49 protein-coding genes, 1 tRNA gene and 1 pseudogene (2 of these 51 only partly in view) are annotated in these 57,314 nt (G+C 71.5%); 32 read left to right on the forward strand and 19 right to left on the reverse strand.

Translation table 11 applies throughout. From position 1 onward, the window contains the following. The 11 genes and pseudogenes from ABC304_RS10665 to ABC304_RS10715 all read right to left on the reverse strand — a co-directional run. A protein-coding gene (locus ABC304_RS10665) for a class I SAM-dependent methyltransferase (RefSeq protein ID WP_412930585.1) crosses the window boundary here: on the reverse strand, positions 1–218 show its start. Its footprint begins 889 nt before the window's first position; the window shows 218 of its 1,107 coding nt (coding positions 1–218); the start codon lies at positions 216–218; its stop codon lies beyond the left edge, outside the window. 160 nt (positions 219–378) lie between these two features. After that, positions 379–1,647, reverse strand: coding sequence for a sugar ABC transporter permease (locus ABC304_RS10670; RefSeq protein ID WP_412930586.1), 1,269 nt, complete (start codon positions 1,645–1,647; stop codon positions 379–381). Then, positions 1,644–2,429, reverse strand: a complete 786-nt coding sequence (locus ABC304_RS10675) for an ATP-binding cassette domain-containing protein (protein WP_412930587.1) — start codon at positions 2,427–2,429, stop codon at positions 1,644–1,646. The genes ABC304_RS10670 and ABC304_RS10675 overlap by 4 nt, the downstream gene beginning before the upstream one ends. A 73-nt stretch (positions 2,430–2,502) precedes the next feature. Next, entirely contained in the window at positions 2,503–3,585 is a 1,083-nt protein-coding gene (locus ABC304_RS10680; RefSeq protein WP_412930588.1) for a sugar ABC transporter substrate-binding protein, read from the reverse strand. A 275-nt stretch (positions 3,586–3,860) separates the two neighbouring features. Beyond that, a complete protein-coding gene (locus ABC304_RS10685; protein WP_412932903.1) occupies positions 3,861–5,015 on the reverse strand; it encodes a sugar ABC transporter permease in 1,155 nt (384 codons plus the stop codon). A gap of 92 nt (positions 5,016–5,107) precedes the next feature. Beyond that, positions 5,108–5,998, reverse strand: a complete 891-nt coding sequence (locus tag ABC304_RS10690; protein WP_412932905.1) for an ATP-binding cassette domain-containing protein — start codon at positions 5,996–5,998, stop codon at positions 5,108–5,110. 61 nt (positions 5,999–6,059) lie between these two features. Continuing rightward, positions 6,060–7,145 (reverse strand): sugar ABC transporter substrate-binding protein, encoded by a 1,086-nt coding sequence (locus ABC304_RS10695; protein WP_412930589.1) that lies wholly within the window; start codon positions 7,143–7,145, stop codon positions 6,060–6,062. A 9-nt stretch (positions 7,146–7,154) separates the two neighbouring features. After that, positions 7,155–8,351, reverse strand: coding sequence for an ROK family transcriptional regulator (locus tag ABC304_RS10700; RefSeq protein ID WP_412930590.1), 1,197 nt, complete (start codon positions 8,349–8,351; stop codon positions 7,155–7,157). A gap of 65 nt (positions 8,352–8,416) precedes the next feature. After that, positions 8,417–8,692 (reverse strand): OST-HTH/LOTUS domain-containing protein, encoded by a 276-nt coding sequence (locus ABC304_RS10705; protein WP_412932907.1) that lies wholly within the window; start codon positions 8,690–8,692, stop codon positions 8,417–8,419. 414 nt (positions 8,693–9,106) lie between these two features. After that, positions 9,107–9,763 (reverse strand): annotated as a pseudogene (locus ABC304_RS10710) (NYN domain-containing protein); the annotation flags it as partial. Then, entirely contained in the window at positions 9,756–10,763 is a 1,008-nt protein-coding gene (locus tag ABC304_RS10715; protein ID WP_412930591.1) for a Gfo/Idh/MocA family protein, read from the reverse strand. The pseudogene ABC304_RS10710 and the gene ABC304_RS10715, both read right to left, overlap by 8 nt. A 65-nt stretch (positions 10,764–10,828) precedes the next feature. Here ABC304_RS10715 and ABC304_RS10720 point away from each other — a divergent pair, with 65 nt between their 5' ends. The 10 genes from ABC304_RS10720 to ABC304_RS10765 all read left to right on the forward strand — a co-directional run bounded on the left by ABC304_RS10720 (position 10,829) and on the right by ABC304_RS10765 (position 22,102). After that, a complete protein-coding gene (locus ABC304_RS10720) occupies positions 10,829–12,157 on the forward strand; it encodes a M20/M25/M40 family metallo-hydrolase (RefSeq protein WP_412930592.1) in 1,329 nt (442 codons plus the stop codon). A gap of 93 nt (positions 12,158–12,250) precedes the next feature. Further along, the gene (locus tag ABC304_RS10725; protein ID WP_412930593.1) at positions 12,251–13,099 is read left to right on the forward strand and encodes a sulfurtransferase; all 849 of its coding nucleotides are present in this window, start codon (positions 12,251–12,253) and stop codon (positions 13,097–13,099) included. Continuing rightward, a complete protein-coding gene (locus tag ABC304_RS10730) occupies positions 13,096–14,499 on the forward strand; it encodes an NtaA/DmoA family FMN-dependent monooxygenase (protein ID WP_412930594.1) in 1,404 nt (467 codons plus the stop codon). Before ABC304_RS10725 ends, ABC304_RS10730 begins: the two co-directional genes overlap by 4 nt. A 146-nt stretch (positions 14,500–14,645) precedes the next feature. Continuing rightward, positions 14,646–16,283, forward strand: a complete 1,638-nt coding sequence (locus ABC304_RS10735) for a TIGR04028 family ABC transporter substrate-binding protein (RefSeq protein ID WP_412930595.1) — start codon at positions 14,646–14,648, stop codon at positions 16,281–16,283. 1 nt (position 16,284) lies between these two features. Beyond that, a complete protein-coding gene (locus ABC304_RS10740) occupies positions 16,285–17,262 on the forward strand; it encodes an ABC transporter permease (protein ID WP_412930596.1) in 978 nt (325 codons plus the stop codon). Next, on the forward strand, positions 17,259–18,206 hold the full coding sequence (locus ABC304_RS10745; protein WP_412930597.1) for an ABC transporter permease: 948 nt from the start codon (positions 17,259–17,261) through the stop codon (positions 18,204–18,206). The genes ABC304_RS10740 and ABC304_RS10745 overlap by 4 nt, the downstream gene beginning before the upstream one ends. Beyond that, positions 18,203–19,834, forward strand: a complete 1,632-nt coding sequence (locus ABC304_RS10750) for a dipeptide ABC transporter ATP-binding protein (RefSeq protein WP_412930598.1) — start codon at positions 18,203–18,205, stop codon at positions 19,832–19,834. Before ABC304_RS10745 ends, ABC304_RS10750 begins: the two co-directional genes overlap by 4 nt. Then, positions 19,831–20,868 (forward strand): putative FMN-dependent luciferase-like monooxygenase, encoded by a 1,038-nt coding sequence (locus ABC304_RS10755; protein WP_412930599.1) that lies wholly within the window; start codon positions 19,831–19,833, stop codon positions 20,866–20,868. The genes ABC304_RS10750 and ABC304_RS10755 overlap by 4 nt, the downstream gene beginning before the upstream one ends. Then, a complete protein-coding gene (locus tag ABC304_RS10760; RefSeq protein ID WP_412930600.1) occupies positions 20,865–21,479 on the forward strand; it encodes a CMD domain protein in 615 nt (204 codons plus the stop codon). Before ABC304_RS10755 ends, ABC304_RS10760 begins: the two co-directional genes overlap by 4 nt. Then, entirely contained in the window at positions 21,476–22,102 is a 627-nt protein-coding gene (locus ABC304_RS10765; protein ID WP_412930601.1) for an alkylhydroperoxidase domain protein, read from the forward strand. Before ABC304_RS10760 ends, ABC304_RS10765 begins: the two co-directional genes overlap by 4 nt. 140 nt (positions 22,103–22,242) lie before the next feature. Here ABC304_RS10765 and ABC304_RS10770 read toward each other — a convergent pair whose 3' ends face one another. Together ABC304_RS10770 and hrpA are read right to left on the reverse strand one after the other, a co-directional pair. After that, positions 22,243–23,181 (reverse strand): quinone oxidoreductase family protein, encoded by a 939-nt coding sequence (locus ABC304_RS10770; RefSeq protein ID WP_412930602.1) that lies wholly within the window; start codon positions 23,179–23,181, stop codon positions 22,243–22,245. A gap of 52 nt (positions 23,182–23,233) precedes the next feature. Then, positions 23,234–27,331: an ATP-dependent RNA helicase HrpA gene (hrpA, locus tag ABC304_RS10775; protein WP_412930603.1), complete on the reverse strand. Its 4,098-nt coding sequence runs from the start codon at positions 27,329–27,331 to the stop codon at positions 23,234–23,236. 356 nt (positions 27,332–27,687) lie between these two features. Between hrpA and ABC304_RS10780 the strand changes: the two genes are divergently transcribed. Genes ABC304_RS10780 through ABC304_RS10790 form a run of 3 tightly spaced genes read left to right on the forward strand, consistent with a single transcriptional unit; the run spans position 27,688 to position 30,958 of the window. Next, a complete protein-coding gene (locus tag ABC304_RS10780) occupies positions 27,688–28,233 on the forward strand; it encodes an ArsR/SmtB family transcription factor (protein ID WP_412930604.1) in 546 nt (181 codons plus the stop codon). A gap of 20 nt (positions 28,234–28,253) precedes the next feature. After that, positions 28,254–29,090, forward strand: a complete 837-nt coding sequence (locus ABC304_RS10785) for an aldo/keto reductase (RefSeq protein ID WP_412930605.1) — start codon at positions 28,254–28,256, stop codon at positions 29,088–29,090. A gap of 11 nt (positions 29,091–29,101) precedes the next feature. Then, complete coding sequence (locus ABC304_RS10790) at positions 29,102–30,958, forward strand: thioredoxin domain-containing protein (protein ID WP_412930606.1); 1,857 nt, start codon at positions 29,102–29,104, stop codon at positions 30,956–30,958. Here ABC304_RS10790 and ABC304_RS10795 read toward each other — a convergent pair. Then, the gene (locus ABC304_RS10795; protein ID WP_412930607.1) at positions 30,955–32,607 is read right to left on the reverse strand and encodes a dolichyl-phosphate-mannose--protein mannosyltransferase; all 1,653 of its coding nucleotides are present in this window, start codon (positions 32,605–32,607) and stop codon (positions 30,955–30,957) included. The genes ABC304_RS10790 and ABC304_RS10795 overlap by 4 nt on opposite strands. 55 nt (positions 32,608–32,662) lie before the next feature. Between ABC304_RS10795 and rsmI the strand changes: the two genes are divergently transcribed. The 3 genes from rsmI (at position 32,663) to ABC304_RS10810 (ending at position 36,084) form a co-directional block, all read left to right on the forward strand. Next, complete coding sequence (rsmI, locus tag ABC304_RS10800) at positions 32,663–33,481, forward strand: 16S rRNA (cytidine(1402)-2'-O)-methyltransferase (RefSeq protein WP_412930608.1); 819 nt, start codon at positions 32,663–32,665, stop codon at positions 33,479–33,481. 64 nt (positions 33,482–33,545) lie between these two features. Next, positions 33,546–35,123, forward strand: a complete 1,578-nt coding sequence (gene metG / locus ABC304_RS10805; protein ID WP_412930609.1) for a methionine--tRNA ligase — start codon at positions 33,546–33,548, stop codon at positions 35,121–35,123. An 82-nt stretch (positions 35,124–35,205) separates the two neighbouring features. Beyond that, entirely contained in the window at positions 35,206–36,084 is an 879-nt protein-coding gene (locus ABC304_RS10810; protein WP_412930610.1) for a TatD family hydrolase, read from the forward strand. A 61-nt stretch (positions 36,085–36,145) separates the two neighbouring features. On the opposite strand, the gene ABC304_RS10815 is transcribed toward ABC304_RS10810, so the two are convergent. Then, on the reverse strand, positions 36,146–37,414 hold the full coding sequence (locus ABC304_RS10815; RefSeq protein ID WP_412930611.1) for an MFS transporter: 1,269 nt from the start codon (positions 37,412–37,414) through the stop codon (positions 36,146–36,148). 274 nt (positions 37,415–37,688) lie between these two features. Beyond that, on the reverse strand, positions 37,689–39,158 hold the full coding sequence (locus tag ABC304_RS10820; RefSeq protein ID WP_412930612.1) for a sugar porter family MFS transporter: 1,470 nt from the start codon (positions 39,156–39,158) through the stop codon (positions 37,689–37,691). Positions 39,159–39,226: 68 nt separating this feature from the next. On the opposite strand from ABC304_RS10820, the gene rsmA reads away from it, so the two are divergent. After that, positions 39,227–40,084 (forward strand): 16S rRNA (adenine(1518)-N(6)/adenine(1519)-N(6))-dimethyltransferase RsmA, encoded by an 858-nt coding sequence (gene rsmA, locus ABC304_RS10825; protein ID WP_412930613.1) that lies wholly within the window; start codon positions 39,227–39,229, stop codon positions 40,082–40,084. Positions 40,085–40,215: 131 nt separating this feature from the next. After that, the gene (locus ABC304_RS10830) at positions 40,216–41,145 is read left to right on the forward strand and encodes a phosphodiesterase (protein WP_412930614.1); all 930 of its coding nucleotides are present in this window, start codon (positions 40,216–40,218) and stop codon (positions 41,143–41,145) included. Here the strand turns inward: ABC304_RS10830 and ABC304_RS10835 are convergent. Beyond that, on the reverse strand, positions 41,090–42,685 hold the full coding sequence (locus tag ABC304_RS10835; RefSeq protein WP_412930615.1) for a stealth conserved region 3 domain-containing protein: 1,596 nt from the start codon (positions 42,683–42,685) through the stop codon (positions 41,090–41,092). The two genes, ABC304_RS10830 and ABC304_RS10835, sit on opposite strands and share 56 nt — an antisense overlap. Before the next feature lie 214 nt (positions 42,686–42,899). Here ABC304_RS10835 and ABC304_RS10840 point away from each other — a divergent pair, with 214 nt between their 5' ends. From ABC304_RS10840 to ABC304_RS10875, 8 genes are all read left to right on the forward strand, one after another. Then, positions 42,900–43,970: an aldo/keto reductase gene (locus tag ABC304_RS10840; RefSeq protein WP_412930616.1), complete on the forward strand. Its 1,071-nt coding sequence runs from the start codon at positions 42,900–42,902 to the stop codon at positions 43,968–43,970. A gap of 46 nt (positions 43,971–44,016) precedes the next feature. Next, positions 44,017–44,955 (forward strand): 4-(cytidine 5'-diphospho)-2-C-methyl-D-erythritol kinase, encoded by a 939-nt coding sequence (locus tag ABC304_RS10845; RefSeq protein WP_412930617.1) that lies wholly within the window; start codon positions 44,017–44,019, stop codon positions 44,953–44,955. Between the two features lie 145 nt (positions 44,956–45,100). Continuing rightward, a complete protein-coding gene (locus ABC304_RS10850) occupies positions 45,101–45,403 on the forward strand; it encodes a DUF427 domain-containing protein (protein WP_412930618.1) in 303 nt (100 codons plus the stop codon). Positions 45,404–45,493: 90 nt separating this feature from the next. Beyond that, the gene (locus tag ABC304_RS10855) at positions 45,494–46,318 is read left to right on the forward strand and encodes an ABC transporter ATP-binding protein (protein WP_412930619.1); all 825 of its coding nucleotides are present in this window, start codon (positions 45,494–45,496) and stop codon (positions 46,316–46,318) included. Continuing rightward, on the forward strand, positions 46,315–47,004 hold the full coding sequence (locus ABC304_RS10860) for an ABC transporter permease (protein WP_412930620.1): 690 nt from the start codon (positions 46,315–46,317) through the stop codon (positions 47,002–47,004). The genes ABC304_RS10855 and ABC304_RS10860 overlap by 4 nt, the downstream gene beginning before the upstream one ends. Next, positions 47,001–47,759, forward strand: a complete 759-nt coding sequence (locus ABC304_RS10865) for an ABC transporter permease (RefSeq protein WP_412930621.1) — start codon at positions 47,001–47,003, stop codon at positions 47,757–47,759. The genes ABC304_RS10860 and ABC304_RS10865 overlap by 4 nt, the downstream gene beginning before the upstream one ends. 62 nt (positions 47,760–47,821) lie before the next feature. Further along, on the forward strand, positions 47,822–48,742 hold the full coding sequence (locus tag ABC304_RS10870) for an ABC transporter substrate-binding protein (protein WP_412930622.1): 921 nt from the start codon (positions 47,822–47,824) through the stop codon (positions 48,740–48,742). A 76-nt stretch (positions 48,743–48,818) separates the two neighbouring features. Beyond that, complete coding sequence (locus ABC304_RS10875) at positions 48,819–50,612, forward strand: ABC-F family ATP-binding cassette domain-containing protein (RefSeq protein WP_412930623.1); 1,794 nt, start codon at positions 48,819–48,821, stop codon at positions 50,610–50,612. 15 nt (positions 50,613–50,627) lie between these two features. Here ABC304_RS10875 and ABC304_RS10880 read toward each other — a convergent pair whose 3' ends face one another. Beyond that, positions 50,628–51,203: a hypothetical protein gene (locus ABC304_RS10880; RefSeq protein ID WP_412930624.1), complete on the reverse strand. Its 576-nt coding sequence runs from the start codon at positions 51,201–51,203 to the stop codon at positions 50,628–50,630. Beyond that, a complete protein-coding gene (locus tag ABC304_RS10885; protein WP_412930625.1) occupies positions 51,200–51,697 on the reverse strand; it encodes a MarR family winged helix-turn-helix transcriptional regulator in 498 nt (165 codons plus the stop codon). Before ABC304_RS10885 ends, ABC304_RS10880 begins: the two co-directional genes overlap by 4 nt. Positions 51,698–51,763: 66 nt before the next feature. On the opposite strand from ABC304_RS10885, the gene ABC304_RS10890 reads away from it, so the two are divergent. The 6 genes from ABC304_RS10890 to ABC304_RS10915 all read left to right on the forward strand — a co-directional run. Beyond that, a tRNA-Gln gene (locus ABC304_RS10890) sits at positions 51,764–51,835 on the forward strand. Between the two features lies 1 nt (position 51,836). After that, positions 51,837–53,300, forward strand: a complete 1,464-nt coding sequence (gene glmU / locus ABC304_RS10895) for a bifunctional UDP-N-acetylglucosamine diphosphorylase/glucosamine-1-phosphate N-acetyltransferase GlmU (RefSeq protein ID WP_412930626.1) — start codon at positions 51,837–51,839, stop codon at positions 53,298–53,300. After that, positions 53,275–54,309 (forward strand): ribose-phosphate diphosphokinase, encoded by a 1,035-nt coding sequence (locus ABC304_RS10900; RefSeq protein WP_412930627.1) that lies wholly within the window; start codon positions 53,275–53,277, stop codon positions 54,307–54,309. Before glmU ends, ABC304_RS10900 begins: the two co-directional genes overlap by 26 nt. Positions 54,310–54,419: 110 nt before the next feature. Continuing rightward, a complete protein-coding gene (locus tag ABC304_RS10905) occupies positions 54,420–54,920 on the forward strand; it encodes a hypothetical protein (protein ID WP_412930628.1) in 501 nt (166 codons plus the stop codon). Continuing rightward, a complete protein-coding gene (locus tag ABC304_RS10910; RefSeq protein WP_412930629.1) occupies positions 54,920–55,792 on the forward strand; it encodes an FAD:protein FMN transferase in 873 nt (290 codons plus the stop codon). The genes ABC304_RS10905 and ABC304_RS10910 overlap by 1 nt, the downstream gene beginning before the upstream one ends. Next, on the forward strand, positions 55,789–57,314 hold the 5' portion of the coding sequence (locus ABC304_RS10915) for an FAD-dependent oxidoreductase (protein WP_412930630.1). Its footprint extends 67 nt past the window's final position; the window shows 1,526 of its 1,593 coding nt (coding positions 1–1,526); it begins with the start codon at positions 55,789–55,791; its stop codon lies beyond the right edge, outside the window. The genes ABC304_RS10910 and ABC304_RS10915 overlap by 4 nt, the downstream gene beginning before the upstream one ends.

Below are 57,314 nucleotides of genomic sequence, written 5' to 3' on the forward strand. Positions count from 1 at the left end.
GCGTCCTGGTGCACGCGCACATCACGAGCGCCGTCGGCGACGGCCGCGAGCGCCAGCGCTCCGTAGCCGTCGCCGATGACGACGAGCTCACCCGCACCCGCCCGTCGCCGGTCGTCGGCGGACTCGTCCAGGAGGAGCAGGTCCGCGGCATCCCAGGCCTGCAGCTCGGGCGCCTCGAGGTCGGGGCGCCGCCGGAGCGCGTCGAACGGGAAGTCCACCCCCCGACGCTACCGCCCGTCGCCCGTCGCCCGTCGCCCGACGAATCGCGCCCGACGGGCGACGCGTGCTTGACGGGCTGCGGGTGCCCGGTCGACGACGACACGGTGGCCGCAGATCCCCGGAGGGATGCTGCGACCACCGCGTCGGGGGAGTGGCCCGCTAGGTCCGTGCGCCGCCGGAGCGGAGCCGGGAGACGGCGTCGACCGTGGCGGCGAGGATGAGCACGCCGCCAGTGACCAGCAGGTTGATGCCGGCCGGGAGGTTGAGCAGTCCGAGGCCGTTGGTGATCACGGCGATCACCAGCGCACCGATGGCGGCGTGGAGCAGCCGGCCGCGTCCGCCGAAGAGGCTGACGCCGCCGACGACGGCTGCCGCGACACCGCTCAGCACGATGTCGCGACCGACGGTCGCGTCCACCGAGCCGACGCGCGCCACGCTGAACAGCGCGGAGATGACGGCGAGGGAGGAGCAGATGACGAACGCCGTCCACTTGACCCAGCGCACCTTGACGCCCGAGCGGCGGGCGGCCTCGGCGTTGCCGCCGATCGCGTAGATGTAGCGGCCGAACTTGGTGCGGTCGAGCACGAACGTGCCGATCCACAGGATGACCAGCACGATCGGGACGATGATGGGCACCCCCTGCACGGCGATCACGGACTGGCCGCGATCCTCGTTCAGGATGTAGACCGCGACTCCGCCGATGACGGCGATGACGGCGAGCTTGATCCACACGAGCGAGATGGCGCGGTTCGGCACCCCGGCACGCGAGCGGCGGGCGCGATCCCAGAACGACGTCGCCGCCGAGACGGCGAGCATGACAACGAGCATCGCCCATCCGCCCCAGACTGGCAGGTTGCCGTTCTGGATCGCCAGCAGCTCGGGCACCTCGAGGCGGTAGAGGCCGCCGGGGCCGATGATGACGAGGGCGAGGCCCTGGAAGCCCAGGAACAGGCCCAGTGTCACCACGAAGGATGGAATGCCCACCCTGGCCACGAAGAAGCCGATGAGCGCGCCGGTGATGATGCCGAAGCCGAAGCCGATCAGCAGGGCGAGTGGCCACGGGATGCCGAACTGCACGTTCAGCACGACGAAGAGCGCCATCGCGACGCCGCCGGTGACACCGGCGGACAGGTCGATCTCGCCCAGCAGCAGCACGAAGACGAGCGCGATGCCGAGCATGACGAGGGTCGCGGCCTGATTGAGCAGGTTCGCGAAGTTGCGCTCCGTGAGGAAGAACGGGCTGAGCGAGGTGAACAGCACGGTGAGCACGACGAGACCGCCGACGGCGGGCAGGGCGCCCATGTCGCCGCCCCGCACGCGCTGCCACCATGCCTTGATCTGATCGCTCAGACCGCCTTCGACGCCGCTGCCGATGAGGTCGCTGGCGACCGGGTCCGGAGCGGCGTTGGTGCGGGTGTTGCTGCTCATTCAGCGCCTCCGGTGGGGATGTTGATGGTGCCGATGAGCTCGACGCCCTGGGTCTTTGTGCCGGTGATGTAGCCGACGACGTCGTCGCGGTTGGTGTCCTTGGTCTCCAGCTGCGCCACCATCTGCCCGAGGTACAGCACGGCGATGTCGTCGGCGACCTCGAACACGTCGGCGAGGTTGTGACTGATGAGCACCACGGCGACGTTCTGCTCCTTGAGGCGCTCGACCAGGTGCAGCACCTGTTCGGTCTGCGCCACGCCGAGCGCGGCGGTGGGCTCGTCGAGGATGACGACGCGCGCCTTCTTCAGCACCGCGCGGGCGATGGCGACGGTCTGGCGCTGTCCGCCCGAGAGCGACGACACCTTCTGACGCACCGACTTGACGGTGCGCACGGAGAGCGACCGCAGGGTGTCGGAGGCCTCCTTCTCCATGCGGCCCTCGTCGAACGTGCCGCCGGAGAGCTCTTCGCGCCCGAGGAACATGTTCTGGACGATGTCGAGGTTGTCGCACAGCGCGAGGTCCTGGTAGACGACCTCGATGCCGAGCGCGCCGGCGTCGCGCGGGGTGGTGAGGGAGACGGGCGCGCCCTCGAAGAGGACATCGCCCTCGTCGTAGGGCTGGACGCCGGCGAGACCCTTGATGAGGGTGGACTTCCCGGCGCCGTTGTCGCCCACGAGGGCGGTGACGCGGCCGGGGTAGACGCGGAGGTTGACGCCCTTGAGGACGTTGACGGGGCCGAACGACTTCTTGACGCCCACGAGTTCGATGATCGGTTCTGGCATGCTCGCTTCCTTGCGGTCGATCACACACGAGGGCGCCGCGCCATGACGACGCGACGCCCCGGTGATGTGGGCCTTACTTGACGCCGTACTCCGTGCACTTGGCGGCGACGTCACCGGTGCAGACGTCCGACGCCGAGGCGTCGCCGTTCTCGATGACCGTCTTGACCTCTTCGGGTCCGACCAGGACGGGCGTCACCGCGATGTACGGGGTGCCGTCGTCGAGCTTCTGGTCGGCCGTGGGGGTCTCCTTGTTCAGCAGCTGCGTGACGACCTTCACCGCGGCATCCGCTTCGAGGGAGACCTGCTTGTAGACCGTGGCGGTCTGCCAGCCGAGCAGCACGTTCTGCAGGCCGGCGACGTTCGCGTCCTGACCCGACACGGCGACACCGGTCAGGTTGTTGTCCTGCAGGACCTTGATCACGCCGGCCGCGTTGGTGTCGTTGGCCACCCACACGCCGTCGACCTTGCCGCCGAGCGAGGTCAACGCCTGCTCGAAGTTGGTCTGCGACTTGGCCTGGTCCCAGACCCCCGGGGGCTCGGCGGCCGGCTTGATGCCCGCGGCCTCCATGACCTTGACGGCGCCGTCCTTGAACATCTTCGCGTTGCCGTCGGTGGGGTCACCGCCCATGTAGACGACGACCGCGGTCGCCGGGTCCTTGCCGGCGGCCTTGAGGCCGTCGAGGACGGTCTGGCCCTCGAGCTCGCCGACCTTCATGTTGTCGAAGGAGACGTAGTAGTCGGCGCCGGAGAACGGACGGTCGTAGGCGATGACCGGGATGCCCTCGGCCTTGGCCTTCGTGGCGACGGCCTCGGCCGCACCCTGGTAGTCGGTCAGCAGCATGACACCGCAGCCCTGGGTGAGCTGCTGGTCGGCGATCGTCGAGTACTTGTTGACGTCGCCCTGGGCGTTCTGGATGTCGGCCTCGAAGCCGGCGTCGGTGAGCGCCTTCTGCAGGTACTCGCGGTCGAAGTTCTCCCAGCGGGGCGATGAGGCCGCGTCGGGGAGGATCACGCACGCGCGTGCTCCGGCAGCGTCGCCGCCGCCTTCGGTGGAGCCGCCGCTGGCGGTTCCGCCGCTGGAGCCGGCACAGCCGGCCAGCAGCAGTGCGGCCGCGCCGCTGAGAGCGGCTGCGGCCAGGAGGGAAGACTTCTTCATCTTGCGCCTTTCGTCATTGAATCCGCGATCCGGGTAGCAGACGGCGATCGCGGTACAGCGATCTTCTCCACTGCGGTTCTTGGCGTCAAGTCTTGAACGTAACGCTTTGGCAACGCGGGCATCTCCGTTCACGAACGCCGTTCGGTGATCGCAGAAGTCGCACGGCAAACCGGAGAAATGCACGGTCCAACCGCACGTCGACGGGCACTCTGCTCAATCACGCGACATTGACCCCGTCCGATGGCCGCGGAGAGTTCGTGCCTTGAACGCAGGGTTCAGGCGCGACCGGATGCTGCGCGAGACCGTCGCGAGACCGAGTCGACGATGACGGCCAGCACCAGCACCAGGCCGGTCACCATGAACTGCACCGAGCTGGCCAGGCTCAGCAGCGTCAGCCCGGAGGAGATCGACTGGATAACCACGATGCCGATGAGCGCCGCGAACGCGGTGCCGCGACCGCCGAAGAGGCTCGCTCCGCCGATGACGGCGGCGGCGATCGCTGTCAGGTTGGTGTCCCCTCCGCCGCTGCTCTGACCGGCCGAGGACAGACGGGCGGCGGCCAGGACGCCGCCGATGGCCGCGAGCGTCGAGCACAGCATGAAGACGGAGATGTAGATGCGGTCGACGCGGATGCCGGCGCGGCGCGCGGCCTCCTCCGAGCCGCCCACGGCGTAGACCGCGCGACCCCACTTCGTCCGGGTCAGGGTGAGGTGGGCGGCCACCACGAGCAGGAGGAAGAAGAGGAACATCACCCCCACCCCGCGGGTGAGGTTGAGATACCACGCCGACACGAGGAGCACGGCGAGCAGGACGCCCGCGCGCACGGCGATCTCGCGGATGCTCTGGCTGTCGAGGTCGGCGGCGACCCTCCGCCGCGCGCGGCGGAGGAGGGAGTACGCGTAGGCCGCGACCGCGAGCACCGCTGCGACGTAGGACAGCCAGGCGGGGAGGAACAACTGCTGGGCGAACAGCACGATCCAGGAGTCGAAGGGGAGGTTGATCGAGCCGGTGTCGCCAAGCACCCACAGCTGCAGGCCCAGGAAGCCGAGCAGACCGGCGAGGGTGATGACGAAGCTGGGCACGCCGAACCGGGTGTAGACGATGCCGTAGAGCAGGCCCACGACCGTGCCGATGGCGACGGCGGCCAGCAGGGCGAGCACGAGGTTCCACTGCAGCTGCACGAAGGTGACCGCCAGAACGGCGCTGCCGAGTCCGGCGACCGAGCCGACCGAGAGGTCGATCTCGCCGACGAGGAGCACGATCACCACGCCCAGGGCGATCGTGCCGATGGCCGCGCACTGCATGGTCAAATTCACGAGGTTGCCGCTGGAGAGGAAGACCGGGTTGAGGATCTGGAAGACGCTCCAGATCACGGCGAGACCGACGATGACGGGGAGCGCACCCAGATCCCCGCCCCGCAGGCGCGACATGACGGAGTCCGCCGCGCCGAGCACCCGGATGCGGTCGGTCGACGCGTCGGCCAGGATGCCGCCCGTCGGCGTCCGGGTGCCGCGCTCGCCGCTCATTCGCGACCTTCGTCCCGATCGCGGCGGCGCACGCCGGGCAGCGTGATGATCTCGGCTTCGCCGGTCGTCCGCACGCGGGGCTCCGGGGGGCCCACAGGGTCGGCTGCCACACGAGAGCGTGCCGAGGTCGGGCGGGTCGCGGCATCCGCGTCATTCGCCGCCCTGCGGGACACCGCGTTGTCGGTGGCGCCGGTGATCGCGGCGATGAGCATCGCGCTGGTGACGTCGGCGACGTTGTAGACGCCGTTGTTGCGGCCCAGGCGCAGCACCACGACGCGATCGGCCACCGCCATGACGTCGGCCATGTTGTGGCTGACGAGCACGACGCCATGGCCGCGCTCGCGAAGGCGCTCGATGAGATTCAGGACCTCCGCGGTCTGCGCCACGCCGAGCGCCGCCGTCGGCTCGTCGAGGATGACGATGCGGGGATCGCCCACCAGGGAGCGGGCGATCGCGACGGTCTGCCGCTGTCCGCCCGACAAAGCGGCGACGGGGACGCGCACCGAGGGGATCTTCGCCGACAGCTCCCGCAGCAGCGTCCACGTGCGCTGCTCCATGTCGACCTCGTCGAGCCGCGCGCCGTCGACGAGCTCGCGTCCGAGCCACAGGTTCGCGACGACGTCGAGGTTGTCGCAGAGGGCGAGGTCCTGGAACACGGTCGCGATGCCGAGGTCCTGCGCGTGGGCGGGGCCGGGGATGGTGACGGCTTCGCCGTCGAACTCGATCGTGCCGGCATCCGGCGTGTGCACGCCGGCGAGGATCTTCACGAGCGTGGACTTCCCGGCGCCGTTGTCGCCGACGAGCGCGACCACTTCGCCCTCGTTCACCCAGAAGTCGACGTCGGTCAGGGCGCGGACGGCGCCGAAGTGCTTGCCGATGCCGTGCATCGTCAGCACGCGCTCCCGCGCGCGTCCTGTCCTGGGCTGTGTCACCGGATTCTTCCCGCGATCACCGGATCCCCGCCGCATCGCATGCCTCAGCGTAGTCGGGCGTGCAGATCTCCTGGACGCTCCACACCCCGTCGGCGACGACCGTCGCGAGGATGTCGTCCACCGTCACGGCGACCGGCTCCAGCAGCGTCGTGGGGATGCCGTCCTGCTCCGTCGGCGCGGTGACCGTCTCGCCACGGGCGAGGGCGACGGCGACGTCGGCGGCGCGCTCGGCCTGCTGACGGATCGCCTTGTAGACGGTCATGTACTGGTCGCCGGTCACGAGGCGCTGGATCGCGGCGAGCTCCGCGTCCTGTCCCGTCACCAGCGGCAGGGGCGCCACGCCGGCGGCCTTGAGCGCGGCGATGGCGCCTCCGGCCGTGCCGTCGTTCGCGGCGTACACGCCGGCGATGCCGTCGCCGCGCTGGGCGACCTGGCCGGCGACCCACTGCTGAGCCTTGTCGGGGCTCCAGTCCGGGGTGTCGTAGGTCGCGAGCACGTTCAGGCCGCTGGCGTCCAGCACGCTCCGCGCCCCCGCGTTGAACTGCGCGGCGTTGCTGTCGGTGGGGGAGCCGTTGACCATCAGGATGCCGCCCCCGGGCTGCCCGCGGTCGGCCAGCCCGTCCACGAGCGCGGTCGCCTGCAGGAGTCCGACCTTCTCGTTGTCGAAGGACACGTAGTAGGCGATCCGGCCCCCGGCGATGAGGCGGTCGTAGGCGATGACCGGCACGTTCTGCGCGTTCGCCTGGCTGACGATCGTCGCCGCGGCGCGCCCGTCGACCGGGTCGAGCACCAGCACGTCGACGCCCGCGGCCAGAGCGGATTCGGCCTGCTGCTGCTGTTTCGCCGCATCCTGATCCGCGTTGGCGTACTGCACCGTGAAGTCGCCGTTCGCGGCGACCTGCGCCTCGAAGGACGGGCGGTCGAACGTCTCGTACCGCGCCGTCTTCGCGTCGGGCAGCAGCAGCGCGATCGTCCCCTCGTTCGGCGCGGAGGGGGCGCACGCGGTGAGGGTCGCCAGCACGCCCGCGACGACGACGAGGGCGCCCGCGCGGCGAGCGCGCCCGCGACGGGTCGACGGACGGGACGAACGCGGGAGCGGCACGACGGCTTCTCAGGCCGAGTAGGGCAGGGCTTCGGCGTCCACCGTGACGTGGTCCAGCGCGATCGCGATCGCCCCGCGGGCCTCGGCCCACTCCCCGAAGGAGGCCCCCACGATCTCGGGCAGGCCGGTGTCGGTGGCCAGGGCGCTGCGGTCGAGCGAGTGGCGCATCGGCGCCATCAGGATCTCGCCCGCCTGGCCGAGCTCGCCGCCCACGACGATCAGCTCGGGGTCGAAGAGGTTGCACAGGCTCGCCGCCGCGATGCCGAGGTGGCGTCCGGCGTCGGCGATGACGCGGCGCGAGCTGCCGTCGCCCTCCTCCGCCGCTTGGAGAAGGTCGCCCAGCCGGTGCATGCCGTCGGAGGGCGGGAAGAGCGAGAGCAGGGCGGGGCCGCCGGCGTAGGTCTCGAGGCAGCCGCGGTTGCTGCAGCGGCAGATCGGGCCGTTCTCGTCGATCGTGACGTGGCCGATCTGCCCGGCCTTGCCGTTGACCCCGCGGAACAGGTCGCCGTTCACGACGAGGCCCGCGCTGATGGTGTGGCCGACGCGGATGAAGACCGACGAGCCCACCGCCCGGCTGCTGCCCTCGCGGGCCTCCGCGAGACCGCCGAGGTTGGCCTCGCTGTCGACGTAGACCGGCCGGTCGATGCGCGAGGCGAGGTCGGCGCCGATGTCGACGCCCTCCCAGCCGCGGAGGAGCCCGGGCGTGGAGACCATCCCGGTGCGCGGATCGACAGGGGCCGGCAGCGCGAGCCCGACGGCGAGGAGATCGCCGACGCCGCCGCCGAGCGACTCCATCATGTCGCTGAGCAGGATGGCGAGGCGATCGAGCTCGGCGTCGTGGCGGTGATCCAGCGGAAGCGGGAGCGAGGTCTGCGCGACGATCGTCCGCGTCACATCGGCGATGGCGATGTGCAGCTGCCGCGAGCTGAAGTGCACGCCCGCGACGAGCCCGAGGCGTCGCGAGAGCGACACCAGCGTGGCGCGACGCCCGCTCCGCGAGGTGATCGAGGTGTGGAGCAGGCCCGCCGCCGTGAGCTCCTTCACGATGTTGGAGACGGTCGCCGGCGACAGCCCCGTGCTGCCGGCGAGCTCCACCTGCGTGAGGCGTCCATGGCGCTTCAAGGACTCGACGAGCCGGGCTCTGTTGGCTTCGCGAAGCGAAGCCTGAGAGCCTGGGGGCGAAGTCAGGCGGGCCACGAGCGTCACTTTACTCGACGGTCACGCACGGACAGAAGGATGCTGCGCCCCGCGGTCTCGCGCGGCGTCGTGCCTCAGGAGCGCGACGGGTGCAGTCGTACCAGGCGCTCGTGACCGGTCTCCTCGAGTTCGGCGACGTCGGCGCGTGCCTTCACGAAGTCGTTGAACGACCGGAAGCCGAGCGCCTTCTCGCTGAACGACGGGTCCATGCGGCGCATGTGCGTCTTCACGGCGGAGCTGTGCAGCCACTCGGAATCGTCCTTCACACCGAGCCGCAGCGCCCGCTCCAGCAGTCGCGTCGCGTTCTCCTGCGGGTCCTCCTCGTCCTGCGGGTCGTCCTCGACGACCATGACGCTCGCGGTCGAGGGGGCGAGGAACAGCGATCCTGCATCGGCTCCGCCCTGTCCGGCGGCACTGGCCGCCGCGGCGGCTGCCGTGGAGGCCGAGGTCGCGCGGCGCGGACGGCGCACCGGGCGCGTGGTCGCAGCATCCTGATCCTGCGGCACCTCCTCGGCTTCGGCGACGGGCGCGCTCTCGGTGACGGCCTCGGCGCTCTCCGCCGCCGGGGCCTTCGCGGCGCGGCTGCGGGTGGACCGGGCGGGCGCCGCGGCGGCGTCCGACTCCGGAGCCGTGTCGGCTGCGACCTCTGCGGCGGTGTCGGGCGTCGCATCGGCGTCAGCCGTGGGCTCGGCGGCCTTCGCCTCTGCGGAGACGTCCTTCGACCCTCCACGACCCCCGCGACGGCGGGAGCTCTTCGCAGGTGCGGGCTCCTGCCCGGCGGTCGCCTCGTCGGCGGAGGCCGGAGCCTCGGTCGTGGCTGCGGGCGCGGAGGCGCGCGGCGCGCGGCGCGGCAGCGAGGGCACACCCGGGAGGGAGTCGTAGGCCTCGAACTCGTCGCAGGCGGCGGCGAGCGACTTGGCGGTCGAACCGGCCACGCCCACGCCGATGACGTAGCGCCCGAGCCGCTTGCACCGCTGCGCCAGCGGCACGTAGTCCGAGTCGCCGCCCACGATCATCACGTGCGTGAGGTCGGGGAGGCGGAACATGTCCTCGACGGCGTCGACGGCGAGGCGGATGTCGGCGCCGTTCTTGGCGTAGGCGGCCGCGGGGAACAGCTGCACGAGGTCGACGGCGCGCGCGACGAGCTGCGAGCGGTAGACGGCGTTGACCGGCGACGACCAGTCGGCGTAGGCGCGCGTGAGCACCAGGGTGCCGAAAGACGCCGCGAAGTCGATGATCGCGCCGACGTCGATGGTGGCGGCGGCGAGCCGCTCGGCGACGTCGGGTGCGGTGGGGTCCTCGGCGATGCGCTGACGGTCCTTGGCGTAGGAGTTGCGCCCGTGGACGCGGTCGTACCAGGACATGACGATGTTGTCGAAGTCCAGGTAGACGGCGACGCGGTTGGTCTGCGGGTCAGCCATGATCTGCCTCTCCGGGGTAGCGGACCCCGATCGTCCTGCGCATCTCGTCGAGGTTCGCCATGATGGCGACGCTCTCGGCGATCGGGAGCACGTCGCTGTCGGTGCCGCCCGCTGCGATGATCTGTTCGGCCGCGAGCGCCTGGTACTGCATGCCCCGGCCCTCGACCTCGGAGACGTACTCCTCGAGCACGGTGCCGTCGGCCGTCGTCACGCGGAACGACGTCGGGGTGTACCAGACGCGGTCGATGTCGATGCGGGCCTCGGTGCCGACGATGCTGGCCGTGTTCGGGCCGGCGGCGCGGGAGGAGGAGATGCTCGTGGACAGGGCGCCGGATGCGTGCGTGAAGATCGCGGCGATCTCGGTGTCGGCGCCGGTCTCGCCGATGCGCGCGGCGACGGCGACCGTCGCGGGGGCGCCGAGGATGTCCCACGCGAAGGAGACGGGGTAGATCCCGAGGTCGAGGAGGGCGCCGCCGCCGAGCGCGAGGTCGTTGAGGCGGTGCGAGGGGTCGTCGCTGATCTTCTGCGTGTGGTCGGCGGTCAGCGCGCGCACCTCGCCGAGCGTGCCGGCGGCGACGATCTCGCGGATGCGCACCATGTGCGGCAGGTAGCGCGTCCACATCGCCTCCATCGCCAGCACGCCGCGGGCGGCTGCCGCCTCCTGGACGGCGGCGGCCTCGGCGGCGGCGAGCGTGAAGGGCTTCTCGACGAGCACGTGCTTGCCGTGCTCGATCAGCAGCAGCGCGTTCTCCGCGTGCGCGGGGTGCGGCGTGGCGACGTAGACGATGTCCACCTCGGGGTCGGCGGCGAGGTCCTCGTACGACCCGTGGACGTGGGGGATGCCGAACTCGGCCGCGAAGGCGGCGGCGGCGTCCGGGCGGCGCGAGCCGACGGCGACGAGGTCGAGTCCAGCGGTGCGAAGGTCGGAGGCGAATGCGTGCGCGATCCCGCCGGTGGCGAGAATGCCCCAGCGCAGACCGGTGGGGGCAGAGGAAGTCATGTCTTCGAGCGTACCGGCGCGGCGCCCGCCCGCGTCGGCCGAGCCCGCGCGGCTAGGCTCGGGCCGTGGCATCCCCGGTCGACCGCTTCCGTGATCTGCTCCGCATCCCGACGGTCTCCCACGTCGACGAGTCGCGTACGGACTGGGCGCGGTTCGACGAGTTCGCCGCCGCCCTCGCCGACCTCTACCCGCTGCTGCACGCGCGTCTCGAGCGCGACGTCGTCGCCGGACACTCCCTCCTGTACCGCTGGCCGGGCCGGTCGGCCTCGGCGCCGCTCGTGCTGATGGCCCACTACGACGTCGTGCCGGTCGTGGAGGAGGAGTGGGACCACGGGCCCTTCGCCGCCGACATCGTCGGAGAGGGGGCGGATGCCGCGATCCATGCCCGCGGGGCGATCGACGACAAGGGCGCGCTCGTGGCCGTCGCCGAGGCCGTGGAGCAGCTGCTGGCCGAGGGCGTGACGCCGGAGCGCGACGTGTTCCTCTCCTTCGGTCACAACGAGGAGACCGCGGGCGACGGCGCACGGGCGATCGTGTCGCTCCTGCGGGCGCGCGGCGTGCGGCCGGGGCTCGTGCTCGACGAGGGCGGGGCGGTGGTGGAGGGCGTGCTCCCCGGGGTCTCGGTGCCCACCGCCATGGTGGGCGTCGCCGAGCGCGGGGTGATGACGCTCGAACTGGTGGTCCGGGAGGACGGCGGGCATGCCTCGACGCCGCCGGCCACCCCGGCCACCGTGCGCCTCGCCCGTGCCATCGACCGGCTCCACCGGCATCCGTTCCCGGCGCGCATCACCCCGCCGGTGCGGGCGATGCTCGCCACCGTCGCCCCGCACGCCGCGCGACCGCTGAGCGCGGTGTTCGGGTCGCTCGGCGTCACGGCGCCGCTGGTCGCGGCCGCGCTCACCCGGCTCGGCCCCGAGACGAACGCCCTCGTGCGGACGACGGCTGTGGTCACCGAGATGAGCGGCGCCCCCGCGGAGAACGTGCTGGCGACCACCGCGCGTGCGTCGGTGAACGTCCGCCTTCTCACCGGGGACGCGTCCGAGGGCGCCGTCGCGCACGTCCGCCGCGCGATCGACGACCCGGCCGTCGAGGTCGTGGTGCGCCACGCGTCCGAACCCTCGCCGGTCTCGCCCTGGCGCGGTGAGGAGTGGCGCCGGCTCGCGGGCGCCGTCCGGGACACGCTCGGCGAGGACATCGTGACCACGCCCTACCTGCAGCTCGGGGCGAGCGACAGCCGCTGGTTCACGGAGCTCAGCACGCACGTCTACCGCTTCACGCCGTTCCCGATGAGCCGAGCCGAGCGCGACGCGCTGCACTCCCACAACGAACGTATCCGGGTGTCGTCGTGGGAGCGCGGCATCGGCTTCTACCGGGCGCTGATCGCCGCCTCCTGACCCGCGGGCCGGACGCCGGGGCGCCCGCGGGCGTGTGTCGAACTGTTGCCGGGCGCCTGCCGGGACCCGGGCGCGGCGGGGCACGATGGCCGCATGCCTCTTCTCACGACACCCGCCGACCTGGCCGAGCTGATCTCCGCCGAGGACGCCGTCCGCGTGCTCGACGTGCGGTGGCGACTGGACGCCCCCGACGGCCGCATCGCCTACCGCGGCGGGCACATCCCCGGCGCCGTCTACGTCGACCTCGACCACGAGCTGTCCACCCCCGGCACGCCGCAGGACGGACGGCACCCCGTGCCCGATCGCGACACGCTGCAGGCGGCCGCGCGCCGATGGGGCGTCTCGAACGGCGACACGGTCGTCGTCTACGACGACGCGGGATCCGTCGCGGCGGCCCGTGCCTGGTGGCTGCTGAGCCGGAGCGGGATCACGGACGTCCGCGTGCTCGACGGCGGTCTGCGCGCCTGGACCGGCGACGGCCGCGCGCTCGAGGAGGGGCAGGTCGTGCCCGTTCCCGGCGACGTCGATCTCGCACCCCTTCGCCCCGGCCTGGACATCGACGAGGCCGCGGCGTGGCCCGAGAAGGGCCTGCTCCTGGACGTGCGCGCGCCCGAGCGCTACCGCGGCGAGACCGAGCCGATGGACCCCGTGGCCGGTCACATCCCCGGCGCCGTCAACCTCCCCACGCCCTCGTTCACCGACGCCGGGCGCTTCCGCTCGCCGGACGAGCTCCGCGCGGCGTTCGCCGACGCGGGCGCGCGCGCCGACGTCCCCGTCGCCGCGTACTGCGGCTCGGGCATCGCGGCCTCCCACGCCGCGCTCGCCGGAGCCCTCGCGGGCGTCGAAGTCACGGTCTATCCCGGTTCGTGGAGCCAGTGGTCCCAGACGCCCGGGCGGCCGGTGGCGACGGGTGCGGAGCCGCACGGCGGAGCGACGGCATGAGCGAGCCGCTGATCCTCGGCGCGATGGTGCGCACGCTCGGCGCGCATCCGGCCGGGTGGCGCCACCCCGGCGCGCACGCCGATCCGACGCAGGACGCCGGGATCCTCCGCCGCGTCGCGCGGACGGCCGAGGACGCCGGGCTCGACTACCTGTTCTTCGGCGATTGGCTGGCCACCGGCCCCGACCTCGAGTTCCGCGACCCGTACCTCCTCGCCCGCATCGACCCGATCAGTGCGGTGCTCTACCTGGCGTCGGTGACCGAGCGCATCGGCCTCATCGCCACCGTCAACACCACCTACGCCGACCCGTACGCCACGGCCCGGGCCACCGCATCCCTCGACCTCCTCACCGGCGGCCGCGGCGGCGTCAACCTCGTCACCGGCGCGGAGCCCCGCGCCGCCGGCAACTACGGCCGCGACGCGCACGCCGACAACGCCGGCCGATACGACCGGGCGGAGGAGTTCGTCCAGGTGCTGCGGCGGCTGTGGGAGTCGTGGGACGAGGACGCCTGGATCGCCGACCGCGACGCCGGGGTGCTCATCGATCCGGATCGCCTGCGGGCCGCGGCCTTCGAGGGGTCGGCGCTGCGCGTCGAGGGGCCGCTGAACGTCGCCCGGCCGCCGCAGGGCCACCTGCCGCTGGTGCACGCGGGCACCTCGCCGCGCTCCCGCGCCCTCGCCGGCTCCGAGGCAGACCTCGCACTCATCGCCGCGCCCGACATCGCCGCCGCGCGCACCGCCCGAGCCGAGCTGCGCGCCGCAGCGGCCGCCGCCGGACGGGATCCCGGCACGGTGAAGGTGATCGCCCCGGTGCTGCCGGTCGTGGCGGAGACGGATGCCGCGGCCCGCGCCATCGTCGACCGCCTGCTGCAGCTCGTGCCGCTCGCCGACCGGCACGCCGGCAGGGCGGGCTTCCCGGCGGGGCGGAGCCTGGCCGAGTTCCTCGACGCGATCGAGCTCCCCATCGACCACGAGGCCCGTACCGCGAACCTGGACGACGTCGTCCACCCGGGCGTCGTGGCGCAATTCGGCGCGACGGGAACCCGCACCGTGGAGCTCGTCGCCCAGCGCACGGGCCGGCGCGCAGGCGCCGACGGCGATGACCGCGCACTGACCTGGCGGCACCTGGTCGCCGCGCACGCCGTGCCGGCGGCCTTCGTCGTCGGAGATGCCGCGACCATCGCCGACCACCTCGAGAGCTGGCGCGACGCGGGGGCCGCCGACGGCTTCAACGTGCTCTCCGCGTTCCAGCCCGGGCAGTTCGAGGCCTTCGCCGCTCTGGCCGTGCCCGTGCTCCGTGCCCGCGGTCTCCTCGGCCGTTCCGGCGCGACCCTGCGCGAGCGGCTGGGCCTGGGCGCACCGCGCCTGACGTACACGACCGCGGTCGCCGCAGCATCCTGAGGCGCCTCACGGGGCGTCCGTGTGACGCCCCGTGACGCTCCATGACGGCCGGTGTCCTGCCGTGTCGTCATCTTCGGCGGCTGATCCGACGGCTCCGTAGCGTGGCCGACGTCCCGCACCACCCCCGTGCCCCAGGAGAGCCCTCCATGAATCGTCCCGTCCTCCGCGCCGCGGCCGGCGTCCTCGCCGTCGCCGTCGTCGCCACCCTCACGGCCTGCGCCTCCGGCAGCGCGCCCGCCGGCTCCGCCGCCCCGGTCGGCGATCCCGTCACCGGGGGAACGCTGACCTACCTCGAGCACCAGGCGTACACGAACCTGTATCCGCCGCAGGCCGGCTTCTACCCGAACGGCGGTCTGGTCAACAACCTCACCGCGCGCCTGACGTGGCAGAACCCGGAGACGCTCGAGATCGAGCCGTGGGTCGCGACCGACTGGACCGTGAACGCCGACGCCACCGAGTACACCTTCGACCTGCGCGACGACGTCACCTTCTCCGACGGCACGCCGCTGGATGCCGCGGCGGTGGCCAAGAACTTCGACACGTACGGCCTCGGCGCGCCCGACCGCGGACTGACGGTCTCGGAGGCGATCAACAACTACGCCTCCAGCGAGGTCGTCGACGCCGACACGGTGACCTTCCGCTTCTCCGCTCCCGCGCCGGGCTTCCTGCAGGCCACCTCGACCATCAACTCCGGGCTCATCTCGCCCGCAACCCTCGACCTCTCGCTGGAGGACTTCGGTGCCGGCAACGCCGAGAAGATCATCGGCAGCGGCCCCTTCACCGCGACCGACGAGAAGATCGGCACGGAGATCACGCTGGCGGCGCGCGACGACTACGACTGGGCGCCGGCGAGCGAAGGCCACCAGGGTCGCCCGTACGTCGACGCGGTGAAGATCATCGTGACGCCCGAGGACAGCGTGCGCATCGGCTCGCTGCTCGCCGGGCAGGCCGACTACATCCGCTACGTGCAGGCGTTCGACGAGGCGCGGGTCGAGTCGTCGGGCTTCGAGCTGTTCGCCCCGCAGACGCGCGGCGTCAACAACGGGCTCAGCCTGCGCTTCACGAACCCGCTGCTGAGCGATCTGCGCGTGCGCCAGGCCCTCGTGGCGGGGGTGGACGCGCAGGAGGTGGTGGACACGCTGTTCACCGCGAACTACCCGAAGGCGACGTCGACCCTGAGCTCGAGCGCCCCCGGCTACAAGGACGAATCCGCGTACTACGCCTACGACACGGAGAAGTCCCAGTCGCTCCTCGACGAGGCCGGCTGGACGGCCGGCTCCGACGGCATCCGCGAGAAGGACGGCCAGCGCCTGTCGCTCACGGTGTACGAGGCCGCCCCGCAGCCGCTGTCGAAGCAGACGCTGGAGCTCGTGGCGCAGCAGCTGAAGAAGATCGGCGTCGAGCTGAACGTGAAGGCCGCCGACTCCGGCACCTACGCCGCCGACATCAAGGATCCGCTCAAGACGCCGCTGTACCACTCGATGGTCGGGCGCGCGGACCTCGACGTCATCAAGAGCCAGTTCTTCACCAAGAACCGCAACACCCTGCTCTCCGACGACGCGGAACTCGATCAGCTGCTGCTGAACGTCGCGGGAGACCCCGACCCGGCCGCCCGCATCGAGGACTCCCAGGCCGTGCAGGACTACCTCGCCGAGCAGGCCTACGTGATCCCGCTCTTCGAGGAGCCGCAGGTCTACGGCGTCGCGCCGTACGTCCACGGCGTCGAGTTCGAATCCGTCGCCCGTCCGCTGTTCTACGACGTGTGGCTCGGCGACAAGGGCTGACATGCGCTACGCGCTCCGACGCGCCGGGCAGGCCGCGATCGTCCTGATCGCGGCCTTCACGGCCACCTTCCTCCTCCTCCAGCTGCTGCCGGGCGACGCGATCCTGATCAAGTTCGAGAGCCCCGAACTGGGGCTCTCGCCGGAGCAGATCGCCGACATCCGCGCGCTCTACGGCGCCGACGTGCCGGTATGGCAGCAGTACCTGCACACGCTGGGCGGCTACGTGCGCGGCGACTTCGGCTACTCGTCGCAGTACGGAACCGAGGTCCTGCGGCTGATCGCCGACGCGCTGCCGGCCACCGCCGCGCTCGCCGCCCTCGGGTTCGCCGTCGCGGCGCTCCTCGCGGGCGCCATCGCGTTCCTGTCGACCCTCGCGCCGTTCGCCTGGCTGCGGGGGGCGCTGCGCGCCCTGCCGGGCCTGTTCGTGTCGGTGCCGGTGTTCTGGCTCGGCATCCTGCTCATCCAGGTCTTCTCCTTCGGACTCGGCTGGGTGCCGATCGTCGGAGCCGACCCGGTGGCCGCCCTCGTCCTGCCCGTCCTCACGCTCGCAGTGCCCATCTCCGCCCCGCTCGCGCAGGTGCTCGTGCGCAGCATCGACGAGGTGCGACTGCAGCCGTTCGCGACGGTCGTGCGGGCCAAGGGCGCGTCGGAGTCGTGGCTGCTGTGGCGCTCGGTGGCGCGCAACGCCATCCTGCCCACCCTCACGATCGCCGGCGTGCTGCTGGGCGAGCTGATCGGGGGAGCGGTGGTGACCGAGACCGTGTTCGGACGCGCGGGCATCGGGCGCCTCACGGAGCAGGCGGTCGCCAATCAGGACATCCCCGTGCTGCAGGGCATCGTGGTGCTTGCCGCCCTCTCCTTCGTCCTCGTCAATCTCGCCGTCGACCTGCTCTACCCGGTGCTCGATCCCCGGCTGCGTCAGAGCGCCCGCGGGACGCGCGTGCGCCTGCCCGCCACGACCTCGGAGGTGACCGCGTGAGCGCATCCATCCTGCCGTCCACCGGTGCGGACCCTGCCCGCCGCGACGAGGAGACCGGAACGGTCCTCGACCCGATCGTCCGGCAGGCAGGCGGCTCCGAGGGCCGCCCGCCGCGCCGCGCGTCCACCGCCTGGGCGTGGGCCGCGCGTCGTGGAGCCTCGTGGACCCTGGTCCTCGCCGTCGCCGCGATCGCCGTCGGGGTGCTGTGGGCCGTCGTCCCCGGCATCTTCACCTCGTACGATCCGATCGACGGCGTGCCGGCCGACAAGCTCCTGCCGCCGAGCGCGGTGCACTGGTTCGGCACCGACGCGATAGGCCGCGACGTGTACGCCCGGGTCGTCTTCGGTGCGATCCACTCGCTGTCGGGGGCGCTGATCGCCGTCACCGTCGGGCTCACGCTGGGCACCGCGCTGGGCGTGGTGGCCGGCACGGTCGGCGGCGTCCTGGACGACATCCTCATGCGCGTCGTCGACGTGCTGCTGTCGATCCCGGGCCTGCTGCTGTCGCTGTCGATCATCATCCTGCTCGGATTCGGCACGGTGAACGCCGCGATCGCGGTGGGCATCGGCTCCGTCGCCTCCTTCGCCCGCCTGTCGCGGTCCGAGGTGGTGCGCGTGCGCCGCACCGACTACGTCGAGGCGGCGTTCGGCAGCGGCGGCACCTTCTTCTCGGTGCTGCTGCGCCACGTGCTGCCCAACTCCCTCACGGCGGTCGTGGGACTCGCCGCGCTGCAGTTCGGCGCCGCGATCCTGGCGATCTCCACGCTGGGCTTCCTCGGCTACGGGGCTCCGGCGCCGACCCCCGAGTGGGGCCTGCTCATCGCCGAGGGGCGCAACTACGTGTCCACGGCGTGGTGGCTGACCACCCTGCCGGGCCTCGTGGTGGTGGTGCTCGTGCTGAGCGCCAACCGCATCAGCCAGTCGCTCGGAAGGAGCACACGATGACCGTTCTGGAGGTCGACGGACTGCGGGTGTCCTACGCCGCCCCGCGTCACGGCCGTCGCGAGGTCGTGCACGACGTGTCATTCGGCGTCGGCGACGGCGAAGTGCTCGCGGTCGTCGGCGAGTCCGGTTCGGGCAAGTCCACGACCGCGCACGCGCTGGTCGGGCTCCTCCCCGAGGGCGGACGCGTGGATGCCGGAGCCATCCGCCTCGGAGGTCTCGACATCGCCGGCTGGAGCCCGCGGCGGCTGCGGTCGGTGCGCGGCGCGCACGTGGGACTCGTCCCGCAGGACCCGGGCGCGTCGCTCGACCCCGTCCGTCCGATCGGCGTCCAGGTGGCCGAGATCCTTTGCGTGCACGGCGCGCGCGACCGCCGGGCCAATACCGCACGCGTGCTCGAGCTGCTCGAGCGCGTCGGTCTCGACGACCCGGCGCTTCGTGCGCGGCAGTACCCGCACGAGCTGTCCGGCGGCATGCGCCAGCGGGTGCTCATCGCGCTCGCCGTGGCGCTGCGGCCGCGGCTGATCATCGCGGACGAGCCGACGAGTGCCCTGGATGCCACGGTGCAGCGTCGCATCCTGGATCTCCTCGACGACCTCCGTCGGGAGGAGGGCACCTCGGTACTCCTGGTGACGCACGACCTCGGCGTCGCCGCCGATCGGGCGCGGCGCATCATCGTGCTCAAGGACGGATCGATCGTCGAGCAGGGCGAGACCGCGACCCTGCTGGCGGAGCCCCGCGATCCCTACACACGTCAGCTGCTGGCCGACGCGCCCGCGCTGGCGTCGGCGCTCGTGCGGCCGAAGGCACCGCTCTACCTGCGGGACGCCGCGGCCGCCTCCGCCGAGAACCCGTTCGCCGTCGTCGCGCGCGGCCTCGTGAAGGAGTTCGCCACGCGAGGCCGTGAGCCCTTCCGCGCGGTCGACGACGTCTCGTTCCGGGTGCGGCGGGGGACGACGCACGCCCTTGTGGGCGAGTCGGGGTCGGGCAAGACGACCACGGCCCGGCTGGTCACCCGCTTCCTCCACCCCGACGCCGGCTCGATCGAACTCGAGGGCGTCGACGTCGCGGGGCTGAAGGGCGACGCCCTCCGACGGCTGCGCCGCAGCATCCAGCTCGTCTATCAGAACCCGTTCTCGTCGCTGGATCCTCGGCAGAGCATCGCCCGCATCGTGGGGGAGCCGCTGCAGAACTTCCGCGACGGCAGCAGTGCCGAGCAGCGCGCCCGCGTCGCCGAGCTGATCGACCGCGTCGCGCTGCCGGCCGACGTGCTCACGCGGACGCCGCGCGAACTCTCGGGCGGTCAGCGCCAGCGCGTCGCGATCGCCCGGGCCCTGGCCATCCGTCCCGACGTCGTCGTGCTCGACGAGGCGGTCTCGGCGCTGGACGTGACGGTGCAGGCGCGCATCCTCGAGCTGCTGGAGAGCCTGCAGTCCGAGCTCGGCCTCACCTACCTGTTCATCTCGCACGACCTCGCCGTGGTGCGCCGCATCAGCCACACCGTCTCGGTCATGCAGCGCGGGCGGATCATGGAGGAGGGGGCGACGGAGGACATCTTCCGCACCCCTTCCCACCCCTACACGCGCGAGCTGCTGGCAGCCGTGCCCGGACGATCGGAGGTCGCCACATGAGCGCACCCACCCTGGCCTTCTTCAGCCGACTGCTCGACGACGCCCCTGCGGCCGAGCGCTACCGGCTGGGCACCGACCAGATCCGCCACGCGGAGCGCTTCGGCATCCAGCGCGCCTGGGTCGCGCAGCACCACTTCACCGAGGGCGAGGGCGGACTGCCGTCGCCGTTCGTGTTCCTCACGCACGCCGCTGCCCACACGAGCGAGATCCGTCTCGCCACGGGCGTCGTGACCCTGCCGCTGGAGGAGCCCGTCCGCGTGGCGGAAGACGCCACGGTCGCCGACCTGCTGTCGGGCGGCCGGATCGACCTCGGGCTCGGCTCCGGCGGCACGCCCTCGTCGTTCGTGCCGTTCGGGCTCGACGCCGCCGACAAGGCCGCCGTCCACACGGAGAAGCTGCGTGTGCTGCGCACGGCGCTGCGGGGTGAGGACGTCGGCGCCGGCAACCGGATCTACCCCTCCGCCGGCACGCTGGACCGACGCATCTGGCAGGCGACCTTCTCGGCGCCGGGCGGCACGCGGGCGGGTGCGGCGGGCGACGGACTGCTGCTCTCACGCACGCAGCCGCGTCCGGCCGATTTGCTCCGCGCGCCGCTCGCCGATCTGCAGCAGCCGATCGTCGACGCCTACCTCGACGCCCTGCCCGCGGGGATCGCGCCGCGGATCACGGCGTCGCGCACCGTCTTCGTGGCCGACGACCGCGCCGACGCCCTGCGCTTCGCCGAGATCGGCCTGCGTCGCGCCGCCGCGAACTTCCGGCGGCAGGGTCAGACGATCCCGGGCGAGACGCTCGACGAGCTGATCGCCTCGCTCGACACGCATCTCGGCACCCCGGACGAGGTCGCCGCGTCGCTCGCCGCCGACGCCACCCTGGGGCGCGCCACCGAGGTCGCCTTCCAGGTGCACTCCGTCGACGCACCGCACGACTTCATCCTGCGTTCCATCGAGCTCTTCGCGACCGAGGTCGCTCCCACGCTCGGGTGGACGACGCGGGATGCCGCCTCCCTCACCACCTCCGGAAAGGAACACCCATGACCCCTCCCACAGACGTCATCGACGAGCTCGCCGGCGTCCGCGCCGACGGAACGATCGACGCGCTGCGCCGGCGCCGCCCGGTCACGCGCGACCAGCTGCAGGCGAGCCATGACGCCCTGTTCGAGCCGGTCGACGACGCGCACCTCGCGCTCGCCGAGCGTGCGCTCGTCGCCGCGTTCGCCACGCGCCTGACCGCCGACGATGCGACGGCGGCCTGGCACGCCCGCCATGCCGTCGAGGTCGCCGGCGCCGAGCGCGCAGCGGTCGTGCTCGCCGAGGCGGTCGGAGCCGCGGCATCCGGCCCGTACGGCGCCTATCGCGAGGACGGACTGCGTGACGAGAGCACCGACGGTCCGCGCTACCGGCCCTCGGTCGAGGTGGCGGAGCAGCTGGGGGAGCGCCTCGCCGCCGCCCTCGTGCACGCGCACCTGCTGACCTTCCGCCCGCGCGAGGCCGATGACACCGCGCTCGCCGCGCTGCGGGATGCCGGCTGGAGCGTCGACGGCATCGTCACCCTCTCGCAGCTCGTCGCCTTCCTCGCCTTCCAGCAGCGGGTGGCCCACGGCCTCCTCGTGCTCGCCGACACCGACCGACAGGACGCAGCCGCATGACCGACACGACCGCTCTGGACTCGACGGAGCTCCTCACGCACGACGCGCCGCACCCGCACGCCTTCACGCGCGCGGAGGTCGGCTGGCTGCCGTGGCTCCCGCCCCTCGCCGTGGACGAGTTGACCGAGCGACACTACGACGGGCTCGTCGACCGCAACCGCGACGCGAGCGACTACTTCCGGCTGCTGGCGCGCGATCCCGAGGTGCTGCGCGCACGCACGCTGGTCGACAAGGACATCTTCTACAACGTCGCCGGCGGCCTGCCGCGGGCCGACCGCGAGCTGGCGGCGGCCGCCGCCTCCCGCGTCAACGGCTGCGTCTTCTGCGCCTCGGTGCACGCCCGGTTCGCCGCGCACTATTCGAAGCAGCCCGACGCGGTCGACCTGCTGCTGGCCGAGGGCGTCCACGCCGACCTCGGGGAGCGCTGGAACGCGATCACGGATGCCGCGGCCGCCCTCACCGCCACGCCCCTGTCGTTCGGACCCGAGCACGTCGCACGCCTTCGCGCGGCCGGCCTCGACGACGTCGAGATCGCGGACGCCGTCCACGGCGCGGCGTTCTTCAACTGGGCGAACCGGCTGATGCTGTCGCTCGGGCGGCCGGTGGCTCCCGCGGAGGGATGAGGCGGCGTTTCGACTCGCTGCGCTCGCTCAACGGGCGGGGGCTGCGCTCGCTCAACGGGCGGTTGCTGCGCTCGCTCAACGGACGATGCCGCGCGTTGAGCGAGGGAGCGCAGCGAGTGAGACGAAACGGCGGGGCGGACTCAGGGGATGAGGACGATCTTGCCGCGGACGCCGTCGAGCGCGCGATGCGCGTCGGCGGCGTCGGCGAGCGGGAACTCCGGCCCGAGCTCGACGTCGAATGCGCCGGCGGCCAGCAGCGCCAGCACGACCGGCATCGCCTCCGCGCGCCAGGCCAGCTGCCGCGGGGTCATCGGCTTCGGGCCGCCGCCGCTGAAGGCGCGGATGCCGTAGCCGGCAGCGTCTGCACCCCGCACGAGCGTGGCGATGCGGTTGTGGTCGGCGACGAGCTCGAGCGACGTCTCGATCGCCTCGTCGGTGCCGGCCGCGTCGATGGCCACCGTGACGCCCTGCGGCGCGGCCGCGCGGACGCGATCCGCGAGGCCCTCGCCGTAGACGACGGGCTCCGCGCCGAGCGTCCGCACGCGCGCGAAGCGCGACTCCGACGACGTCGCGATGACCGTCGCACCCCAGAGCCGCGCGAACTGGATGACGGCCTGGCCGACCGCGCCTGAGCCGCCGTGCACGAGGAGCGTGTCTCCGGCACCGACGTCGAGCGAGCGCAGTGCCTGGTACGCCGTGCCGACCGGGATGCCCAGAGCCGCACCCGCAACCGCCGATACGGCCGGAGGCCGGAGCCACACCGCGTCCGCCGACACCGCGATGCGCGACGCATAGGTGCCGCGGCCGCCGGAGACGATCACAGCATCGCCCACGCGGAACCCCTCGACACCCTCGCCGACCGCGCTGACGGTGCCCGCGGCATCCGCCCCGATTCGACGCGGCTCGACGATGGGGTCCGACGGGCGCTGACCGGAGCGCAGCTTGGCGTCGATCGGGTTCACGCCGACCGCCTGCACGTCGACGACAACCTGCCCCTCGCCCGCGACCGGATCGGGCACCTCGATCGCCTCGAGCACCTCAGGGCCGCCGAGTCGTGTGTACGCGATGGCTGTGGTCATGTCGCACCTGCCTTTCCGAGCGAAACCCTATCCCCGTGACGGATGCCGCGGCTCACCCGCCGGCGAGGGTCTTCGTGAGGCGCTGCAGCGAAACCGGCTCGGCCGTGCCGAGCCGCTGCGCGAAGAGGCTGATGCGGTACTCCTCCAGCAGCCAGCGCGCACGGGCGAGCGCGGGGGATGGATCGGGATCGAGCGGGATCGTGCCGCCGGCGTCGCCGTAGACGGCGGCGGCGCGCTCGAACTCGGTCATGCGCTGACGGTCGCGGCCGGGGTTGTCGGTGAGTCCGGTTACCCGGTCGACCATGCCCTGCAGGTACCGCGGCAGGTGCGCGAGGCGCGCGATGCCGGTGCGCGACACGAACGACGGGAAGATCAGCCCGGCCAGCTGCCCGCGCACGTCGTTGAGCGCTCCGAGCAGGGTGAGGGAGTTCTGGCCGCGCACGGCACGGTCGACCTCGCGCGAGAGGGTCAGGATGCGCGCCGTCAGCGACACCGTCCGGAACAGCTCATCGACGACCACCGAGGAGAGCTCGTCGCGCACGCGCGCGAAGTCGGCCTTCGTGCGCACGACGCCGCCGGGGGCGACGCGATCCAGGACGGCGTCGGCGACGGCGAGGCGGGCGTCTTCGATCAGCGCCTTGGCCGACGGGTACGGAGAGGCCGCGAGCACCAGCTTCTCGGCGGAGGTGAGGTGCTCCAGGACGTACGGCGCGGGGGAGGCGACGTTCAGGAGCAGCAGCCGCCGTACCCCCGCCCGTGTCGTGCGCGCGGCCTCCTCGGGCGTCGTCTCGATCCGGACGGCGACCGTCGCCCCCTCGTCGTGCAATGCCGGATATCCGCGCACGACGCCACCGGCGACGCGCGTGTCGACGACCTCGGGCAGATCGTCGATCGTCCAGTCGGTGAGGCCGAAGCGCACGAGCGGTGCGCTCGCCGGAAGCGGCGGCCCGGCCGGTGCTGCGGTCGGCCGCGCGCCGGCGCCGGGTTCGCGGGACCGCTCCAGCGAGCGCTCCACGGTGGTGCGGGCACGTCCGGCGAGCCGCCGCTGGAGTGCGAGGAGATCGCGGTCGGACCCCACGGTGCGTCCACGCTCGTCCACGGCGCGGAACGAGACCTGCAGGTGCCCGGGCACCCGGTCGACCTCGAAATCGGTGTCCGAAACGCGCTGGTTCGCGACGCGCTGCACGAGCCGGGCGAGCGCCTGCCGGAGCGTGAGCTCCGGCATCCCGTCGTGGGATTCCGGGCCCTGTCCGGCGAGCTCTTCGGCGAACGTGGCGGCCCAGTCGGCGGCGGGGACGACGTTGCGGCGGATGACCTTCGGCAGCGCGCGCAGCAGCGCGGTCACGAGCTCATCGCGGAGGCCGGGCACCTGCCAGTCGAAGCCGTCGGGGCGCAGCTGCGCGAGAAGGGCCAGCGGCACGACGACCGTCACGCCGTCGTCCGGTGCTCCCGGTTCGAAGCGGTACGCGAGGGTCAGCCCCTGGTCGCCCTGCGTCCAGCGGGCGGGGAAGTCGCGGTCGTCGCGGCGGGCGCCGCCTTCGAGGAGGTCGGCCTCGGTCAGGTCGAGCAGCCGCGGAGTGCGGGCCGCGGCATCCTTCCACCACGTCTCGAACGAGCGGGCGTCGAAGACGTCCTGCGGGACGCGCCCGTCGTAGAACGCGAAGACGGCCTCGTCGCCGACGAGGATGTCGCGGCGACGCTCGCGCTCCTCGATCTTCTCGAGGCGGCGGCGCTGCTCGACGTTGCGGCGGAGAAAGGCGGTGAGGCGCTTGTCGAGCGCCGAGACGTCCCATTCCTCCTCGACGAGGGCGTGCCGGATGAACAGCTCGCGGGCCAGCGGCCGGTCGAACCGGGCGAGCTGCACGCGACGTCGCGGCACGATCTCGACGCCGAACAGTGTGACCTTCTCGGCGGCGACCGCGGCGCCGGCATCCTTCGACCAGTGCGGGTCGCTGAGCTGACGCTTCACGAGGTCGCCGGCCAGGGGCTCTGCCCACGCGGGGTCGATCGCCGCGACCGTGCGGGCGAAGAGACGGGAGGTCTCGACGAGCTCCGCCGCCATGACGGCCGCGGGACGCTTCTTCTTGAGGCCCGATCCCGGGAAGATCGCGAAGCGCGCGCCGCGGGCGCCGACGTACTCGCCGGGGGCGGGCCGCCCGCCGGAGGGGGCCTTCGCCTTCGTGCGCTCGTCGAGCACGCCGATCTGCGAGAGCAGTCCCGACAGGATCGCGCGGTGCACGGTGTCGGGGTCGGCGGTGGTCACTCCGTCGCGGTCTGCTCCGCGACCGGCGCCGATGAGCGAGCGCAGCTGACGGTGCACGTCGACCCATTCGCGGACGCGGACGTAGTTGAGATGCTCCGACCGGCACAGTCGCCGGAAGGCGCTGGAGCCGAGGGCCGACTGCTGCTCCTGCAGGTGGTTCCAGAGGTTCAGGAGGGTCAGGAAGTCGCTCGACGGGTCGACGAACCGCGCGTGCATCCGGTCGGCCTCCTCGCGGCGGTCCTCCGGTCGCTCGCGGACGTCCTGGATCGACATGCCCGCGACGATCGCGAGGACCGTCGGCAGCACGCCGGTGGCGCGGGCTTCGAGCAGCATGCGGGCGAAGCGCGGGTCGATGGGCAGGCGGGAGATCTCGCGCCCGCGCTCGGTGAGGGTCGCGCCGCGCTCGCCGCGCCCGCCCGCCTCGACGGCGCCCAGCTCGACGAGCAGCTCGAGGGCCGCCTTGACGCCCCGCGAGTCGGGTGGCGTCAGGAACGGGAACGCGGAGATGTCGCCGAAGCCGAGCGAGAGCATCTGCAGGATGACGGACGCCAGGCTCGTGCGGAGGATCTCGGGCTCGGTGTACTCCGGGCGCCGGGCGAAGTCGTCCTCGGCGTAGAGCCGGATCGCGATGCCGTCGGCTGTGCGACCCGCGCGCCCGGAGCGCTGCTGCGCCGACGCCTGCGAGATGGGCTCGATCGGGAGCTGCTGGATCTTCGTGCGGCTGCTGTACCGCGAAATGCGCGCGGTGCCGGTGTCGACGACGTACCGGATGCCGGGCACGGTCAGGCTCGTCTCTGCGACGTTGGTCGCGAGGATGACGCGGCGTCGCACACCGGGGACCGTCGACCGCTCGAACACCCGGTGCTGCTCCGCCGAGCTCAGGCGACCGTAGAGGGGGAGCACCTCCGTCGGCGCGGCGTCTCCGGCGTAGGCGCCGCGGACCGCCTCGGCCGCGTCGCGGATCTCGGCCTCGCCGGGGAGGAAGACCAGCACATCGCCGGGAGCCTCGCGATCGAGCTCGCGGAGCGCGGAGACGATCGCGCCCACGTCGTCCTCGTCCTCGTCGCGGGCCTTCGACGCTGACAGCCGCCGGCTCGGCTTCGCGTGGTCCCTCGCCGGCGGGTTCGCGTCGTCGTTCTCGTCGTCCTCGTCGGTCTCGGCGTCCTCGTGTCCCCGGTAGCGGATCTCCACCGGGTACGTGCGCCCCGACACCTCGACGATCGGCGCGGGTGTGCCCGCGGCATCCGCGAAATGCTTCGCGAAGCTCTCGGGATCGATGGTCGCGCTGGTGACGATGACCTTGAGGTCGGGGCGTTTGGGGAGGATGCGGCGCAGGTATCCGAGCAGGAAGTCGACGTTCAGCGACCGCTCGTGCGCCTCGTCGACGATGATCGTGTCGTACTTGCGCAGCAGACGATCGCGGTGGATCTCGTTGAGCAGGATGCCGTCGGTCATCAGGGCGACGCGGGTGTCGTCCTGCACCTTGTCGGTGAAGCGCACCTTGTAGCCGACGGTGGTGCCGAGCGGCACCTGCATCTCTTCGGCGATGCGCTCGGCGATGGTGCGGGCCGCGATGCGGCGCGGCTGGGTGTGCGCGATGCGCGTGCGGCCCAGCTCGAGGCAGATCTTCGGCAGCTGCGTCGTCTTGCCCGACCCCGTGGCGCCCGCGACGATCACGACCTGCGAGTCGCGGATGGCCCGCGCGATCTCCTCGCGGGCGCCGCTGACGGGCAGCTCCGGAGGGAAGAAGAGGAGGGGTTCCGGGACGGACATAGCCCTCCAGTCTAAAGTCGCCCGCCCGGCACTCCGGCGCGGCGCTCGTTGGCGCTGGGGGTCGTCGCAGCGGTTGGGCGTCTGTCGTGCCGTGACGCCGTCTCCCGCAGACACTTTCTCTCAGAGCCGATGAACTTCACGCTCACAAGCGCTCCGCGGCCGGGAGCGCGTAAGCGATGCTGCATAAGGACGACTCACCCGCGCCGAGCTCAGGACTGCTCGCCTCCTCCCCAGGTGTGTGAGCGTGAAGTTCACCGCGGCCGGAACCGACTGAGGTTCGGCGCTCGGCGACCACTCCTCGGCTGTGTGAGCGTGAAGTTCACTGCGGTCGGCGGCGGACAGCCCTCTGCGCCCGGCGGCACCTCGGATGTGTGAGCGTGAAGTTCATCGCTCGTGGGAGAAAGTGTCTGCGGCGGGACGCTGTGGACAGGACGGATGAACGAGGCGCTCGCTGCTCTACCGTCGGCCGCATGACATACGGGTGGGATGAGCAGGGCCACGACGGGAACGCGGGAAGCGACGAGCGGGACGACGAAGACGAGTCGCCGGAGGCGCGCCGCCGGACCTTCATCGCCGTGCACGCGATGCACCCCTTCGAGGCGCTCGCGGAGCCCGCGCGGCGTCGGATCGTCGACGTGCTGGCGAGCGGGGAGCACACGGCGGGGCAGCTGGCGGAGGTGGTCGGAGGCGAGTTCCGCATCAGTCGCACGGCGGTCTCCAAGCATCTGCGACTGCTGCGCGACGCCGGCTTCGTGGACGTCCGCAGCGAATATCAGTGGCGCTGGTACCGCCTGACGTCGAAGGGGCTGGACGTGCTCGAGCTCCTCGTCGCCGAGCTGAGGGAGAAGTGGGACCAACGGATCGGCTGGGATGCGGAGCTCAAGCAGAAGCGTGACCCTCTGGCGTCCTTCCGCAGCACCGTCGCCAGGAAAGGGCCGGGGCGTCCGATAGCACGAGGACACCGCGGTCGGCAATCGGCGGCGCCGATTGCGAGCGATCCGGATGACGTGCGGTGAGGCCGACCTAGGCTTGAGGGATGACGATTCCCACCGTGCAGCTCAACGACGGCACATCCATCCCCCAGCTTGGCTTCGGCGTGTTCAAGGTTCCCGCCGAGGACGCCGAGCGCCTCGTCAGCGAGGCCTTCGAGGCCGGCTACCGCCACATCGACACCGCCGCCATCTACGGCAACGAAGCGGGTGTCGGCGCGGCCATCGCCGCCAGCGGCCTGTCGCGCGATGAGCTCTCCATCACCACCAAGCTCTGGAACGACCGGCAGGCCGGTGACGACCCCCGCGCCGCGCTCGGCGAGAGCCTCGACAAGCTCGGGCTCGACCGCGTCGACCTCTACCTCGTGCACTGGCCGGCGCCGAAGAACGACCAGTACGTCAACGCCTGGACGAAGCTCATCGAGCTCCGCGACGCCGGCCTCACCACCAGCATCGGCGTCTCGAACCACCGCGTCGAGCACCTCGAGCGCATCATCGAGGCGACCGGCGTCACCCCCGCGGTTGACCAGATCGAGCTCCACCCCGCCTACCAGCAGCGCGACGTGACCGACTGGGCTGCCGCACACGGCGTGGCCATCGAGTCGTGGGGCCCCCTCGGCCAGGGCAAGTACGACCTGTTCGGAGCCGAGCCGGTCGCCGCGGCATCCGCTGCCCATGACGTCACGCCCGCGCAGGTCGTGCTCCGCTGGCACCTGCAGCGCGGCTTCATCGTGTTCCCGAAGTCGTCGAGCCGCGAGCGCATCCGCGAGAACGCCGACCTCTTCGGCTTCGAGCTGACCGGTGACGAGGTCGCGGCGATCGACGCGCTCGACCCGCAGGACGGCTCGGGTCGCGTGGGCAGCCACCCCGACGACGTCAACTGACCGGACACGACGTGGCATCCCGCCTCGCCGACGCGACGAGCCCCTACCTGAGGGCCCACGCCGACAACCCTGTCGCGTGGTTCCCCTGGGAGGAGGAGGCCTTCGCGGAGGCGAGGCGGCGCGACGTCCCGGTGATGGTGTCGATCGGCTACTCCACCTGCCACTGGTGTCACGTAATGGCGCGGGAGTCCTTCGCGGATGCCGCCACCGCCGCCGTCCTGAATGACGGCTTCGTGTCGGTCAAGGTCGACCGCGAGGAGCACCCTGAGGTCGACGCGGCGTACATGGCCGCCGCCGGCGCGTTCACGCGGAACCTCGGCTGGCCGCTCACCGTCTTCACGACCCCCGACGGGCAGCCGTTCTTCGCCGGCACGTACTGGCCTCCCGAGGCGCGTCCGCCGATGGCGGGCTTCCCGCAGGTGCTGGGCGCGGTGCGCGAGGCGTGGACGCAGCGCCGCAGCGACGTCGTCGACACCGGCACTCAGCTCGCCGCCGCGCTCGCGCGGCTGGGCGAGGTCGGGGTGACCGACGAGACGGGCACCCCCACGCGCGAGCAGCTCACGGAGGCCGCCGAGCGGCTCGTCGCTCTCGAAGACCGCGAGTACGGCGGGTTCGCGGCCGCGGGCGCCGGTATCCAGACGCCGAAGTTCCCGACGGTGCCCGCGCTGCGCTTCCTGCAGGCGCCCGGGCTCGACGGGGCCGCCGCCGCTGTCGCGGCGCGTGCCCTGGCGGCGATGGCGTCCTCCGAGCTGCGCGATGCGGTCGACGGCGGCTTCTTCCGGTACGCCACGCGGCGCGACTGGACCGTCCCGCACTTCGAGCGCATGCTCACCGACAACGCCGGACTCGTCGACGTCGCGCTCGACGCGGGCGACGACCGGGTGGCGCGCGGCACCGCCTCCTTCCTCCGCGAGGTGCTGCAGTTGCCCTCGGGCGGCTTCGCCGCCGCGCAGGACTCCGAGTCGACGATCGACGGCGCCCGCTCCGAAGGCGGCTACTACCTGCGCGACGCCGCGGGCCGACGCGACCTCGCTCCGCCCGCCGTCGACAACAAGGTCGTCACCGGATGGAACGGCATGGCGATCGGCGCGCTGGCGCGCGCCGGCCTCGCGCTCGACGAGCCGGGCTTCATCGAGGCGGCCCGATGGGCGGCCGACGCGGTGCTCGAGGTCAACGTCGACGACGACGGGATGCTGCGCCGCGCGTCACTCGACGAGATCCCGTCTCGGGCCCCGGCTGCCCTGGAGGACTGGGGCCTGCTGGCCGGCGGACTGTTCGACCTGGCCGCGGCGACGGGGGAGCCGGCATACGCCGTGCGGGCGCGCGAACTCCTCGACGCGTGCATCACCGAGGACTCCGGCGAGCTCACCGTCCGCGCCCCGGGCGGCGGCGACCCGGTGCTCGCGGCGCAGGGCCTCGCTGCTCCGGCCGACGAGTCCGACGGCGATCATCCGTCCGGACGCTCCGCGGTCGCCGCTGCGGCATTCACGGCCTGGGCGCTGGGCGCCGGCGACCGCTACCGCCGCGTCGCGGCCACGCTCGCCGCGACGGCGGCGCCGTCGGCGCTCGCACAGCCGATCGGCGCCGGAGCGATGCTCCGCGTGGCCGCGCAGCTCGCCGACGGTCCGCGGCAGGCCGTCGTCATCACCACCCGGCGCACCGGCGCGCTGGTCGACGCCGCGCGTCGCATCCGCGCCGATGTGCTCGCCATCCTTACTCCGGCGCAGGCGGAGGCGTTCGTGTCAGCGGGCTTCGCGCTGTTCGAGGGGAAGACCGCGCAGGGCGGCGCACCGACTCTGTACGACTGCCACGACTTCGCGTGCCGGCTGCCCGTCACCGCGCCGGATCAGGTCAGCGCCGAGCGCTAGATCCAGGACGGCAGCCAGTTGTGCGCCCGCCAGAAGTCGTAGGGCACGGGAATCGCGGTGAGCACCGGATACCAGAAGATCGCCGTGGCGAGTACGAGGGCGAGGAAGATCACGACGATCCGCTGACCGGTCCGCCGACGCTCGACGGCGGCGATCGAGGCGATCTGCGCGTCGGAGACGTCCGTCGCCGCTGACGCGGCAGGAACGGCCGCAGTCCGCGCCAGCCCGGCGACGTCTCGCAGCGCGAAGGTCACCGCGAGCACCATGAACGGCAGGATCGCGATCGTGTAGAACTCGAAGATCGTGCGCTGGGGGTAGAGCAGCCACGGCAGATAGGTCGCGCCGACCCCGACGAGCACGATGGCCAGACGCCAGTCGCGCGTGCGCACGAATCGGTAGGCGATCCACAGCACCGCCGCGACGCCGCCCCACCACAGCAGCGGGTTCGGCATGCTGTAGATGTTCTGCACGCACCCGTTGACGGCGCCGCAGCCCGCCTCACCGAAGGCGTCCTGGTGGTAGTACATCGAGGTCGGGCGCACGAGCAGCGGCCACTGCCAGGCGGGGCTCGCATAGCTGTGTGGCGACGTCAGCCCCACGTGGAAGCTGTAGATCTGCCGGTGGTAGTCCCACAGGCTCTGCAGCGCCAGCGGCACCCAGCCGAAGATGCCGGTCGCGGGGTGCGCGTCGGCCGCGTCGCGTGCCCACCCGCCCGTCGTGGTCAGCCATCCCGTCCACGACGCGAGGTAGACGACGACGGCGATCGGGATGAGCAGCAGGAACGAGACCGCACCCTGGCGGAACGCGGCATCCGTCGGCCACATCCGGACGCCTGCCCGTCGACGCAGGAGCGCGTCGGAGACGACGACGTAGAGGCCGACCGCGGCGATCACGTACAGACCCGACCACTTCACGGCCGAGGCGGCTCCCAGGGCGGCACCGGCGGCGATCAGCCACGGCCGGTTCCAGCTGATCCGCCCCCAGGTCGATTCACCGTCGGCCGCTGCGCGGAACCGTGCGGAGTGAGCCTTCCGATCGAGGATGACGAACCAGATCCCCAGCAGCACGAAGAACGCGACGAACACGTCGAGCAGGGCGACGCGGCTCATCACGATCGCGAGTCCGTCGACGGCCATCAGGCCGCCGGCGACGGAGGCGAACACCGTCGAGGCGGTCAGCGACTTCGCGACCAGGTAGACCAGCAGCACGAGCGCCGTGCCGAAGACCGCGGTGGCGAGTCGCCATCCCGACGACGAGTCGGCTCCGGTCAGGAATATCCCCAGCCCGATGAGCATGCGGCCCAGCGGCGGATGCACGACGAAGCTGCCCGTCGTGGTGAAGACGTCCGTGTCGCCGGCGATGAAGCTCGCGTCGGCGTCGTCGGGCCACGTCGCGGGATACCCGAGATTCCACTGACTCCAGGAGTCCTTGACGTAGTAGGTCTCGTCGAAGACGAGCGCGTGCGGCTGCCCGAGGTTCGCGAAACGCAGGATGCCGGCGATCAGCGTGATGAGCACCGGTGCGAGCCAGTCGACCAGACGTCGGCGACCCGCGTCGGCGTACAGACGGCCGATGAGACGCTCGTACAGCGGCGGGCGGGCGGCTTCGGCCGGGGGCCCGCCGAGCAGCGGCTCCTCGGTCGACGTCACGACGTCAAGGATACGGTCGTGACCGGTGGGAGCCGTCCGCTGTCAGACTGGGACGATGCTGATCCTCGCCGCCACCCCGATCGGCAACCTGTCCGACGCGACCGCGCGGCTCGTCGAGACGCTCGAGCAGGTGGCCGTCGTCGCCGCCGAAGACACCCGCACGACGCAGCGCCTGCTCGCGGGCCTCGGCGTGAAGAACCGGCCGCGTCTGATCGCGCTCCACGACCACAACGAGAAGGACAAGGCCGCGGAACTTGCCGCGCTCGCCGCCGAGCAGGATCTCCTCCTGGTCAGCGACGCCGGCATGCCCACCGTCAGCGACCCGGGATATGCGCTCGTGAGCGCCGCCGTCGCCGCAGGGGTGCGGGTGACCGCCCTCCCCGGACCGAGCGCCGTCATAACGGCGCTCGCCGTCTCGGGCCTGCCGACCGACCGCTTCGCGTTCGAGGGATTCCCGGCGCGCAAGCCGGGGGAACGGACCGCGGCGTTCCGTGCGCTGGCGAACGAGTCGCGCACGCTCGTGTTCTTCGAGGGCCCCTCCCGGGTGGGTCAGACGCTCGCTGATCTCGCCGCGGCCTTCGGACCCGAGCGGCGGGCGGCCGTCTGCCGCGAGCTCACCAAGCTCTTCGAGGAGGTCGTGCGCGGTCCCCTCTCGGAGCTTGCCGCGTGGGCGGAGGGCGGCGTGCGCGGCGAGGTCGTGCTCGTCGTCGAGGGTGCGCCGCCGCGCATCATCGCGTTCCCCGACGCCGTGACGCAGGTGCTCGAGCTCAAACGCTCGGGCCTGCGTCTGAAGGATGCCGCGGCGGAGGTGTCCGCGCACACCGGCCACTCGTCGCGGGAGCTGTACCAGGCGGCCCTCGCCGTCCAGGGCTGAGCCGGGCGGGCGGGGCGCTGTCATGGCGCGGGGCCGCGGCATCCCGCCGAACTAGAATCGGCTGGTGACTTCCGACGGCTCTTTCTACATCACGACGCCGATCTACTACCCCAGCGACGTGCCCCACATCGGCCACGGCTACACGACCGTGGCCGTGGACGCGCTCGCGCGCTGGCACCGGCAGGCCGGTGACGACACCTGGATGCTGACGGGCACCGACGAGCACGGTCAGAAGATGCTCCGCGCCGCCGCCGCCAACGGGGCGACCCCGCAGGAGTGGGTCGACCGGCTCGTCGGCGAGTCGTGGTTCCCGCTGCTGGAGACCCTCGACGTCGCCAACGACGACTTCATCCGCACGACGCAGGAGCGCCACGAGGAGCGGGTGCGCAAGTTCGTCCAGGCGATCTACGACCGCGGCCACATCTACGCGGGTGAGTTCGAGGCGCTGTACTGCGTCGGCTGCGAGGAGTTCAAGACCGAGTCGGAGATCGTCGACGGCACCGGGGCCTTCGAGGGCCTGAAGGTCTGCGCCATCCACTCGAAGCCGCTCGAACTGCTGCAGGAGAAGAACTACTTCTTCACGCTCAGCGCGTTCCAGGATCAGCTGCTCGAGCTCTACCGCACGGTGCCCGACTTCGTGCGCCCCGAGTCCGCCCGCAACGAGGTCGTCTCGTTCGTCAAGAACGGTCTGAAGGACCTCTCGATCTCGCGGTCGACGTTCGACTGGGGCATCAAGGTGCCGTGGGACGAGTCGCACGTCATCTACGTGTGGGTCGACGCGCTGCTGAACTACGCCACCGCGGTCGGCTACGGCAGCGACCCCGAGGATTTCGCCCGCCGCTGGCCGGCGTACCACGTGGTCGGAAAGGACATCCTGCGCTTCCACGCGGTCATCTGGCCGGCGATGCTGATGGCCGCCGGCGTCGAGGTGCCGCGGGGCGTCTTCGCGCACGGCTGGCTGCTGGTCGGCGGGGAGAAGATGTCGAAGTCGAAGCTGACGGGCATCGCGCCGACCGAGATCACCGATGTCTTCGGGTCCGACGCGTACCGCTTCTACTTCCTGTCGGCGATCGCCTTCGGCCAGGACGGCTCGTTCTCCTGGGAGGACCTGTCGGCCCGCTACCAGGCCGAGCTCGCCAACGGCTTCGGCAACCTCGCCTCGCGCACCGTCGCGATGGTGGAGCGCTACTTCGAGGGAATCGTGCCGCCGCCGGCGGAGTACACGGAGCGAGATCTCGAGATCCAGCGGATCGTGGCGAAGGCCGCAGACGACGCGGATGCTGCGATCGAGCGCTTCCGCATCGACGAGGCCATCGCGGCGATCTGGACGATCGTCGACGCGCTGAACCTGTACATCACCGAGAACGAGCCGTGGGCGCTGGCGAAGGACGACGCGCAGCGCACGCGCCTGGGCACGGTGCTCTACACGGCGGCCGAAGGACTGCGCGCCCTCGCGGTGCTGCTGTCGCCGGTGACCCCCATCGCGACGCAGAAGCTGTGGGAGGCGCTCGGCGCCGGTGCGGAAATCGGCGCACTGGACGCCCAGCCGCTGCGCGAGGCGGGTCGGTGGGGGGCGCTGCGCCCGGGCACCTCGGTGAACGGTCTCGCCCCGCTGTTCCCCCGCGTCGAGCAGACCCCGTGACGGGCGTTTCGACTCGCTCCGCTCGCTCAACGACCGGAGTGCCACCGCTCGGCGAACGACGAGCGCAGCGAGGAGACGAAACGTGACCGACCCGTCGCAGTACGTCCGCACGCGCGAGAAGGGCTCGCGCGACGTGACCTACCCCGACGCACCGAAGCCGCTCGCGGTGCCGGTGTACGACAACCACGCGCACCTGGAGATCGAGGACGGCGTCGGACTCTCGCTCGACGAGCAGCTCGACCGTGCCGCGGAGGTCGGCGTCATCGGGGTCGTGCAGGCCGGCGGTGACATCGACTCGAGCCGCTGGTCGGCGTGGGCCGCGGCATCCCATCCCCGCGTGCTCGCCGCCGTCGCCATCCACCCGAACGAGGCGCCCGCGTACGCGGCTGCCGGTCGGCTGGACGAGGCGATCGGCGTCATCGACGAGCTCGCCGCCCAGCCGCGTGTGCGCGCGATCGGCGAGACCGGTCTGGACTTCTTCCGCACCGGCGAGGACGGCCGGCCCGCCCAGTTCGAGAGCTTCGAGGCGCACATCGCCCTCGCCGAGAAGCACGGCATCGCCATGCAGATCCACGATCGCGACGCCCACGACGCCGTGCTGGAGACGCTCGTGCGCGTCGGCGCTCCGGAGCGGACCGTGTTCCACTGCTTCTCCGGCGACGCCGCGATGGCGGGTGTCGCGGCCGACGCGGGCTACTACCTGTCGTTCGCGGGCAACGTCACGTTCAAGAACGCGCAGAATCTCCGTGACGCCCTCGCCGTCATCCCGCGGGAGCGGATCCTGGTGGAGACGGATGCCCCGTTCCTCACCCCCGTGCCCCATCGCGGTCGACCCAACGCGCCCTACCTCGTGCCCGTGACGGTGCGTTTCATGGCGGAGGAGCTCGGTGTCGATCTCGACGAGCTCTGCGCGCAGGTCGCCTCGAACACCGTCGCGGTCTACGGCGCCTTCGAGGACTGACGCGGGTGCGGCGGCGCCGATGAGAGCCGGGGAATAGCGGCCAGGACGACGCCGCGGCGGATCACCCTTCGGCGCGCTCCGCGGCCTGATCCGCGTAGCCCAGCGCCACCGGCGCGGCGGTGATGTGCGCGATCGTGTGCCACATGAGCGCGAGCGTCACCGCCGACCCGGCGAACGCGAACCACCACGGCGCCGTCAGCCCCCAGGTCTGCGCGATCACGCCGCCGAGCAGCTGACCGATGACGAGCCCGGCGAAGATGCCGACCATGTTGACCGACGCGATGCGGCCCTGCAGCCCGAGCGGCACCAGACGCTGGCGCACCGTCGTGGAGATGGAGCCCCACACGAAGGCGTAGAGACCGAAGCCGAACATGATGGCGAAGGCCACGAGCGGCGAGGTGGTCAACGCGAAGCCCAGGTGCATCAGCACCTCCAGCGTCAGACAGATGCGCATGAGCGTCGAGAACCGCAGGCGCCGCTCGAGCCGGCCGAAGACGAGCGTCCCCACCAGTCCGCCCAACGCGGAGGCCGTCGTCAGCGCGCCGAAGCCGACCGCCCCCATTCGCAGATGCTCGGTGGCATAAAGGACGAGGATGCTCCACGGTGCCGCCCAGGTGACGTTGAACACGAGGATGATCAGAACCAGCGAGCGCACCGGCGCGTTCGTCCGGAGCCACCGCAGCCCCTCGCGGATGGGGTGCGCGTCAGCGGCACCCGCGGCATCCTGCTCGGGGATCGATGTCCGCGCGATACGCGACACGAGCACGACCGCGAGGCCGACCGCCACGATCTGCACGAGGAACGGCCAGAACGATCCCAGTGCGAACAGGAATGCACCCACCGGGGGACCGGCCAGCTGGTTGCTGACGAGGAAGCCGGCCTGGAGGCGCGCATTGCCGATGCCGAGGTCGCGGGGTGTGACGAGCATGGGCAGCAGCGTGCTGCCGGCCGTGTCGGCGAACACCTCCGCGGTGCCGTAGAGGAAGGCCGTGGCCAGCACGACCCACACCGTGATGTGCCCGGTCGCCAGGAACACCACGACCACAGAGACGACGACGGCACGCGACGCGTTCGCGACCATGACCAGGCGGCGCCGGTCGACGCGATCCGCGAGTGAGCCCGCGAACAGGCCGAAGAGGAGCCACGGCAGGAACTGCATCATGGCTCCCGCGGCCACGAGGAGCGGTGAGGACGTCAGCGAGGCGATCAGCAACGGGGAGGCGGCCAGGGCGATGCCGTCACCCAGGTTGCTCGTCCACGACGACGACAGCAGCCAGCGGAAGTCCCGGCCGAGACGCCGTGGGGCGATGAGCTCCCCGACGGATGTCATCGGCTCATCCTAGGGAGCGCCTCGGACACGCCGCAGCGGCCGGACGGAGTCGCCGCACGCCGGATGCCGGACGGAGTCGCCGCGCGCCGGATGCCGGACGCCGGGTGCCGGGCGCCGGACGTCGGCGACACGGCACCCGGCGGCGGACTCAGCGGTCTTCGTCGTCGAGGCGTTCCTGCTCGCGCTCCTCGAGGCGGTCCTTCTCCTTCTGGGCGGCTTCGCGCTCTTCGCGCACCTTCTCGTGCTCCGGCTTGTTGTTCGTCATGCCCAGATCCTAGGACGAGGTCTTCGCGGCGCTCTTGGGGCGCGTGACGAAGAGCGTCTCGGTTTTCTCGAGCTCCATGCCCTTGGTCTCGGGGATCTTGAGCCACACGTAGAAGAACGACAGCGCGGCGAACAGCGCGTACATGCCGTAGGTGAGCGGCAGCGACCACGCGGACATGGCCGGGAAGCTGACGGTGATCAGGAAGTTGGCGATCCACTGTGCGCCGGCGGCGACGCCGAGCGCCTTGCCGCGGATGCGGCTCGGGAAGATCTCACCCAGCAGCACCCACACCAGCGGGCCCCACGACGCGCCGAACCCGATGACGAAGAGGTTGGCGGCCACGAGGGCGATCGGTCCCCACGGCGCGTCCAGCGACACCTTGCCCTCGGCGTCGGTCGTGGAGAACATGAAGCAGATCGCCATGAAGGCGAGGGAGACGGCCATCATGACCGACCCCGTGAGCAGGATCGGCTTCCTCCCGACCCGGTCGACGAGGAAGATCGCGATGAGCGTGACGAGCACGTTCGTGATCGAGGTCACGACGCTGATGCCGAGTGAGGCGCTCTCGGGGAAGCCGACCGACTGCCACAGCGTCGTGGAGTAGTAGAAGATCACGTTGATGCCCACGAACTGCTGGAACACCGACAGGATGATGCCGACCCAGACGATGCTCTGCAGGCCGAGCACGGGGCCGCGCAGGCTGACGCCCTGCGTCTCCTTGTCGAACTCGATGGCCTTCGTCAGCTCCCGCATCGACTGCTCGAGGTCGGCCTTCGGGATGAGTCGGGCGAAGATCGCCTTCGCCTCGTCGTGGCGGCCCTTGCTGATGAGGAAGCGGGGCGACTCGGGCACGGTGAAGGCGAGGATGCCGTACACCGCAGCGGGGACGACGCCGACGAGGAACATCCAGCGCCAGGCCTCCAGGCCGAACCACAGCGGCGAGGAGGCGCCGCCCGCACCCCAGGCGAGCACCGCGTCGCTGAGCAGCGCCGTGAAGATGCCGAGGGTGATCGCGAGCTGCTGCAGCGACGCGAGACCGCCGCGGATCTGTCGCGGTGCGATCTCGGAGATGTAGGCGGGAGCCACCACGGAGGCGATGCCGATGCCGAGGCCGCCGATGACGCGCCAGAGGATGAGGTCGCCGACGCTGAAGGTGAGGCCGGAGCCGATCGACGACACGAAGAACATGATGGCGCCGAGGAACATCACCCGGAGCCGGCCCCACCGGTCCGACAGGCCGCCGGCGATGATGGCGCCGACCGCGCAGCCGAGCAGGGCGACGGCGACGACGAAGCCGGTGATGACGGCGTTCAGCTCGAAGTTGCCCTCGATCGAGTCGACGGCGCCGTTGATGACCGACGAGTCGAAGCCGAACAGGAATCCGCCCACCGCCGCGGCCACCGAGAGCCCGATGGCTCTGCGTCCGTACGGACCGCGGAGCGAGAACGAACCTGTGGGAATGGCGCCGGCGTCAGTCATGGCCACACACTACCCACGCCCACACCGCCCGCACAGGGACCTGGGTCGCCGGTGGCTACAGTGAGACAATGCCCGTGAACCTCCTGGGGGCCGCTGACATCCGCGCGCTGGCCGCCGAGCTCGACGTCACCCCCACCAAGAAGCTGGGCCAGAACTTCGTCGTCGACGCCAACACCGTCCGCAAGATCGTCACCGTCGCGGGTGTCACCGCGGGTGAGACCGTCGTGGAGGTCGGACCGGGGCTCGGATCGCTGACCCTGGCCGTCCTCGAGACCGGAGCGAACGTGCTGGCGGTCGAGATCGACCACCGTCTGGCCGCCCGGCTGCCCGAGACCGCCGCGGCGCGGGGTGTGCCGGACGGTGCGCTGACGGTGCTCGACGCCGACGCCCTCCGCATCACCGAGCTGCCGGGGGAGCCCACGGTGCTCGTGGCGAACCTGCCCTACAACGTCTCCGTGCCGGTGCTGCTGCACTTCCTCGAGAGCTTCCCCTTCCTCCGTCGCGGCGTGGTGATGGTGCAGGCCGAGGTCGGAGAGCGTCTCGCCGCCCCGCCCGGGTCGAAGATCTACGGGGCACCCAGCGCGAAGGCGGCCTGGTACGGACCCTGGCGTCTCGCCGGCACCGTGTCGCGGCAGGTCTTCTGGCCGGTGCCGAATGTCGACTCGGTTCTGGTGTCCTTCACTCGGGATGCCGCGGCCCGCGGTGACGACGACGAACGGCGTCGCACGTTCGCCATCGTCGACGCCGCGTTCCAGCAGCGCCGGAAGATGCTGCGTCAGGCGCTGTCGGGAGTGCTGGGCGGCGCCTCCGCCGAGGCCTCGACGGTGCTCGAGGCGGCGGGCGTGGAGCCCACGGCACGGGGCGAGGAGCTCTCGATCGCCGACTTCCAGAGGATCGCGGCCGCTGCCGCACGCGCCGCGGGGTAGTCGCCGGCACCGGACGTTCCCGGCCGGTTCTCACGGATGTCATGTGTCGTTCGCAGGAGAGCGCGTCAACATGTCCTAGACATGGACCACCGCGATTTCGCGGCATCGGCGCTGTTCGCGGAAGGGACATCATGCGCATCGCGGAGTATCCGGCACCCGAACGGATCCTGCTCCACCTCAGTGACACCCACCTGCGCGCGCCCGGCCCGATGCTCTTCGACAGCGTCGACGGTGCCCGGCGGCTGGCCCGGGCGCTCGACGCCATCGAGGCCTCGCGCGTGCGGCCCGACGCAATCGTCTTCACCGGCGACCTCGTCGACCTGGGTGATACCGACGCCTACGGCACCCTGCGGGCCCTCGTCGAGCCGTTCGCGGAGCGCCTCGGCGCCCCGGTGTTCTGGGTGATGGGCAACCACGACGATCGTGCGGCCTTCCGTGCCGAGCTGTGGGGCCAGCATCCCGTCGACCCGTCCGCGCCCGTCGACCGCGTCGACGAGCTGGACGGCCTGCGACTGGTGACGCTGGACAGCACCGTTCCTGGGCACCACCACGGCGAGATCGGCGACGACCAGCTCGCGTGGCTCGCCGACATGCTGGCCACCCCGGCGCCGCTGGGCACGATCCTCGCCCTGCACCACCCGCCCGTGCCCGCCGTGCTGCCGCTGGCGGCGAGCGTGGAGCTGCGCGACCAGCAGCGCCTCGCCCGCGTGCTCCGCGGCACCGACGTGCGGGCGATCATCGCCGGGCACCTGCACTACTCGACGTTCGCGACGTTCGCGGGCATTCCGGTGTCGGTCGCGTCGTCCACCTGCTACGCGCAGGACCTCACGGTGCCGTCCGGCGGCACGCGCCCGCAGGACGGCGCGCACTCGTTCAACCTCGTGCACGTCTACGACGAGACGGTGGTGCACTCCGTCGTGGCGGTGGACGCCGCGCCGGCCCTCGAGCACATCGACGCCGACGAGGCGCAGCGGCGCCTGCGGCTCGCGGGCATCGAGACGCCCCTCAGTGACGCGCGGCGGATCTCTCCTCCGACGGAGCCGCTGACAGTGCTGCGCTGATACCGACGGCGGGGTCCTCCCACGGCGCGGCGACCGGGAACATGCGTCCGAGCAGGTCGAGTACGGCGCGCACGCGCACCGTCTCGGGCACTTCGGTCTCGCCGCCGTCGTTCAGGCAGAACATGTCGATGTCGCGGCGTTCCGCGAGCTTCTCCATCTGGGTGAGGGACCGCGCCAGCGTCGTCTGCACGTAGCGCGTGCGCGGCCGCTCGGTCGAGACGGCCCGCCCGGTCAGCAGCGCGTAGTAGTGGTACAGGCTGTTGGTCACGGAGATGTCGGTCGCGGCGCGGAACCGGGATGCCGCGGTGCGTCGGAAGTCGTCGGCGAACGCCTCCTCGAGCTCCGCCATCACGCTGCGGCGCAGCGGCGTCGCGCAGTGCTCGAGGTCTCGCGTGATGGTGCGTCCGAAGCGCTCCTCCAGGAGCGCCCGGTTGACGCGCAGGGCGTTGTCGTGCCCGCTGCGCTCGATGCGTGCGGCGCCCGGGCCGATCCGCACGTCGCTCTCGACGAACTTCGAGACGCCACCCGGCGTGAAGAAGAGGTCGGGGTCGACGGGGCGCGCGAAGAACATGTCGTCATTGGAGTAGAGGAAGTGCTCGCTGAGGCCCTCGATGCGGTGCAGCTGCGCCTCCACCGCGTGCGAGTTGTGGGTCGGGAGCGAGGAGGTGTCGGCGAAGAAGGCGTCGCTCGGCACCACCGTCACGCGCGGGTGGTCCAGCAGCCAGGCCGGGGCGGGCGAGTCGGTGGCGATGAAGATCCGCCGCACCCATGGGGCGTACATGTGCACGCTGCGCAGCGCGTAGCGCAGCTCGTCGACCTGGCGGAAGCGCGCGGGGCCGTCATCGCCCTCGCCGACCACGTACTCCGTCAGGCGCGCAGCGCGCTGACGCAGGAACTCGCTGGACGAGCCGTCGACCCACGAGAAGACCATGTCGATCTCGGCCGTCACCTCGTGGGGCTGGGCGTCGAACATGCCGCGGATCGTGCGCCACGGGCGACCGTGCGCCTCCACCTCGACGATGTCGAGGTCCTGCCGGGCGAAGACGCGGCGCGTGAGGACGTTCTCGCGGGGAGCCTCCACGAGAGCCCCGCCGATCCGCCAGAACTCCACACCGACCGCGTGGTCGGCGCCGTAGCGAAGCCCGGAGGCCGCGATGCGCGGTCGGAAGACCCGCACGACGCTCGGGCCCGCCTCGGACACGGGGAGGTCCTGCAGCGGCAGCGGCGCGTGCCCCTGCACCTTCCCGTAGAGGGGCTCCCGCTCGCACAGCTCCGCGATCGCCGCCAGCGCCTCGGTCCTGAGTTCCTCGTCCACGGCCAGCGCGGGCACCCGTGCGCTGCGGCGCAGCAGCAGGACCGGGATGCCGGCGGCATCGAGCGCGTCGCGGATGAGGAGGAGGTCCTCCGTGCGCGCCTGCTCGGGAGTGAGGTCGGCGTGCGGCACGTGCAGCACGCCGCCGGCGAGGATCAGGTCCTCGCGCTCGGCGAGGACGGGCCAGAGGCGGGGTTCGCGGGGGAGTGCGGTGAGTGGGATCGTCAATGTGCTCCTCGAGGTGCAGGCGGGCAGGCCACGCTAACCGCTCAGCGTTTCGGGGATGTTGCGGCGAGCGATCCCCGGTCGGCGGGCCAGACCTCCATTCTCTCCCGTGCGGGCCCCTTCGGGAGACGGGGGTGGCTTCGGTGGGCGGGCGGGGACGTCGCCCCCGACACCGCTGCCCGCGCCGGGGACGCCGCAGCCGCGCTAGCCTCGGAGCGTGACCGACGTCGACCCCCGCTTCCGCACCGGGATCCCCGAGATCCACCGTCCTTACGCCGCCGCCCCCGAGCGGTACGACGCCACGCGCTACCGGCAGGTGGGCACCTCCGGCCTCTTCCTTCCGCCCGTCTCGCTCGGCCTGTGGTGGAACTTCGGCGACAACATCCCGTTCGACCGGCAGCGCGCCGTGCTGCGGCACGCCTTCGATATCGGCATCTCGCACTTCGACCTGGCGAACAACTACGGACCGCCCTACGGCAGCGCCGAGACGAACTTCGGCCGCATGATGCGCGAGGACTTCGCGCCCTACCGTGACGAGCTCCTTATCTCCTCGAAGGCGGGCTACGACTTCTGGCCCGGGCCCTACGGCAACTGGGGCTCGCGCAAGCACATCATCGCCAGCGCCGAGTCGTCGCTGCGACGCACGGGCCTGGACTACGTCGACGTCTTCTACTCCCACCGCGTCGATCCGGTGACCCCGATCGAGGAGACCGTCGGCGCGCTCGACACGCTCGTGCGACAGGGGAAGGCGCTGTACGTGGGCATCTCCTCCTACAGCGCGGAGCGCACCGCCGAGGCCGCCGCGGTCGCGCGGAGCCTCGGGACGCCGCTGGTCATCCACCAGCCGGCGTACTCGATCCTGAACCGCTGGGTCGAGGACGGTCTCACCGGCGTCCTCTCGCAGGAGGGGATGGGGGCGATCGCGTTCACGCCGCTCGCGCAGGGCCTCCTGACCGATAAGTACCTCGCCGACGGTGCGGCCGAGCGCTCGCAGAAGCGCTCGACGCTTCCCGACGGGACGCTGTCGGAGTCGGCGCTGAGCGCACTGCGTGGCCTGCACGTCATCGCGAAGGAGCGCGGTCAGTCGCTCGCGCAGATGGCCATCCAGTGGGTGCTGCGCGACCCGGTGGTCGCCTCGGCGCTGATCGGCGCGTCGCGCCCGGAGCAGCTCGACGAGAACATCGCCGCGCTGCAGGGGCCGGCGTTCGACACCGAGGAGATCGAGCGCATCGACGCCCTCTCCGACGCCATCGACGTCGACCTGTGGGCGGAGTCGGCGAACAGATGAGCGATGCCGGCGAGCGGATGCCGCGGCCCCGGGTGCCGGTCGACGCATGAGCGGATCGACGGCGTGGCGTCCGGGCCGCGTGCACGTGCGCGCCCCCGGCAAGCTCAACCTCTTCTTCGAGGTGGGCGACGTCCAGCCGGACGGCTACCACGACGTGGCCTCGGCGTATCAGGCCGTTTCGCGCTACGAGGACTGCTGGGCCGAGGAGGCGGATGACTTCACGATCTCCGTGACGGGCGCCGTGGACGTCTCGGGCGTGCCCTCGGACGACCGCAACCTCGCGCTGCGCGCGGCGCGGCTGCTCGCCAAGGAGATCGGGCACCGCGGCGGCGTGCACCTCGAGATCGTGAAGCAGGTGCCGGTCGCCGGCGGCATGGGAGGCGGATCTGCGGATGCCGCGGCCGCCCTCGTCGCCTGCGACGCCCTGTGGAGTGCCGACCTCGGCACCGCGCAGCTGCAGCGGCTCGCCTCCCGGTTGGGCGCCGACGTGCCCTTCGCCCTCATGGGCGGCACCGCCGTGGGCACGGGTCGCGGCGACCAGCTGAGCCCGGCTCTGGCCAAGGGGCGCTTCGACTGGGTCATCGTGCCGGACGCCGGCGGTCTGAGCACGCCGGCGGTGTACGGCCGCCTCGATGAGCTGCGCAGCCGGCGGAGCGTCGACATCGCCCCGCCCCCGCGCGCGCCGGCGGTCGCGCCGGAGGTGCTGCAGGCGCTGCGCGCCGGCGACGCCTCGGTGCTCGCCGAGCACGCCCGCAACGACCTGCAGGTGGCCGCACTTTCGCTGCGGCCCGACCTCCGCGAGACGCTCGAGCTGGGGGAGCGCTCGGGCGCGCTGGTCGGTCTCGTCTCCGGCTCGGGTCCGACGCTCGCCTTCCTGGCCGCAGGCCCGGAGGACGCCCTCGAGCTGCAGGTGACGCTGTCGGCCTCGGGCCGGACGGCGCTCCACGTGCACGGACCGGTGGCGGGCGCCCGCGTCCTCGGCTGACACGCACTATTACACTCCGTGACGCGTTCGGGGCAAGGGGGTGTCTTTTCCGCGTCCCTGTCGGTGGTCAGGGGTACCGTTGAACACCGCCGCGGCCAGACCGCTGCGATGACGGCGTGAATGGGATCGCCGGCCAGGAGGAATCATGAAGGCAGTACTCGACGGCGCAGTCATCGCCGAAGCTCCGCAGGAAGACCTCGTCCGCATCGAGGGAAACTGGTACTTCCCCCCGGCCAGCGTCACCGCAGGCGCCCTCGAGGAGACGGCCACGCCGTACACCTGCCCGTGGAAGGGCGAGGCGCAGTACTACGCCGTCGTCGCCGACGGACAGCGACTCGAAGACCGTGCCTGGTCGTACCCGGCGCCGTACCCCACGGCCATCGACAAGGTCGGCACCGACTTCTCGGGCTACGTCGCGTTCTGGAAAGAGGTCCAGGTCGTCGATTGACCGACGACCCGGCTCACCGCCCCGAGGGTCGCACACCACCATCGCACCCGCGTGGCGCCGCCTGGCGCATGCGCCCGACGAGGAGAAGCCGTGATCGAGTTCAGCCATGTGACCAAGGAGTTCCCCGACGGCACCCGTGCCGTCGATGACTTCAGTCTGGTCATCCCGTCCCGCCAGACGACAGTGTTCGTCGGCTCGTCCGGCTGCGGCAAGACGACGCTGCTGCGCATGATCAACCGGATGGTCGAGCCGTCCGGAGGCTCCATCCGCATCGACGGCGACGACATCTCCGGCAAGCAGCCGGTCGCACTGCGGCGCGGCATCGGATACGTGATGCAGAACTCCGGCCTCATGCCGCACTTCACCGTGGCCGACAACATCTCCACGGTGCCCGTCCTCCTCGGCAAGAGCCGAAAGGAGGCGCGCACGCGCGCCCTCGAGCTCATGGCGACGGTCGGCCTCGACACCGCCATGGCCGACCGCTATCCGAGCCAGCTCTCGGGCGGCCAGCAGCAGCGCGTCGGCGTCGCCCGCGGGCTCGCAGCCGACCCGAACATCCTGCTCATGGACGAGCCGTTCGGCGCCGTCGACCCGATCGTGCGCACAGAGCTCCAGCAGGAGCTCATCCGCCTTCAGAGCGACATCGGCAAGACGATCGTCTTCGTCACGCACGACATCGACGAGGCGTTCCTGCTGGGCGACCAGGTCGTCATCCTCGAGAAGGGCGCCCACGTCGCGCAGGTGGGCAGCCCGAGCGAGATCCTCGAGCAGCCGGCATCCGATTTCGTCGCCTCGTTCATCGGCAGCGACAAGGGCAAGCGCGCCCTGCGACTCAAGAAGACCGCCACCGGCACGGTCGTCGTCGACGGCGAGGGCCGCACCCAGGGTGCGCTGATCGACGAGCCGGCACCGTGAACTGGGTCGTCAACAACCTCGGGCTGATCGGGGAGCTCACCGCGATCCATCTGCGCCAGAGCGTCATCGCTCTCGTCATCGGCTTCGCGTTCTCCGTCCCTCTGGGCTGGGTCGCGTGGCGGTATCGGCTGGTGCGCAGCGGAGTCATCACGATAACCGGCCTGCTCTACACGATCCCGTCGTTGGCTCTCCTCATCATCGTCCCGGCCGCAACCGGCTGGTACAGCTTCACCAGTGAGGCGAATCTGATCGTGGCGCTGACGATCTACGCCATCGCCATCCTGGTGCGATCGGTTGCAGACGGGCTCGATTCCGTCGATCCGGGCGTGCGTCAGGCTTCGACCGCGATGGGCTTCGGGTCGTTCCGTCGCTTCTGGGCGGTCGAGTTCCCGCTCGCGGGCCCGGTGATCCTCGCGGGGCTGCGGGTCACCGCAGCGAGCACTGTGGCTCTGGCCACCGTCGGCATTCTGGTCGGCATCACGAATCTCGGCTATCTGTTCACGAACGGCTCCCAGCGGCGGATCATCCCGGAGGTGCTTGCGGGGGTCGTCGCCGTGGTGGTGCTCGCGCTCGTCGTCGATGCCCTGTTGCTTCTCCTCGGGCGCCTGCTCATGCCGTGGACGCGTCGAGTGACCACGTCTCGCAAGCGCTTTCGTGCACTTCAGGCTGCAGGAGCTCGCGCATGAACCTGTTCCTCGAGGCGATCGCCTGGATCTTCAGGGGAGACACCGGCCTCATGGACCCGGTGGGTACGGCGCTCCTGCAGCAGATCGTCTACACAGCGGCGTCGGTCGTGATCGCCGGGCTCATCGCGATCCCCCTCGGCTGGTACATCGGCCATACGGGCAGAGGCCGGGAGGTCGCGGTCGGCATCTCCGGAGCCGCGAGGGCCATCCCGTCGTTCGGGCTGCTGATCCTGCTGACTCTTCTTCTGGGAGTGCTGCACAAACCTGAAGCGGCGATCGTCACCTTCGTCGTGCTGGCCATCCCGTCGCTGCTCGCGGGCGCGTACACCGGGTTCGAGGCGGTCGACCGCCGTGTGATCGACGCGGGCCGCTCCATGGGTATGACGGAGTGGCAGATCCTGTGGCGCATCGAAGTGCCGTTGGGCCTCCCGCTCCTGGTGGGCGGTATCCGCGCCGCCATCCTGCAGGTCGTGGCAACCGTGACCATCGCGGCCTACATCGGGCTCGGCGGACTCGGTCAGTACATCATCGCGGGCCTCCCGCTGCGCCGATTCGACATGGTGATCGGCGGCGCCCTGCTGGTCGCGGTACTCGCGCTCGTGCTCGACGGACTCTTCGCCCTCCTGCAGCACGCCGTCGTCCCGCGCGGCATCAAAGTCGCCGGCGCCGGCGGAGGGTCGGAGGGGCGGAAGTCCCGGCGCGCGATCAGACGTGCCACGCAGCGGCAGACCGTCGCCTCGGCCGCCAGAACCTGAACCGCCGGACTCGTCCGGTCCTGCATCTTCGGAATGAAGAACCCACCAAGAAAGAGGAACCCATGTTCACAGCACGAGCACGCAAGGGCCTGACCGGCCTTGCGATCGCGACCGTCACCCTCGTCGGCCTGGCCGGCTGCGCGTCCAGCAACTCCCTCGAGGGAGGCGGCTCGAGCGCCGGCACGGGTGGCGACACCGAGACGATCGTCGTCGGCTCCCAGGCCTACTACTCCAACGAGATCATCGCCGAGATCTACGCACAGGCCCTGGAGGGCGCGGGCATGACCGTCGAGCGCCAGTTCCAGATCGGTCAGCGCGATGCCTACATCCCCCTGCTCGAGGACGGCTCCGTCAGCCTGTTCCCCGAGTACAGCGGAAACCTGCTGCAGTACTTCGACGAGTCCACCACCGCCCGTACTTCCGACGACGTGTACAAGGCGCTGCCCGCGGCGCTCCCCGAGGGCCTCGAGGTGCTCGATCAGTCGACGGCCAGTGACCAGGACTCCTACACGGTGACCTCTGCCTTCGCCGCGGAGTACGACCTCAAGACGATCGCCGACCTCAAGAACGTGACCGTTCCCCTGACCCTCGGCGGCAACGCCGAGCTGGCTGAGCGTCCGTACGGACCGACGGGGCTCAAGGACACCTACGGCGTCGATGTGGCCTTCTCCGCCACGGGAGACACGACTGTCGAGGATCTGGTCGCCGGAACGGTGAACATCGCGAACGTGTACACCGCCGACCCGCGTATCCAGACCGACGACCTGGTCGTCCTCGAGGATCCCGATGGTCTTTTCCTGGCGTCCAATGTCGTTCCCGTCGTGAACGCGAGCGTCGCCGACAAGGTCTCGGACGTCATCAACAAGGTGAGCGCCGCTCTCACGCCCGAGGGTCTGGTCGCGCTCAACGTGTCGAGCACGGTCGACCAGCAGTCCTCCGCTGACATCGCCAAGAAGTGGCTTGCCGACAACGGTCTGAGCTGATCCGACCGCTCCACCGAGAGGCCGTCCCGCACCCGCGGGGCGGCCTCCCGGCTTTCTCGCCTAGCCTGGGAAGGATATGGCGCATCTTCTCGGGGGCGAATCCCTGCATCTGGAGTATCCGACGAAGGTCGTGTTCGACTCCGTCACCGTCGGCATCGCGGAGGGCGACCGCATCGGCATCGTCGGCCGCAACGGCGACGGCAAGTCCACGCTCCTGGGCATGCTGGCGGGCCTCATCGAACCCGACGGCGGCCGGGTCACGGTGCGGGGCGGTGTGCGCGTGGGCGTACTCGATCAGGCCGACACCCTCGCCGACGACGACACGATCCGCTCGGCGGTCGTGGGCGATCGTCCGGAGCACGAGTGGGCGGGCGACGCCCGCACGCGCGACGTGCTGGCCGGGCTCCTCGGAGACCTCCCGTGGGAGTCGCGGCTCGGCGACCTCTCCGGCGGGCAGCGCCGCCGTGTCGCCCTCGCCCACCTGCTGGCGCAGGACTGGGACGTCATGTTCCTCGACGAGCCCACCAACCACCTCGACGTCGAGGCCATCACCTGGCTCGCCGGTCACCTCAAACGGCGGTGGCCCGCCGGATCGGGCGGCCTGCTTGTCGTGACGCACGACCGGTGGTTCCTCGACGAGGTCTGCACCATGACGTGGGAGGTGCACGACCGCATCGTCGAGCCCTTCGAGGGCGGCTACGCCGCGTACATCCTGCAGCGCGTCGAGCGCGACCGCATGGCCGCCTCGTCCGAGGCGCGCAGGCAGAACCTCGCCCGCAAAGAGCTGGCGTGGCTCCGCCGTGGGGCGCCCGCACGCACCTCCAAGCCCCGCTTTCGCATCGACGCGGCGAACGCGCTGATCGCGGACGTGCCCGAGATCCGCGACAAGACCGCGCTGCAGTCCCTCGCGCTCTCGCGCCTCGGCAAGGACGTCGTCGACCTCCTCGACGCCGGCGTGACCTACGGCGACCACACCGTGCTGCGCGATGTCGAGTGGCGCATCGCGCCGGGGGAGCGCACCGGCATCCTGGGCGTGAACGGCGCCGGCAAGTCCACGCTCCTCGGCCTCATCGCGGGGTCGCTCGCTCCCACGGAGGGCCGCGTGAAGCGCGGCAAGACCGTGAAGGTGGTCACCCTCACGCAGCGACTGGACGAGCTCGAGGCGCACCTGAACGATCCGGTGCGCGTCGTCCTGGAGCGCCTGCGCACCAGCTACTCGTTCGGCACCAGCTCCAAGACGCAGGAGCTCACCCCCGGGCAGCTCCTGGAGCGACTGGGCTTCTCCTCGGCGCAGCTCTCCACGCCGGTCAGGGATCTCTCCGGCGGGCAGAAGCGACGCCTGCAGCTGCTGCTCATCCTGCTCGAGCAGCCCAACGTGCTGATCCTGGACGAGCCGACGAACGACCTCGACACCGACATGCTCGCGGCGATGGAGGACCTGCTCGACTCCTGGCCCGGCACGCTCATCGTCGTCTCGCACGACCGCTACTTCCTCGAGCGCGTGACCGACAACCAGTTCGCCATCCTCGACGGGCGGCTGCGGCATCTGCCCGGCGGTGTCGAGGAGTACCTGCGTCTCCGTGCGCTGCAGGATGCGCAGCCCGCGTCGCCCGTGGGAGCGGCGGCCGCAGCATCCGCCCCCGGACTCTCGGGCGCCGATCTGCGCACCGCGAAGAAAGAGGTCGCCGCCCTGGAGCGGCGCATCGGCAAGGTGCAGGGCGAGGTAGACGCCGCGCGCGCCGCGCTCGCCGAGCACGACCACTCCGACTACGAGGGCCTCGCGGCGCAGATGGCTCGCATCACCGCGGCCGAGGCGGACGTCGCAGCCATGGAGGAGCGCTGGTTCGCGCTGACCGAGGAGATCGGCTGAGCGCTCCGGCTGGCGTCAGTGGAAGGCGTACTCGAGCAGGACGATGATCAGCCCGAGCAGTGCGGTGCCGACGCCGCCGAGCACGCGGACGATGACGGACGCCCCCCGGCGGCCGTAGGCGAAGTAGCCGAGCAGGCCCAGGACGATCGTGGTCGTCCAGATCGCCGCGCGGAACGCGTCGTCCACCGAGGCCTCCTCGAAGACCGCGATCAGCAGCACCAGTGAGGCGGGCACGGCCGCGTAGAGCATGCCGGACGCGTGCCGCATCGCATGCCGGGTCGCCTTCCACAGCCCCCGTTCGCCGTGGTCGGTGAGCGTGTGGGCGAAGGTGTGGGCGATGAAGAAGACCACGAGCGTGCGGAAGGCGGGCCAGAGGATGTCCCACACGGCGTCGGCGTGGTCGGTGTTGATCGTGATCAGCGCCGCGTAGACGACGAGACCGTAGATCGACACCGCGCTGCGGAAGCGCCGGTCGAACCAGTGGGCGAAGCCCTTCCGATGCGGATGGTCGTGGGAGGCGGCGGGATGCTGCGGCTCAGCCGCCTGCGCGTCGCCGGCCTGCGCGTGCGCGGCCGAGTCCTCGGCGTTCACGTGTCGAACCCCAGGCTGAGCTTGCGCAGAAGTCCGGCGAGCCGATCCCGGTCGGGCCGGGAGAGGCTGTCCAGCAGGAGGGCCTCCGCGTCGACGAGACGCGTGATGGCGGCGTCCACGCGGATGCGCCCGTCGTCGGTGAGGGTGACCAGGATGCTGCGCCCATCGTCGGGGTCGGCCTCCCGCCGAACCAGCCGGCGTGCGACCAGCCGGTCGATGCGATTGGTCATGGTGCCGCTCGAGACGAGCGTCTGCTGCAGCAGCTGCTTCGGGCTGAGCTGGTACTCCTCGCCCGCACGGCGCAGGGCGGACAGCACGTCCCACTCCCACGGCTCGAGCTCGCTGCGGCGGAAGGCGTCGCGGCGCGCGCGGTCGAGGTGGCGGGAGAGCCGGTCGACGCGGGAGAGGACCTCGAGCGGCGAGAAGTCGAGGTCGGGGCGCTGGGCGATCCACGCCTCGACGATGCGGTCGACCTCGTCGCTGGTGTTCGCCATGGGTCCATTATCGACTGGGGGGCGGTACTGGCAGACTTGATGCGCGTCCGTGTCCCGGCCGCACGGTCCGCCGTAGTGTAACGGCAGCACGACAGCCTTTGGAGCTGTTCGGTCCAGGTTCGAATCCTGGCGGCGGAGCATGTCCGACACCACCGCCACCCCGCTCGCCGTCATCGTCCTCGCCGCAGGCCAGGGAACGCGCATGAAGTCCCGCACGCCCAAGGTGCTGCACCGCATCGGCGGACGCGCGCTCGTGGGACACGTGCTCGCGACCGCCCTCGAGCTGGAGCCCGAGCGCATGCTCGTGGTGGTGCGGCACGAGCGCGACCTCGTCGCCGACGCCGTCGTGACGGAGTTCCCCGGCGTGCAGGTCGTCGACCAGGACGACGTGCCCGGCACCGGTCGCGCCGTCGAGGTGGCGCTGGAGGCGCTGTCGGAGTTCGAGGGCGACGTGCTCGTGCTGAGCGGCGACGTGCCGCTCCTGGAGACCGCCACCCTCGCCGACCTCGTGCGCGCGCACCGCGAGGGCGGCGCTGCCGTGACCCTCCTCAGCGCCCGGCTCGACGACGCCTCCGGCTACGGCCGCGTGCTGCGCGACGACGCGGGCGACGTGCACCGCATCGTGGAGCAGAAGGACGCCACCGCCGAGGAGGCGGCCGTCGGCGAGATCAACGCGGGCGTCTACGTCTTCCGCACGGCATCCCTGCGCAGCCATCTCGCGCTCGTCGGCACCGCCAACGCGCAGGGCGAGAAGTACCTGACCGACGTCGTCGCCCTGCTGCGCGACTCCCGGCTGGGGGTCTCGGCCACGGTGGCTCCGGATGCCGCGGCCGCCCTGGGCGTGAACGACCGGGTGCAGCTGGCCGAGGCCGCCCGCCTGCTCAATGCCCGCACCGTGCGCCACTGGCAGCGCGAGGGCGCGACGATCCTCGACCCGGCGACCACGTGGATCGACGTCACCGCCACCCTGGCCCCCGACGTCACCGTGCTGCCGGGCACCCAGATCCTGCGCTCCACGACCATCGCCGAGGGCGCCACGGTCGGGCCCGACACGAGCCTCGTGGACTGCGAGGTCGGCGAGGACGCCGTCGTCAGCCGTACAGACGCCACGCTGGCCGTCATCGGCGCGGGGGCGACGGTCGGTCCATTTGCCTATCTGCGACCGGGCACCTATCTCGGCGACAAGGGCAAGATCGGCACCTTCGTCGAGACCAAGAACTCCACCATCGGCGAGAGCAGCAAGGTGCCGCACCTGTCGTACATCGGCGACACCACCATCGGGGTCGGCGTGAATCTCGGCGCCGGGGCCATCACGGCGAATTACGACGACATCTCCAAGCACCGCACGGAGATCGGCGACCACGTGCACTCCGGGTCGCACAACGTCTTCGTCGCGCCGGTTAGGATCGGAGACGGCGCCAAGACCGGGGCCGGAGCGGTCATCCGCAAGGACGTCCCCGCCGGAGCCCTGGCACTGAGCGTGGCCCCTCAGCGCAACGTCGAGGGGTGGGTCGAGAAGAACCGACCGGGAACCCCCGCGGCAGATGCCGTCTCCCGGTCCACACAGGAAGCGGACGATGGCGCGCAAGAGGAAGACCGTTGAGCTCGACCGGGAGCACGACATCGCCCCGGGCCTGGTAGCCAAGACCAAGAAGCGGCTCGTCGTCGCCCGTGGCAGCTCCCACCCCGAGCTCGCCGTCCAGGTCGCCGAGCAGCTCGGCACGGAGCTCGTGCCCACCGAGTACCGCACCTTCGCCTCGGGCGAGATCCTCACCCGCTTCGAGGTGTCGATCCGCGGCTGCGACTTCTTCCTCATCCAGAGCTTCGGTCCGCCCGTCAACGAGTGGCTCATGGAGACGCTCATCATGCTGGATGCCGCCAAGCGCGCCAGCGCCAAGCGCATCACGGTCGTGGCGCCGTACTACCCGTACTCGCGTCAGGACAAGAAGGGCCGCGGTCGCGAGCCCATCAGCGCCCGCCTCGTGGCCGACCTGATGCGCACCGCCGGCGCCGACCGCGTCATGAGCGTCGACCTGCACGCCGCGCAGATCCAGGGCTTCTTCGACGGTCCGGTCGACCACCTCTTCGCCAAGCCCGTGCTGCTGGAGTACTTCCAGAACACCCTCAGCGCCGAAGACCGGGCGAAGCTGACCGTCGTCTCGCCCGACACCGGCCGCGTCCGCGTGGCGGACACCTGGTCCGACAGCCTCGGCGCGCCGCTCGCAATCATCCACAAGCGCCGCGACCCGAATGTCGCGAACCAGGTCACCGTCAGCGAGATCGTCGGCGACGTCTCCGGCCGCGTCTGCCTTCTTGTCGACGACATGATCGACACCGGCGGCACGATCGTGAAGGCCGCGGAGGCGCTCAAGGCCAACGGCGCGGTGCGCGTCATCGTCGCGGCGACGCACGCGATCTTCAGCGACCCCGCCTCCGAGCGCCTGCAGAGCGAGGCCATCGACGAGGTCGTGGTGACCGACACCGTGCCGGTGCCGGAATCCAAGCGCTTCCCGTCGCTGACGATCCTCCCGATCGCGCCGCTGCTCGCGCGCGCGATCCACGAGGTCTTCGAGGACGGCTCCGTCACCAGCATGTTCGACGGCGCCGCCTGACGCGGTCCGGTCACTGGGGAAGCTCCAAGCTGAACCACAGGGCCCTCTTCTTCGTGTCGTTAGCGTAGATGTACATCACGCCGCGAGGCACCGCAGAAGGAGGACCTTTCATGATCCGCACCACCGCCGTACCCCGCCCCGTCCGCGTCGGAGCAGCCACCGCCGGAATCGCCGGGGTCCTGATCCTGGCCGGCTGCGCCGGCACGACCGAGACCGCCGCCACGACCGCGCCGAGCGCCCCCGCCACGACGGCACCCAGCACGGCCGCGTCGTCCGCTCCCGCGGCCACGGCCGATGCCGGTGCCTCCACGTCGACCTACGCCGACGGCACCTACACCGCCGAAGGGTCGTACCAGACGCCCGAGTCGGTGGAGAAGATCTCGGTGACCGTGACGCTGGCCGACGACGTCATCACCGCGGTCGAGGTGAGCGGAGACCCGCAGAAGGCGGAGTCGAAGGAGTACCAGTCGAAGTTCATCGGCGGCATCAGCGATGTCGTGGTCGGCAAGGACATCGACGAGATCTCCGTCAGCCGAGTAGCCGGTTCGTCGCTGACCAGCGGCGGATTCAACCAGGCCATCGGGGAGATCAAGTCCGAAGCGACCGCCTAGTGCCGGCGACGACGGCCCGCGTGCTCTGGCGCTTCGAGGCCATCGGCACGAGCTGGCAGATCGAGAGCGACGCCGAGCTTCCGCCCCGCACGCGTACGCGCGTGACGGCGGTCATCGAACGGTTCGACCGCGAGTGGTCGCGCTTCCGCGCGGACTCCGACGTGACCGCGCTCGCCCGCGGGGCGGGGGCCGTGCCCCTGCCCTCCGACGCGGCCGCCATGTTCGACGCCTACGCGGAGCTCTCGGCGACGACCGCCGGGGCCGTGAACCCCCTCGTCGGCCGGTCGCTGGAGAGCCTCGGCTACGACGCCACTTATGCCCTCGGCGCCGGTGTCCCCACGCCGGCGCCGGGGGAGTGGCGCACCATCCTCGACTGGAGCGGCGACACCCTCGCCCAGTCGGGACCGGGACTGATCGACGTCGGCGCGCTCGGCAAGGGCCGGCTCGTCGACCTCGTGCTCGCCGAGCTGGCGGCCGAGGTGTCCGGCGATCTCGTCGTGGACGCGAGCGGCGACCTCGCCGTGCGCGGCGCCGCCGTGCGCATCGGTCTGGAGCACCCCTACGACGCACGACGCGCGATCGGGGTGTGGAGCGTGCAGGATGCCGCGCTCTGCGCTTCGGCGACCAACCGGCGCGCCTGGGGCGACGGCCTGCACCATGTGCTCGATGCCCGCACCGGTGCGCCCGTGCGCACGGTTGCGGCGACGTGGGCGGTGCACCCCGAGGCGATGCGCGCCGACGCGATCGCCACCGCGCTCTTCTTCGACGGGGGCCCGGAAGCGGCCGCCGCGTGGGGGGCGTCCTGGGTGCGGATGATGACCGACGGCCACGTGGAGTGGTCGCCCCAGTGCGAAGCGGAGCTGTTCACGTGATCGGAACCCTGACGTCCCTCTCCCAGCGGGTGGTCGCCGTCCTCGGGCGGGTGTCGATGTACCGGCTGGTGCTGATGGCGCTGTCGGCGCTGGCGGTCATCGCCCTGGCGCTCTCGGCCGTCGGCGTGTTCTCCGCCGAGCCCCTCATCACGCCCGCCCCGCTCGAGCTGCTCGCGACCGCCGCCGTGCTCGTCGTCGTGTCCGCGGCAGCGGACGCCGGTGCCCGACGCGTGCTCGGGCTGTCGTGGCGTCTCGAGTCCTCGCTCATCACCGCCGGCATCCTGCTGTTCATCCTGCGTCCGACGGCGGAGCCGCTGGGCCTCCTCGGCATCGCCCTGGCCGCGGCCGTCGCCTCCCTGTCGAAGTACGTCATCGCTTGGCGCGGACGGCACATCCTCAACCCGGCCTCCGCCGGTGCGGCCGGACTCGCGGTGCTGTCGATCGTGGCCCCCGACCTCGGAACGCCGTCGTGGTGGGTGGGGACGCCGGCGATGGCTCTGCCGGTGGTGATCGCCGGTCTCGCCGTGCTGTGGCGCACCGAGAAGGTGCGGATCGTGCTCGTGTTCCTCGTGACCGCCGTCGCCGTCGCGGTGCTGCGCGTGTCGGTGCAGTCGCAGGCGGCCGGCTTCGCGTTCGATCTCGGCACGACGTTCTGGCAGCTCCTGTGGTCGTCGCCCTTCCTCTTCCTGGGCGCCTTCATGCTCTCCGAGCCGCTCACGCTCCCGCCGCGGCGGTGGCAGCAGTTCACGGTCGCGCTCGTCGTGGGCGTGCTGGCCGGGTGGCCGATCTCGCTCGGCGCGATCAGCCTGGGGCAGGAGCGCGCGCTTCTCATCGGCAACCTCGTCGCCTTCTCGTTGGCGTTCTCCGCCCGAGCCGCGGTGCGCCTGCGCCTGGAGCGTCGCGCCGACGTCACCCCCACGGTGCGCCAGCTCGAGTTCCGCGTCTCCCGGCCGCTGTCCTTCGCGCCGGGGCAGTACCTCGAGATCGACGTGCCGCACCGGCACGCGGACGCCCGCGGCACGCGCCGCGAGTTCTCCATCGCCTCGGCGCCGGCGGATCTGCCGCTGCTGCGCATCGCCTACAAGGAGAACGCGACCGGCAAGCGCGCCCTGTCGAGCTTCAAGCGCGCGCTGGCCGCCGTGCCCGACGACGGCGCGCTGTCGGTGACCGGCGTCTGGGGCGACTTCGTGCTGCCCAAGCGCACCGACAGCCCGCTGCTCCTGGTGGCCGCGGGCATCGGCATCACGCCCTTCGTCTCGCAGCTTCGGCAGATGCGGCTCGACGGCGAGGATCGCGACGTCGTGCTGGTCTACGTCGCCTCCGACGCGTCGGAGCTCGCGTTCCGCGAAGACCTGGAGCAGTCCGGGGTGCCGGTGATCGTCTTCACCCGCGACCGGCCAGACGATCTGCCGCGCACGTGGATGTGGGCGCGGGGCGTCCGGCTGGACGCCGACGGGCTGCAGCAGGTCGTCCCCGACCTGGCCGCCCGCCACACGTACATCTCCGGACCGCCGGCACTCAT

The organism is Microbacterium jepli, from assembly GCF_047237905.1.
Classification (GTDB): Bacteria; Actinomycetota; Actinomycetes; order Actinomycetales; family Microbacteriaceae; genus Microbacterium.

What these genes read in the sequence shown, in the direction of transcription:
- ABC304_RS10670 (WP_412930586.1), bottom strand. Translation starts at nt 1,647, where the DNA reads ATGAGCAGCAACACCCGCACCAACGCCGCTCCGGACCCGGTCGCCAGC.
- ABC304_RS10675 (WP_412930587.1), bottom strand. Translation starts at nt 2,429, where the DNA reads ATGCCAGAACCGATCATCGAACTCGTGGGCGTCAAGAAGTCGTTCGGC.
- ABC304_RS10680 (WP_412930588.1), bottom strand. Translation starts at nt 3,585, where the DNA reads ATGAAGAAGTCTTCCCTCCTGGCCGCAGCCGCTCTCAGCGGCGCGGCC.
- ABC304_RS10685 (WP_412932903.1), bottom strand. Translation starts at nt 5,015, where the DNA reads ATGTCGCGCCTGCGGGGCGGGGATCTGGGTGCGCTCCCCGTCATCGTC.
- ABC304_RS10690 (WP_412932905.1), bottom strand. Translation starts at nt 5,998, where the DNA reads ATGCACGGCATCGGCAAGCACTTCGGCGCCGTCCGCGCCCTGACCGAC.
- ABC304_RS10705 (WP_412932907.1), bottom strand. Translation starts at nt 8,692, where the DNA reads ATGGTCGTCGAGGACGACCCGCAGGACGAGGAGGACCCGCAGGAGAAC.
- ABC304_RS10715 (WP_412930591.1), bottom strand. Translation starts at nt 10,763, where the DNA reads ATGACTTCCTCTGCCCCCACCGGTCTGCGCTGGGGCATTCTCGCCACC.
- ABC304_RS10725 (WP_412930593.1), top strand. Translation starts at nt 12,251, where the DNA reads ATGCCTCTTCTCACGACACCCGCCGACCTGGCCGAGCTGATCTCCGCC.
- ABC304_RS10730 (WP_412930594.1), top strand. Translation starts at nt 13,096, where the DNA reads ATGAGCGAGCCGCTGATCCTCGGCGCGATGGTGCGCACGCTCGGCGCG.
- ABC304_RS10735 (WP_412930595.1), top strand. Translation starts at nt 14,646, where the DNA reads ATGAATCGTCCCGTCCTCCGCGCCGCGGCCGGCGTCCTCGCCGTCGCC.
- ABC304_RS10740 (WP_412930596.1), top strand. Translation starts at nt 16,285, where the DNA reads ATGCGCTACGCGCTCCGACGCGCCGGGCAGGCCGCGATCGTCCTGATC.
- ABC304_RS10750 (WP_412930598.1), top strand. Translation starts at nt 18,203, where the DNA reads ATGACCGTTCTGGAGGTCGACGGACTGCGGGTGTCCTACGCCGCCCCG.
- ABC304_RS10755 (WP_412930599.1), top strand. Translation starts at nt 19,831, where the DNA reads ATGAGCGCACCCACCCTGGCCTTCTTCAGCCGACTGCTCGACGACGCC.
- ABC304_RS10760 (WP_412930600.1), top strand. Translation starts at nt 20,865, where the DNA reads ATGACCCCTCCCACAGACGTCATCGACGAGCTCGCCGGCGTCCGCGCC.
- ABC304_RS10765 (WP_412930601.1), top strand. Translation starts at nt 21,476, where the DNA reads ATGACCGACACGACCGCTCTGGACTCGACGGAGCTCCTCACGCACGAC.
- ABC304_RS10770 (WP_412930602.1), bottom strand. Translation starts at nt 23,181, where the DNA reads ATGACCACAGCCATCGCGTACACACGACTCGGCGGCCCTGAGGTGCTC.
- ABC304_RS10780 (WP_412930604.1), top strand. Translation starts at nt 27,688, where the DNA reads ATGACATACGGGTGGGATGAGCAGGGCCACGACGGGAACGCGGGAAGC.
- ABC304_RS10785 (WP_412930605.1), top strand. Translation starts at nt 28,254, where the DNA reads ATGACGATTCCCACCGTGCAGCTCAACGACGGCACATCCATCCCCCAG.
- rsmI (WP_412930608.1), top strand. Translation starts at nt 32,663, where the DNA reads ATGCTGATCCTCGCCGCCACCCCGATCGGCAACCTGTCCGACGCGACC.
- ABC304_RS10815 (WP_412930611.1), bottom strand. Translation starts at nt 37,414, where the DNA reads ATGACATCCGTCGGGGAGCTCATCGCCCCACGGCGTCTCGGCCGGGAC.
- ABC304_RS10820 (WP_412930612.1), bottom strand. Translation starts at nt 39,158, where the DNA reads ATGACTGACGCCGGCGCCATTCCCACAGGTTCGTTCTCGCTCCGCGGT.
- rsmA (WP_412930613.1), top strand. Translation starts at nt 39,227, where the DNA reads ATGCCCGTGAACCTCCTGGGGGCCGCTGACATCCGCGCGCTGGCCGCC.
- ABC304_RS10830 (WP_412930614.1), top strand. Translation starts at nt 40,216, where the DNA reads ATGCGCATCGCGGAGTATCCGGCACCCGAACGGATCCTGCTCCACCTC.
- ABC304_RS10845 (WP_412930617.1), top strand. Translation starts at nt 44,017, where the DNA reads ATGAGCGGATCGACGGCGTGGCGTCCGGGCCGCGTGCACGTGCGCGCC.
- ABC304_RS10850 (WP_412930618.1), top strand. Translation starts at nt 45,101, where the DNA reads ATGAAGGCAGTACTCGACGGCGCAGTCATCGCCGAAGCTCCGCAGGAA.
- ABC304_RS10865 (WP_412930621.1), top strand. Translation starts at nt 47,001, where the DNA reads ATGAACCTGTTCCTCGAGGCGATCGCCTGGATCTTCAGGGGAGACACC.
- ABC304_RS10870 (WP_412930622.1), top strand. Translation starts at nt 47,822, where the DNA reads ATGTTCACAGCACGAGCACGCAAGGGCCTGACCGGCCTTGCGATCGCG.
- ABC304_RS10875 (WP_412930623.1), top strand. Translation starts at nt 48,819, where the DNA reads ATGGCGCATCTTCTCGGGGGCGAATCCCTGCATCTGGAGTATCCGACG.
- ABC304_RS10885 (WP_412930625.1), bottom strand. Translation starts at nt 51,697, where the DNA reads ATGGCGAACACCAGCGACGAGGTCGACCGCATCGTCGAGGCGTGGATC.
- glmU (WP_412930626.1), top strand. Translation starts at nt 51,837, where the DNA reads ATGTCCGACACCACCGCCACCCCGCTCGCCGTCATCGTCCTCGCCGCA.
- ABC304_RS10900 (WP_412930627.1), top strand. Translation starts at nt 53,275, where the DNA reads ATGGCGCGCAAGAGGAAGACCGTTGAGCTCGACCGGGAGCACGACATC.
- ABC304_RS10905 (WP_412930628.1), top strand. Translation starts at nt 54,420, where the DNA reads ATGATCCGCACCACCGCCGTACCCCGCCCCGTCCGCGTCGGAGCAGCC.